The following is a 56849-nucleotide window of genomic DNA, read 5'->3' as shown; positions in this document are numbered from 1 at the left end:
GCGCTGCGCATGATCGGCAGCTACCACCAGTTCGGCGGTTTCGTCAGCGGCGTAGCATCGCTGCCGCGCGTGGTCATCATGACCATGCACGACATCTCGCTGAAGCCGCGCGGCAAGGAAGGCGAGGCGATCACGCCCAACAGCCCGCTCGAGCTGGCCGGCACGGTGAAGACCTACCGCTACCTCGACGAGGAAGAAGTCCAGAAGCAGGAAGAGGCCGCGGCTGCCTCGGACGGCAAGAAGGGAGGGGCCTGAGATGCGCGCAATCCTTAACCGTGAAGGCGCATCGCCTGTGCGCGCCATGACGGCGATCGCGCTGGCGCTCGGTCTGGCCGCGTGCTCGCGCGGCATCACCAGCACGCCGGGCGAGGCGCCCAACCTGGAAAAGTGGATCGCCGAGGTCAAGGCGCGTCCTGCGCCGCCGCTGGATCCGCTGCCGGTAATGCAGCAGTTCGAGACGTTCGAATACAACGCCTACGCGCTGCGTGATCCGTTCAGCACGGCCTTCACCGACGACGGCGGCGGCAACGGTCCGCGTCCGGACGCCGGTCGCCGCAAGCAGACGCTGGAGCAGTTTCCGCTCGACAGCCTCGACATGGTCGGCACGCTGGGCAAGGGGAATGGCGTGATCGCGCTGGTGATGGCACCGGACAAGGTGACCTACCGCGTGACCGCGGGGAATTATCTGGGGCAAAGCGACGGTCGCGTGACCGGCGTGTTCGAAGACCGCATCGAGCTGGTGGAACTGGTACCGGATGGCGCGGGTGGATGGTTGGAGCGTCCGGCCACGGTCGCGTTGGAAGATCAATAAGATTCTGGGGGAATGCACGATGACCGTTTTTGAACCGGGTAGCCTAAGCGCACGCGCTGACCGTCGCCCCCTGCTGCGCAGTGGGTCGATCGGCCTGCTGATCGGCGCCATCGCCGCCGTCAGCGCCGTCCACGCCGCCACGCCCGCACCGGCCGCCGCTCCGGCGGTCGTCGCGCCGCCGGCAAGCCTGGACCCGGCCAAGCAGCTGCCGGGCACCGTCGAGGTGTCCAACATCGACTTCAAGCGCGGCAGTGACGGCTCCGGCCGCCTGGTCGTGAAGTTCAGCGGCGACGGCGCCTCTCCGGACCTGCGCAATCAGGGCCAGAGCGTCGTCGTCAACGTCGGCAACGCCAAGTTGCCCGACTCGCTGCGCAAGCCGCTCAACGTGGTCGACTTTGCCACGCCGGTGCAGCGCATCGACGCGCGCAACTCCGGCGCGGGGACGCAGCTCGTGCTCGACATGAGCGGCAACTTCGAGTCGATGGCGTACCAGACCGGTCGCGAATACATCGTCGAGATCGTGCCGCGCACCGGCGCCGCCAACGGCCGCGCCGTCGGCCAGTCGACCACCGGCAAGACGACCGCCGCCGCAGGCGGCGTGCGCAACTACGCCGGCCGCCCGGTGACGTTCAACTTCCAGGACGTGCCGGTGCGCACCGTCCTGCAGCTGATCGCCGAGGAATCGGGCCTGAACGTGGTCGCCGCCGACACCGTCAGCGGCAACGTCACGCTGCGCCTGACCAATGTGCCGTGGGACCAGGCGCTGGACATCGTCCTGCAGGCCAAGGGCCTGGACAAGCGCCGCAGCGGCAACGTCGTGTGGGTCGCCCCGCAGGCCGAGATTGCCAAGTACGAGCAGGACAAGGAAGACGCGCGCATCGCGCTGGACAACCGCGTCGACCTGTCCACCGAGTACATCCAGATCAACTACCACAACGCCGCGCAGATCTATAAGGCGCTGACCGAGGCCAAGGGCATCGGCGGCAACACCGGCGGCGGCCAGAACAGCGGTTCGAGCAGCACCGACAGCGGCTTCCTCTCGCCGCGTGGTCGCCTGGTCGCCGACGAACGCACCAACACGCTGATGATCAGCGACATCCCGAAGAAGGTCGCGGAGATGAAGCAGCTGATCCACGTGATCGACCGCCCGGTCGACCAGGTGCTGATCGAAGGCCGCGTCGTCATCGCGCAGGACACCTTCGCCCGCGAGCTCGGTGCGCGCTTCGGCATCGCCGGCACGAAGGACGGCAAGTACTTCTTCAACGACACCATCGAGAACAACGACGCCACGCGTGGCTCGCTCGCCGAGGCCAGCCAATCGGGTGACATCCCGACGCTGTTCAAGGGGCCGATGAGCAACCTGGGCGTGCTGAACCCGGCCGGTTCGGTGGCGCTGCAGATCCTCAACGCCGGCTACGCGCTGGACGTCGAGCTGTCGGCGATGCAGGAAGAAGGCCGCGGCGAAGTGATCTCCAACCCGCGCATCGTCACCAGCAACCAGCGCGAGGCTGTGATCCGCCAGGGCCAGGAAGTGGGCTACGTGACGATCTCGCCGTCGCAGGGCAGCACCACGATTCCGATCCCGAACGTGCAGTTCAAGGACGTGCTGCTGGAGCTGAAGGTCACCCCGACCATCACCCACGACGGCCGCGTGTTCCTGAACATGAACGTCAAGAAGGACGAGGTCGAAGGGTTCGTCGACACCTCCATCGGCCAGGTGCCGACCATCGCCAAGCGCGAGGTCAACACCGCCGTGCTGGTCGAGGACGGGCAGACCGTGGTCATCGGCGGCGTGTACGAGTTCCGTGATCGCAGCGACATCTCGAAGGTGCCGTTCCTGGGCGACATCCCCTTCCTGGGCACTTTGTTCAAGAAGAAGGGTCGCAGCAAGGACAAGGCTGAACTGCTGATCATGGTCACCCCGAAGGTGATGAAGGTCGAACAGCGGGGGTGAGGCAGGCCGCTAACGCGGCACTGCCGCGTGGCCTGCCGAACGACCGACCACGGAGGGTCGGGCGGGGCGATCCGAAGCCCGCAACGCTTCGCCATGGATGGCAGCCACGAGGTTGTCGAAGCCGGTGCTAACGCGGCACTGCCGCGTGGCCTGCCGAACGACCGACCACGGAGGGTCGGGCCGGGCGATCCGAAGCCCGCAACGCTTCGCCATGGATGGCAGCCACGAGGTTGTCGAAGCCGGTGCTAACGCGGCACTGCCGCGTGGCCTGCCGAACGACCGACCACGGAGGGTCGGGCCGGGCGATCCGAAGCCCGTAACGCTTCGCCATGGATGGCAGCCACGAGGTTGTCGAAGCCGGTGCCGCGCGGTACCGGCACCGACAACGACACTGGCGCGACCTGCCCCATGACACGGGCGCAAGCAGTACCCCAAGGGCCCCTCCGGGGCCCTTTCGCTTTTCGTGGCTGAATGGACTGCCCGGGCCGTGAACCTCCACCGCCGACTTCGGTCAAACTGGCCCCGATCCCCCACCGAGACCGCCATGGACCGCCGTAGCGACGATCTGCCCCGCCTGCACGACGCCTTCCGCGCCCTGCGCGAGGCGCTATCGGCCGAGATCGTCGGCCAGGCGGCCCTCATCAACCGGTTGCTCATCGCCCTGCTGGCCGACGGCCACCTGCTGGTGGAAGGCGCCCCGGGCCTGGCCAAGACCAGCGCGATCCGCGCCCTGGCCGCGCGCCTGGAGGCCGACTTCGCTCGCGTCCAGTTCACCCCCGACCTGCTGCCCGCCGACCTCACCGGCACCGAAGTGTGGCGCCCGCAGGAAGGCCGCTTCGAGTTTCAGGCCGGCCCGATCTTCCACCCCATCCTCCTGGCCGACGAGATCAACCGCGCGCCCGCCAAGGTCCAGTCCGCGCTGCTGGAAGCGATGGGCGAGCGGCAGGTCACCGTCGGCCGCGCGACCTACGCGCTGCCGCCGCTGTTCCTGGTCATGGCCACGCAGAACCCGATCGAGCAGGAAGGCACGTTCCCGCTGCCGGAGGCGCAGCTCGACCGCTTCCTGATGTACGTGCGCATCGGCTACCCGCAGGCGGCGGCCGAGACCGAAATCCTCCGCCTCGCCCGCGACCGCGCGCGCCAGGCGACGCAGCACGTCGCGCCCGCCATCGAACGCATGTCGATGGAGAACGTATTCGCCGCGCGCAATGCCGTGCTCGACCTGCACCTGGCGCCGGTCGTGGAGCGCTATCTGGTCGAACTCGTCCTGGCCTCGCGCGATGCCGCGCGCTACGACGAAGCGCTGGCACGTCGCATCGCGTGGGGCGCAAGCCCGCGCGGTTCGATCGCGCTGGAGCGTTGCGCGCGTGCGCATGCGTGGCTGGCCGGGCGCGATTTCGTCACGCCGGACGACGTGCGCGCCGTCGCGCCGGACGTGCTGCGCCATCGCATCCTGCCCAGCTACGAAGCCACCGCCGAAGGCTGGGACGGCGAACGCCTGGTGGCCGAGTTGCTGCAGCGCGTGCCGCTGCCGTAAGCGGCGCGACCGGACGGGTCAACAGAACCAGCAGCGGGAACGGCACGCGGATGAACACGAACAGCGCGACGCACTTCGATCGGCGACACACCGCGATGCGTGCATCCGTTCGCATTCCATTTCCGGCCCGCGATACCGCATCCACCTGCACGCTTTCTCTTTCGATCCATGGCTGACGAAACGCATCCTCGCGACGAAGGACCCGGCAACGGCGTCGTGCCGACGCTGCCGGAGCTGGTCGCCTTGCGGCAGGCTGTCGCGGGACGTCGTCCCGCCATGCGCGGCCGCTTCGGCGTCAGCGGGCACGCGCTCTCGCCGCTGCGCGGGCGCGGCATGGAGTACGCCGAATCGCGCGAGTACGTCGCCGGCGACGACGCACGCCACATCGACTGGCGCCTCACTGCACGCACCGGTCGCGCGCACACCAAGCTGTTCCAGGCCGAACGCGAACGCCTGAGCCTGATCGTCGCCGACACCGCGCCGACGCTGTACTTCGGCACTCGCGTGCGCTTCAAGTCGGTGCAGGCGGCGCGCGCGGGCGCGGTGGCCGCGTGGGCGGCGGTGCGCGATGGCGATCGCATCGCCGCATTGCGCGGCAGCCGCCGCGAAGCGCCGATCGCACCGGCCGCCGGACCGCGCGGTGCATTGCGCGTGCTCGATGCGCTGACGCGCTGGTACGCGCATGCGCCGGACGATGATGCCGGGCTCGGCGTCGCGCTCGATCATGCACAGCGCCTGCTGCGACCCGGTTCGCGCCTGGTCGTGCTGGCCGATCCGCAGAGCGTGGCGGCACTGCCCGCACAACGTTGGCCGGCGCTGGCGCATCACCACGAGGTGATCGTGCTGCTGCTCACCGATCCGCTGGAAACCGCACCGCCGAAGGCATCGCTGCCGTTCGAGGACGAATCGCACCGCGTCGACGTCGACTTGTCCGTCGCCGCACAACGCCAAGCCTGGCGCAACGAATTCGTGCGGCCGCTCGACGCCGCGCTCGCGCAACTGCCTGCGCGCGGCGTGCGCGTGCAGGCCTTGTCCACCGAAGCCGAAAGCGGGGCGTGGCTGCCGCTGCTCGGCCGCAACCCGCCGTTGGTGGCGTGATGGCGGCCGGCGGACTCGTGCTGCGCGACATCCATGCCACCGCGACGCCGTCGTGGTGGCCGCCGGCACCGGGGTGGTGGGTGCTGGCGGGCGTGGCGATCGCGGCCATCGTGTTGCTTGCGTGGTGGCGCGCACGCGCTCGCCGACGGCGCGTGGCGATCGTGCGCTTGTTCGACCACCAGGTCGAAGCGGCGCCGACACCGCCGCAGCAGGTCGCGGCCATCTCCGAGCTGCTGCGCCGCGCAGCACGTCGTCGCGACGCAGCGGCGGACACCTTGCAGGGCGAGGCCTGGCTGCTGCATCTGGACGCCGCCACGAAGCGCCCGCGCAAGGCGCCGATGCGCACGGATTTCTCGCAGGGGCCGGGACGGCTGCTGCTCGATGGCGGCTTCCGGCGCGATGTCGACCCTGCCGAGGTCGACGCACTGCGTGCGCTGGCGCGCGAGCGCTTCCTTCAATGGATGGACGCGACCTGATGGACGCGTTCCTGGCTCCGTTCCTCGAGTTGCACGACGCCTTCGCGTGGCCGTGGATGCTGCTGGCGCTGCCGCTGCCGTTGTTCGCGCGCTGGCTGCTGCCTGCGGCGAAGCAGCCGTCATCGGCCGCGCTGCGCGTGCCGTTCGGCGATCGCCTCGATCGCGTCGCGCATGCAGGCGGTCGCACCGCGTTCGGTTCGCGCGCGGGTTGGCTCGTCTGGTTGGGCTGGATACTGCTCTGCATCGCCGCCGCAAGACCGCAGCAACTGGGGGACGCGGTGCAGCCGCCGCAAGTGGGCCGCGACCTGATGCTCGCGCTCGACCTGTCCGGCAGCATGCGCGAACCCGACATGGAACTGGGCGGACGCACCGTCGATCGCCTCACCGCCGCGAAGGCGGTGCTCGCGGATTTCCTCGATCGCCGACGCGGCGATCGCGTCGGATTGATCGTATTCGGGCGCCGCGCGTACGCGCTCACGCCGCTCACGCTCGACCTGGCCTCGGTGCGCCAGCAGCTGGAAGACAGCGTGATCGGCCTGGCCGGGCAGGAGACCGCCATCGGCGACACCATCGCGCTGGCGGTCAAGCGCCTGCGCGGGCAGCCGGCGGAGCAGCGCGTGCTGGTGCTGCTCACCGACGGCGTCAACACCGCGGGCCTGCTCGAACCGAAGAAGGCGGCCGAGATCGCGAAGGCCGAGGGCGTGCGCATCCACACCATCGCCTTCGGCGGCGAAGGCACGATGTCGCTGTTCGGCCTGCCCGTGCCGATGCCGGGCGGCGGCGACGAGATCGACGAAGCCACGCTGCGCGAGATCGCGCGCAGCACCGGCGGCCACTTCTTCCGCGCCCGCGACACCTCGCAACTGGCCGGTATTTACGCGGAAATCGACCGGCTCGAACCGATCGAGCGCCCGGGGCAGGCGGTGCGTCCGCGCATCGAGCGCTATCCGTGGCCGCTCGGCGCCGCATTCGCCTTCGCGTTGCTGGCGTTCGCCTGGCCGTCGCGGAGGAAGGCATGAACGCGCTGGCCGACTTCTCGCTCGCGTCACTGCACCTGCTTCGCCCGCAGTGGCTGTGGGCATTGCTTGCGCTGCCGGTGCTGGTCGGGTTGTGGCGGGTGCGTCGTCGTCGCAGCAGCGTGTGGCGCGAGAACGTCGATGCGCACCTGCTGCCGCACCTGCTGGTCGAGCGCGGCAATGCGCGTGTGCGCTGGGGCGTGTCGATTGCGATGGTTGCGTACGTGCTGGCGGTGCTGGCGCTTGCGGGGCCGAGCTGGCGCCAGACCCCGCAGCCGCTCTGGCAAAGCCGCACGCCGTTGGTGGTCGCGGTCGATCTCTCCAGCGCCGCGCTTGCGGCCGACCTGCCGCCGTCACGCCTCGCGCAGGCGCGCGCCAAGCTCTCCACGCTGCTGCGCGAACGCGAGGGTGGGCAGGTCGCGCTGGTCGCATTCGCCGACGACGCCTTCACCGTCGCGCCTCTCACGGAAGACGCGGCCAACGTCGCCTTGTTCCTCGACGCGCTGTCGCCGGAAGTGATGCCCGTCGACGGCCAGCGCGTGGATCGGGCGATCGCGTGGTCGGCGCAGTTGCTGAAGCAGTCAGGTTTCGATCGCGGCCGCATCCTGGTGATGAGCGACCACGCCGACGATGCCGCAGACAACGCGGCCGCGAGCGCGGCACGACAGGGGTATCGCGTGGACGTGCTCGGTCTTGGCAGCCAGGCGGGTGCGCCGTTCCGTCGCGGCGACGGCACGTTTGCGACGGCGCGCCTCGATGGCGGCTCGCTGCGCGGGCTTGCCTCCGCCGGCGGGGGGCGCTACGCGGACATCGCCGCGGACGATGGCGACCTGCGCGCGCTGGGCGTGCTCGATCCCGGCACCGTCGACGACGCGACCCGCGTTGACGGCGCGCGTGGCAACGCATGGCGGGACGAAGGCTATTGGCTGCTGCCGCCGTTGATGCTGCTGGCGCTGCTCGCATTCCGACGTCGTGCTGCTCTGGCCGTCATCGCGATGTGCGTTTTGTGGACGCCGGCAAAGGCCGCCGACTGGTGGTGGCGTGCCGACCAGGTGGAACACGCACGCGTCGACGAAGGCAATGCCGCCTACCGTCGCGGCGACTTTGCGACGGCGGCACAGGAATACCAGCGCGCCGACAGCGCCGACGCGCACTACAACCGCGGCAACGCGCTGGCGAAGTCGGGCCAGCTTCCGCAGGCGATCGCGGCCTACGATGAAGCGCTCAAGCGCCAGCCGGGCATGCCCGATGCACTCGCCAACAAGCGCGCGGTGCAAGCGGCGATGAAGAAGAAGCCACCGTCCGGCGGCGCGGGCGATAAATCTTCGCAGTCCAAGGACAATCAGCCCAAGTCCGGACAGAGCCCGTCCGACCAGCAACAGCAGCCGCAAGAGCCGCAGCAGAAACAGGCGCAACAGCCCAATCCGCAGAGCGGCCAGCAACCGCCCGAGCCGAATCCCGAAGGCGCGCCGGCCGACGCCGACGCACAACGCCAGGCCGACGCCGCCCAGCGCGAACGCATGCAGCGTGCACTGGAGCAGCAGCGCGGCGCCACCGGCCAACCGCGCGAGCCCGGCGAAGTACGCAACGAGACACCGCAGCAACGCGAGCAGCGCCTGGCGAACGAAGCCTGGCTGCGCCGCGTGCCGGACGACCCGGGCGGCCTGCTGCGCGAGAAGTTCCGCATCGAGCACGAACGTCGCCGTTCCACGGGCGAGGGCAACGAATGAACACCGCGATTCCCGACACCGCGCGCCGCGCCATTGCACGTCTGCTCCCACGCGTCGCACTGCTGATATTGCTGGCGATGATCAGTCTGGACGCCTCCGCGCAGGTGCGCGCGTGGCTGGACCGCGATCGCATCGCGATGGGCGAAACGGTCACGCTCAACATCGAGAGCACCGCGGCGACCACCGCAAGTGAACCCGACTACGCGCCGCTGCTCACCGATTTCTTCGTCAGCGGTCGCACGAGCCGTCGCGAATTCCTGATGAACAACGGCCGCAGCACGATCCGCACGCTGTACGCGGTAGCGCTGCGTCCGCGCCGCGATGGCGTGATCACGATCCCCGCGCTCAACGTCGGCAGCCTGCGCACGCAGCCGATCCCGATCACCGTCGCGCCTGCCGCCGCACCGTCGGCCACGCGCACGGAGGACGTGTTCATCGAAAGCGAAGCGGACGATCCCGATCCCTACGTGCAGCAATCGGTGGGCTGGGTGGTGCGGCTGTATTCGGCGACGCCGCTGATCTCCGGGCAGCTCGATCAGGACGCGCCGGAAGGCGCCTCGCTGCAGCGCGTCGGCGACGATGCGCAGTACCAGCGCGACATCGGCGGGCGCCGTTACCACATCGTCGAACGCCGCTTCCTGCTGGTGCCCGAGCGCAGCGGCGTGCTGACGATTCCGCCCGCGCGTTTCGAAGGACGCGGCGCGGGCGGCTTCTTCGACGATCTGCTCGGCGGCCGTGGCGGCGCACTGGAAGCGCAGGGCACGCCGCGCAAGCTCGACGTGCAAGCGGCGCCGGCCAACGCACCGCAGCCGTGGCTGCCGTTGCAGAACCTCACGCTGCGTTACCAGTCCAATCCGCAGGAACTGCGCGTGGGCAGCGCGGCCACGGTCACCGTCGAAGCGCTCGCCGATGGCGCGATGGCGGCGCAGATGCCCGAACTCCAGCTGCCGCCGATCGACGGCGTGCAGGTGTTCGCCGAGCCCGTGCAGGCCGACGAGCGTTTCGTCGATGGACGTCCGCGCGTGAAGCTCACGCGCCGTTTCTCGCTCGTGCCCGCCCGCGAAGGCAACGTGCAACTGGCCGGCATGCAGATGCGCTGGTGGAACGTGCGCGACGGCAGCGCGCAGACCACGGCGCTGCCGCCGCTGTCATGGACCGTGTTGCCCGGTACGTCGACGGCATCGACGAACGGCACGCCCGCGCCGAACGCCGCACCGTCGTCCGGCGTCGACATCGCCGCTCGCGCGCCGGTGTCGTCGTTCGCGGACCTGGGCGGCGCCAATCGCATCTGGGTGCTCGCCGCACTGCTGTTCGCGGCGTTGTGGCTGTTCACGCTGGTGTGGGGCCTGCATCGCAGCGATGCGGCGAAGGTCGCGGCGGTGCCGCGTGCCGACGAACCTCCGTCGCCGGGCCAGCACATCGACCTCAAGCGCCTGATCGACCGCGGCGACCTGGGCGACGTGGCCGACGCGTTGTGCGCGCTCGCGCGCCCACCGGCGCGCGACCTCGACACCGTGCGCGCACGCCTGGCCGATCCGCGCCAGCGCGAAGCCCTCGATGTCCTGCAGCACGCGCGCTGGGGCGGCGGCAGCGCGGTGACCGCGCGCGAACATCTGCGCCAAGCGTTCGCGCAGGGGCCGAAGTGGCATGCGCAGGCCGCGACCGAGCCCTCCCCGCTGGCGCCGTTGTATCCGCCTGAACGCGGGCGAGGCTGATCCGGCCGTCCACGGCACACGGCCCGGAAAGGGCTTTTTGCTAAGCTCGCCGGGTTTTTCCGCATCACGCCCTGGGGAACCCGCGAATGACCGATACGAAGACCGGCGCCGGCAAGTCCAAGATGCCGCTGCACTGGAAGATGGCGATCGGCTTCGCCACGGGCCTGGTGCTGGGCCTCGTCGCGCATTACACCTCCGGCGCCCACGCCGGCTGGGTGGAGTGGCTCACGACCTACGTCACGCAGCCGGCCGGCACGCTGTTCCTGCGTCTGATCTTCATGCTCGTCATCCCGCTGCTGTTCTCGGCGCTCGTCATGGGCGTGGCGGAGATGGGCGATGTGCGTTCGCTCGGACGCATCGGCTGGCGGACGCTGGCCTATACGATCGTCGTGTCGGGCATCGCGGTCCTGCTCGGGCTGCTGCTGGTGAACTGGCTGCAGCCGGGCGCGGGCATCGACCCGGCGCGCGCGCAGCTGTTGCTCAACGAAGGTGCCGAACGCGCCAGCGCCATCGTCGGCAGTGCCGGCAACCAGCCCAAGGGGCTGGACATGCTGATCTCGATCGTCCCCGACAATGTGGTGAAGGCCGCCGCCGACAACACCATCCTGGCGGTGATGTTCTTCGCGCTGATGCTCGGCATCGGCCTGGTGCTCACGCGCACCAAGGCGACCGAAACCCTGCAGCGCGGCATCGAAGGGCTCTTCCAGGTGTCGATGACGCTGATCGGCCTGGTGATCCGCCTCGCGCCGTATGCGGTGTTCTGCTTCATGTTCAACCTGGCGGCGCTGTTCGGCTGGGAGCTGCTGCGCAGCCTGGGCGCGTACGTCGGCGTGGTCGTGCTGGCGCTGGCGCTGCACCAGTTCGTGGTCTATTCGCTGGTGCTGAAGTTCGCCGGCGGCTACTCGCCCATTGCCTTCTTCAAGGGCATCCAGGAAGCGATGGTGATGGCGTTCTCCACGGCATCGTCGAACGCGACGCTGCCGACGTCGCTGCGCGTGGCCGACGAGAAGCTGCACCTGCCCAACCGCGTCTCGCGCTTCGTGCTGACGGTGGGCGCCACCGCGAACCAGAACGGCACGGCGCTGTTCGAAGGCGTGACGGTGCTGTTCCTGGCGCAGTTCTTCGGCGTGGAACTGACCCTGGCGCAGCAGTTCACGGTGATGTTCGTGTGCATCCTCGGCGGCATCGGCACGGCCGGCGTGCCGGCGGGCTCGCTGCCGGTGGTCGCGCTGATCTGCGGCATGGTGGGCGTTCCGCCGGAGGGCATCGGCCTGATCCTGGGCGTGGACCGCTTCCTCGACATGTGCCGCACCACGCTCAACGTGACCGGCGACCTGATGCTGGCGACCGTCGTGTCGAAGGGCGAAGCCGACGCACCGTCCGAGTTGCCGCCCGCCACCGAGGCCTGATCGCCGCCTCCGGCTTGTCCGGCGCAGCCACGGGGCGACATCCAGGCTGAGGGGTGGGAGAATGGGCGGCCGCCCGGCCCGGCGCATGCCCGGGCCACCGCGCGGCCACCTCCCCGCAGCCGAAGACCGCCCGACGCCCATGACGACGCCCAGCCGCCGCGACCTCGCCAACGCCATCCGATTCCTCGCCATCGACGCGGTGCAGGCCGCCAACTCCGGTCATCCGGGCATGCCGATGGGCATGGCGGACATTGCCGAAGTGCTCTGGAACGACTACCTGCGCCACAACCCGGCCAATCCGGACTGGTTCAATCGCGACCACTTCGTGCTGTCCAACGGCCACGGCTCGATGCTGCAGTACGCGCTGCTGCACCTGTCGGGTTACGACCTGTCGATCGACGAGCTGAAGAACTTCCGCCAGCTGCATTCCAAGACGCCGGGCCATCCGGAAAACTTCATGACGCCCGGCATCGAGACCACCACCGGTCCGCTCGGCCAGGGCTTCGCCAATTCGGTCGGAATGGCGCTGGCGGAGAAGCTGCTCGCGCAGCGCTTCAACCGTGAAGGCTTCCCGGTCGTCGACAGCCGCACGTGGGTGTTCATGGGCGATGGCTGCCTGATGGAAGGCATCTCGCACGAAGCCGCGTCGCTGGCCGGCACCTGGGGCCTGCACAAGCTGGTCGCCTTCTGGGACGACAACCACATCTCCATCGACGGCAACACCGACGGCTGGTTCACCGACGACACGCCCAAGCGTTTCGAAGCCTACGGCTGGAACGTGATCCGCGGCGTCGACGGTCATGACGGCGAGAAGATCAAGGCCGCCATCGAGCAGGCGCTGAAGTCCACCGACAAGCCCACGCTGATCTGCTGCCGCACCACGATCGGTTTCGGTTCGCCGAACAAGGCCGGCAAGGAGTCCTCGCACGGCGCGCCGCTGGGCAAGGACGAAGCGGCCGCCACGCGCGCCGCGCTGGGCTGGAACTACGGCGAGTTCGAGATTCCGCAGGCCATCTACGACGGCTGGCGCAAGCGAGACCACGCCGCGGAAGAAAAGGCCTGGAACCAGTTGTTCGACGCCTACGCCAAGCAGTTCCCGGAACCGGCCGCCGAACTCACGCGCCGTTCGCGCGGCAAGCTGCCGGACGGCTTCATCAAGGCCGCCGACGAGTACATCGCCAAGGTGCAGGCCGATGGCCAGACGATCGCCTCGCGCAAGGCCTCGCAGATGGCCATCGAGACCTTCGCGCCGCTGCTGCCGGAACTGATCGGCGGTTCGGCCGACCTGGCGCATTCCAACCTCACGCTGTGGAAGGCCAGCAAGTCCGTCGCCACCGACGACCCCAACGCCAACTACGTCTATTACGGCGTGCGCGAATTCGCGATGACCGCGATCAGCAACGGCCTGGGCCTGCACGAGTGCTTCATCCCGTTCGATGCGACCTTCCTGGTGTTCAGCGACTACGCGCGCAACGCCGTGCGCATGAGCGCGCTCATGGGCGCGCATGCGATTCACGTCTACACGCACGACTCCATCGGCCTGGGCGAGGACGGCCCGACGCACCAGCCGATCGAGCACCTGGCCTCGCTGCGCTACATCCCGCACAACGACCTGTGGCGTCCGTGCGACGCGGTGGAATCGGCCGCGTGCTGGAAGGCCGCGATCGTGCGCCACGACGGCCCGAGCTGCCTCGTCTTCTCGCGCCAGAACCTGCCGCACCAGACGCGCGACGCGCAGCAGGTCGCCAACATCGAACGCGGCGGTTACGTGCTGAAGGATTCGGTGGGCGCACCGGAAATCATCCTGATCGCGACGGGCTCGGAAGTCGGCCTGGCGATGGACGCGGCCAAGCAGCTCGGCGACAAGGTGCGTGTGGTGTCGATGCCGTCGACCAACGTATTCGACCGCCAGGACGCGGCCTACCGCGAATCCGTGCTGCCCAACGCCTGCCGCAAGCGCGTGGCGATCGAGGCCGGCGTCACCGGTTTCTGGCGCAAGTACGTGGGTCTGGACGGTGCGGTGATCGGCATCGACGAGTTCGGTGCTTCGGCGCCGGCGGAGAAGCTGTTCCCGTACTTCGGCTTCACGGTGGAGAAGGTGGTCGAGGCGGCGAAGGCGCTGTAAACGGCGTTCGTCATCCACGATTGCGAAAGAAGCGGCTTCGGCCGCTTCTTTCGTTTGGGGCCCGGGAGCCGCGGGTCGTCGAAAGAAAGTAACTTCCGGCACGGACACCGTGGCGTGCGGTATCACTAGACTGCCGCCAAACCTCACTCGCAGGGCGCAGACATGGAAAGCCTCGCCATCCCCGTGCTTGGTCTGGCGGTCATCGATTCCATCAACCCGTCCGCGCTCGCGGTGGCGCTGTGGTGGCTGGCGCGACCCGGTGCGACCTCGCGCCTGCTGGCGTACATCGCCGGCATCTTCGTCGCGTACCTGTCGATGGGCATCGCGCTGATGCTCGGCGCGGGCGCGGTGGTGCGCCGGTTCGGCGATGCGCTGGACCATCCGGTGGTGTTGGCGGTGCAACTGGCGATCGGTCTGTCGCTGTTCGCCTACGCCGTGCTTGCGCCCAAGGTCTCGGTCGCCGCGGATACGCAACGCGAACCGCGCGTCGGTGGACTGCTTGGCATGGCGCTGCTGGGTGCGACGGTCACGCTGGTCGAGCTGACGACCGCGCTGCCGTACTTCGCCGCCGTCGCGCTGATGACCGCCGAGGGGATCGCGGCAACACGATGGCTGCCGTTGCTGCTCGTCTACAACCTTATTTTCGTCGCGCCGCCGCTGTTGCTCGTCGGCCTGAACCTGGCGTTCGGACGGCATCTGCAGGGACGCTTCGCGCACTGGCGCGTGCGCCTGCAGGCGGGCGCGCGCGAGGCCGGGCTTTGGGTCATGGCGATGGCGGGCATCGCGCTCAGCGGCGATGCGATCACGCGGTACCTCGGCCAGCGCGACACCACGGCGCCGCGCGCCGAAACGGTCAGCGCGTCGCCGCGAGCGCCAGGCTGACCAGCTTTGCTTCCAGACGCTCGCCGAAACTGTTTGGCGAGTCCAGCTGCATGCGCTGCAGGGCCTCGGAATCCTCGGCGCGTGCCGACAACGCCCGCCATACCGTGCGCAGCTTTGCGCCGCGCGTGGCGGTGTTCGCCTTCAGCCACGCCAGCGCCTTCACCAATCGCTGCTCCACCGGCGTGAAATCGCTGCCGAGCGGGTAGTCGGGCAACGCGCCGTTCTTGCGGAACGGTCGTAGCGCCGCGCCGAGGCGCTCGGGCGTGTTGCGCGTCGCGTTGGCCGGCAGCGTGAAATCCGCGCGCAACTTGCCGTTTTGCTTGGCTGTGTCGAGCAGTGCCGCCTGGAACCGCGAATCGGTGATGGCCGCCATCGCCGTCACGCAGTCCTCGTCGGCGCGACCCCGCACGTCGGCGATGCCGTACTCGCTGATGTACGTGTCGCGAAGGTGGCGCGGGATGGTCGTGTGGCCGTAGTTCCAGACCACGTTCGACGTGACCTCTCCGCCAGCCTCGCGGGTAGCGCGCAGCATCAGCACCGAGCGCGAGTCCGGCAGCGCATGCGACATCGCCACGAAGTTGTATTGCCCGCCGACGCCGGAGACGACGCGGCCGTCTTCCAGTGCATCGGACACCGCCGCGCCGAGTGCGGTGGCCATCATGCAGGTATTGAAGAAGCGCGCGTCGCGGCGTTGCAGGCGTTCCAGGGCGATGTCGCCGATCAGGTCGTTCACTTCGCCCACGCGCTTCATGCCGATGCAGCGGCGCACGTCGGGCGGCAGGTCGCGCAGCCAGCCGTAGAACTCCGGCGAGCCGAGGTAGAACGCGCCGTGCAGGAACTCGCCTTTCTCCTCCAGCAGCGCGAGGTCGTGCGCACTGGGTCCGCCGCGTTCGATGCGCTGCATCGCCGCCAGGTCGTCCACCACGCGGCGCTTGATCACGCCGACTTCCACCAGCTTGCGGAAGCCCTCGTTGATCATCTCGCTGCAGCCGTACAGGCCGCGCTCGAACGGAGCCAGCGCCGCGTCGTCCGCGTTCGGGCAATTCAGGGCGCGCAGCACGCCGCGATAGGCGTCGTTGTCGACGTGGCGCAGCACCAGGGCATGGCACAGCGCATCGGCCAGCGCGCCGATGCCGATCTGCAGCGTCCCGCCATCCAGCACCCGCGTGCTGGCATGGAAGCCGATGGCGTAGTCGGCGTCGTTCACCGGCTGGCGCGGCAGGCCGAACAGCTTCGGATACGGCCCCGGCGGCATCACGATGGCATCGAAGAACTCCGGCGCCACCGTCGCGCTGCCGCCCAGCCAGGGCAGGCGCGGGTCGATCTCGGCGATCAGCACCGGACGCGGCAGGCCGCGTTCGGCGATGGCGTCCAGCGCGTCGAAGGTGAGGTCGGTATTGCACGACAGCGACAGCCGGGCGCCATCGGGCGAACGCGCGACTTTCTGCACGATCGCATTGAGCTTGCGGTCGGCGAGGGCACGCGCGACATGCGTGTAGTTCAGGCTTGCGTAGCGGCGCTGCACCGGCACCGAATTCAGCAGCGCGCCGCCCTGGAGGTAGAACTCCTCGATCTCGATGTGCGCCGGCAGCGCATTGCGCTTGAGCGCCTGCACGTAGGCCAGGCGCGGAAAGTCGGCGCCGAAATGGCGCTCGACGAACGGCTTGAGGAAACGCGCTTCCAGCCGCTTGCCGCCACTCGGCGGATCGAGCGAGAGCGCGGTGTACAGGTGCAGCGGTCGCGAGGCATCCCCTTCGGCGCGCGCGTAAAGCGCATTGAGCAGCCGATGTGGCTTGCCCAGCCCCAGCGGGGCGCCGATATGCAGCGGCCCCTCGATGCGCGTGAACAGAAACTCGACGGCGGCATCGAGCGAATCGAACTGAAGGGGAGCGGGGCGCGGTTCCATGGCGAGAGCTTAGCGAGAGCGATGGCGATCGGTCACGGCGACTTCGCCGCATCGTCGTCGATGCGGATCGCGACGGGCGCGGTGAAGGCCAGCAGAGCCAGCATCACGGAGAAGGAACGCGTCATGGGCGGAGTTCCGGAAGAAGTCGTGCAAGTTGCGAGCCTGCCAGCATCGCGACGACGAACACAATCGCATCGGCGCTGCCGTGCGCCAGGTTGGCCAGCGCAGGCCCCGGGCAGTAGCCCGCCAGTCCCCAGCCGATGCCGAACAGCGCGCTGCCGATCAGCAAACGGCGGTCGATGCGCGCGGCGGGCGGCGCGGGCAGGGAGCCGCCGTCGAGCGCGCATCCGCGCGAGCGCAACCAGGCGAATCCGGGCATCGCCACGGCGAGTGCACCGCCCATCACCAGCGCCAGGGATGGATCCCACTGACCGGCGAGGTCGAGGAAGTTGAGCACCTTGTCCGGGTTGGTCATCTGCGACACGGCGAGCCCGAGGCCGAACACCGCACCGGCCACGAGCGCATGGAGGATGCGCCTCACGGCGATGCTCCCGCGACGTGTCGCACCAGATACACGGTCACGAACGCGCTGCCCATGAACACCGCTACCGCCCACAGCGAACGCTTCGAGAACCGCGCCAGCCCGCAGATGCCGTGGCCGCTGGTGCAGCCGTTGCCCAGCCGCGTACCGAAGCCGACCAGCAGCCCGGCGATCACCAGCCATGCCCACGGGAAGTCCGTGCGCGGCACGGCGCCCGACCATGCGAACCACGCCCCCGCCGCCGCCACCATTCCGACGAGGAAGGCGAGCCGCCAGCCGCGTTCCTCGCGCCGGTCGACCGCCGCGTTGACGATGCCGCTGATGCCCGCGATGCGGCCCAGCGTGGCGAGGAGATACGTGGCAGCCAGTCCGATCAGCGCGCCGCCGATCAGTGCGGAAACCGGAGTGAATGAGGTCGGCATGAGTGAGTCAGAGGCGGTCGATCGGAATCTTGAGGTAGCGCACGCCGTTGGACTCCGGCGAAGGCAACGCGCCGGCGCGGATGTTGGTCTGCACGGCGGGCAGGATCAGCGCCGGCATCGCCAGCGTCGCATCGCGCGCGGTGCGCAGCGCGACGTAGTCGTCCTCGCCGGTGCCGTCGCGCACGTGGATGTTCTCGCGCCGCTGCGCGCCGATGGTCGTTTCGCACGCGACCTCGCGCCCGCCGGGGCCGTAGTCGTGGCAGACGAACACGCGCGTGTCTTCGGGCAGCAGGTCGAACAGCCGCCGGATCGAACGGAACAGTACGCGCGCGTCGCCACCCGGGAAATCGCAGCGCGCAGTGCCGCCGTCGGGCATGAACAACGAGTCGCCGGTGAACAGCGCATCGCCGATCAGGTAAGCGCAGCTGTCGCTGGTGTGGCCGGGCACGGCGATCACGCGCGCTTCGATCGCGCCGATGCGGAAGCTGTCGCCGTCGCGGAACAGGCGATCGAACTGCGAGCCATCCGCGGTGAATCCGTCGTCGAGGTTGAACACCGGCGCGAACGCCTTCTGCACCTCGCGGATGCCTTCGCCGATGGCGACTTTCGCGCCGGGCCACTGCGCCTTGAGCCACTGCGCCGCGCTCAGGTGATCGGCGTGCGCGTGGCTCTCGATGATCCACTGCACGTGCAGGCCGTTCCCGCGGACGACGTCGACCAGTTGCTGCGCCGACTGCGTGGACGTGCGCGCGGCCTTGGCGTCGAAGTCGAGCACCGGATCGATGATCGCGGCGGCGGGGCCCGACGGATCGCGGACGAGGTAGGTCCAGGTGTTGCTGTCGGCGTGGAAGAACGGATGGACGTCGGGGATCATCGAAGGCCTCCGCATCCGGGCCGGAGGGCCCGTCGCGCCAAATCTAGCCGATCGGTGCGGCCGAAGTGATCGCCGCGCGTGAAGGCTCAGCGCGCCAGCGCGGCGTTGAGCGTGACCGCCAGTTGGGTGCCGCCGCGTCGCAGTTGTTCTTCGGCCAGCGGCAGCCAGGTCTGCGCGTAGTCCGGGCCGATCGACGCCTTCGCCGGGTAGAAGCCCGGACGCAGGACGATCCGGCACGAGGCTTCCGCCCACTGCGTCGCCGGCGGCGGCAGCGGCGGGCTCGGCAGTTTCACCGCCAGCGGCAGCGAGCGCAGGCGCTGCAGCCAGGCTGCCTCTTCCAGGCCGGCGTCCTTGAGCATGCCGCTGTCCCACAGCGAATGCAGGTTGGTGCCGCGGCCGTCGAGATTGAGCTGGAAATCGTTGCCGCCCTTGTCGCGCCCGAACCCGGCGTGCAGCGGCTGATGGACGTCGCCGACGAAATGCACCACGAACTTCAGTGCCTGCAGGCGCTCGGCCTTCGGTCGCTTCGTGTCGGCGAGGATCGCCGTCTGCGCGCGGATCGCTTCGACCACGCAGTCGCCGTTCGCGCAGTGCTTCGCTGCGTCGTAGTGGCAGTCGTCCTCGGCGATGTTCACGTAATGCCAGCGGCTGGTCTTCTTGCCCAGTTGCGGGTCGTTGTCGCGCAGTTCGTCGGCCCAACTGGCGATGCCGGGCAGGGTGGGATCGGCTTCGCCCTCGAGCAGCGAGGTGATTTGCGCGCGCGCCTGCGGCGTCAGGTCGTCCCAGGCGAGGGCGGCGACCAGGCGATGGCCGAGGCGACCCCAGGCGAAGGCCTCATGCGGGACGAGGAAGGAGGCGAGGGCAAGGGCGAAAAGAAGTCGGGCCATGCCGGCCACTTTAGCCGACACAGCCCGTTCCCCGGATTGCCGGCCGAGCGCTTTCGCGCGTCGGCCTGCGCTTCGGCGTGGATCAGAACTTCATGACATACGCCGCGCCGTACACGATCGGGTCGATGTTGACCGTGCCGATGCCCGCGCCGTTGAGCTTCACGTCGGTGTCGATGTCGATCCAGCGTGCGTCGACGCGGATCGCGCTGCGCTCGCCGACGGCGAAATCCAGGCCCGCGTGAGCGGCCAGGCCCCACGAGTCGTCCAGCTTGATGCGGGCGCCTTCAAGTGCGCCGCGCGTGTCTTCGCTGAAGAAGGTCGTGTAGTTGATGCCCGCGCCCAGGAACGGCGAGACCTTGCCCTTGCTGTTGAAGTGGTACTGCAGCGACACCGTCGGCGGCAGCTGCTTGGTGCTGCCCACGTTGCCCAGGCCCGCGATCGCGATGTCGTGCTCGAACGGCCATGCGGCGATCACCTCGATGCCCAGGTTGTCGCGCACGAAGTATTCGAAGGTGAGGGTCGGCTTGACGTCGGTGTCGACGTCCACCTTGAGCGCGCCGTCGGCCAGGCGGCCGTTATCGGATTTCGGGTCGACCGCGTGGATGCCGACGCCCAGCGTCCAATCGCCCTGGGACTGGGCGAAGGCGGGCGAAACGGCGGCGCCCAGGACCAGGGCGACGGCGCAGGCGAGGAGGGGCTTTTGCATGGAAGTGCCTCGTATGGGCTCGGTGTGGGAACGCTTACAAGTCTCCGCGCGGCACCAAACGGGCGTTTGATCATGATCAATTCAGCTCTCGGAACGGGTCCCTGCGGCCGGCCCGATGCCTCGCTGCTAGAATGAGCGCTCCCCGCTGTCCCCATTCGGGCTTGTCCCGTCCACCCGCCGCGCCGGGCGCGGCCGCAGGAGCTTGCAACTCATGACCATCAAGGTTGGCATCAATGGCTTCGGCCGCATCGGGCGCAACGTGCTGCGCTCGGCCGTGCAGAACTTCGCTGGCGAGATCGAGATCGTCGCCATCAACGACCTGCTGGAGCCGGATTACCTGGCCTACATGCTCAGCTACGACTCCGTGCACGGCCGCTTCAAGGGCGACGTGAAGGTCGAAGGCAACACGCTCATCGTCAACGGCAAGAAGATCCGCCTCACGCAGGAACGCGATCCGGCGAACCTGAAGTGGGACGAGGTCGGCGCCGATGTCGTCATCGAATCCACCGGCCTGTTCCTCGACAAGACCACCGCGCAGAAGCACCTGGATGCCGGCGCGAAGAAGGTCGTGCTGTCGGCCCCGTCGAAGGACGACACGCCGATGTTCGTCTACGGCGTGAACCACACCAAGTACAACGGCGAGGCGATCATCTCCAACGCTTCGTGCACCACCAATTGCCTCGCGCCGCTGGCCAAGGTGCTCAACGACAAGTGGGGCATCAAGCGTGGCCTGATGACCACCGTGCACGCCGCTACCGCGACGCAGAAGACCGTCGACGGCCCGTCCAACAAGGACTGGCGCGGCGGCCGCGGCATTCTGGAGAACATCATTCCGTCCAGCACGGGCGCGGCGAAGGCCGTGGGCGTGGTGATTCCGGAGCTCAACAAGAAGCTCACCGGCATGGCGTTCCGCGTGCCGACGTCGGACGTGTCGGTGGTCGATCTGACCGTGGAACTCGACAAGTCCGCTACGTACGCCGAGATCTGCGCTGAAATGAAGGCGCAGTCGGAAGGCGCGCTGAAGGGCATCCTGGGCTACACCGAGGACAAGGTCGTCGCCACCGATTTCCGCGGCGACACGCGCACCTCGATCTTCGACGCCGAAGCCGGCATCGCGCTCGACGGCACCTTCGTCAAGCTGGTCAGCTGGTACGACAACGAGTGGGGCTACTCGAACAAGTGCCTGGAAATGGTCAAGGTCGTCGCGAAGTAATCCGCGACGCATGATCAACAACGAGGGCCGGCACATGCCGGCCCTTGTTTTTTCATGCTCCGGCCCCACAACCCAGCCATGAACGACACGCCCGAACCCGACACCGGCGAAGCCGTCGACGGACTCACCCCGCAGCACCTTGCGACGCTGGTCGATCGCTTCTACGAGCAGGTCCGCGCCGATCCCGAACTCGGCCCCGTCTTCAACGCCGCCATCGACGACTGGCCCGAACACAAGCGCATGCTGACGGAGTTCTGGTCGTCGGTCGCGCTGGGCACGCGCAGTTATCGCGGCAATCCGATGGCCGCGCATCGTCCGCATCCCATCCGCCTGGAACACTTCGACCGCTGGCTCTCGCTGTGGCGTTCCACCGCGCGCGAGGTGCTGCCGCCCGAGCAGGTCGAGCGCGTGTGCGCCTTCGCCGAGAAGATCGGCTACAGCCTGCGCTACGGCCTGGGCCTGCTGGAGAAGAAGGGCACCTTGCCCCTCGGTCTGCCGACGGTCTGATCGGTCGGGACGGTCCGCGGGCGGCATCGAGGCGATAGCCGCGCCGTAAGTCCACAGGGCTTTTTCCAGCACCGGGCTGGTTGCAATGCGTGTGGGTTTCGTCGAGGCTGCGATCCGGATGGGGCCGGATCATGAGACCGCCGCCCGGCGGTGACCGGCCAGGGGAAATCGCATGGAAGGACTGTTGGTCCTGTTGGTGCTCGCGGTGCTGGCGCTGCCGGTACTGGTGATCGTGGCGCTGGTGTCGCTGAGTGGACTGAAGGCGCGCGTCGCCGATCTCGAACACCAGCTTGATGCATTGCGTCGCACGAGCACTCCGCCTCGCGCTCCCGTCCACGCTCCTGCGCCCGACTCGCCGCCGCGCGTCGCCGAACCCGTGCGCGCCGCTGCGCCGCCACCGCCGCGACGCGAGGCGCCGCCCATCACGGCCGCGTCGGGGATGGAAACACCTGCGATACCGCAGGTCGAACGCCCGCGCATGCCTCCACGCCCCGCGGCCGCGCCAGCGCGCCCGGATCCCATCACGTTGGGCCTGCGTGCGGTGAAACGCTGGTTCATGACGGGCAATGTGCCCGTCAAGATCGGCATCCTCGTGCTCTTCGCCGGTGTCGCATCGCTGCTGAAGTACGCCAGCGACCAGGGCTGGATGCGCATGCCCATCGAGCTGCGCCTGGCCGGTATCGCGGCCGCCGCGCTCGCCGCGCTCGTGTTCGCATGGCGCAAGCGCGAACACAACCGCAGCTTCGCACTGAGCCTGCAGGGCGGCGCGATCGGCATCCTGCTGTTGACGGTGTTCGCGGCGTTCAAACTCTACGGTTTGCTCGACGTGGGGCCCGCGTTCGCGCTGAGCATGCTGCTGGTGGCCGGCGCCGGAGCGCTCGCCGTGTTGCAGGACGCCAAGGCGCTGGCCGTGTTCGCGCTGCTCGCGGGTTTCCTCGCGCCGATCTGGCTGTCGACGGGCAGCGGCAACCACGTCGCGCTGTTCTCGTACTACGCCGTGCTCAATCTCGCCATCGTCGGCGTCGCCTGGTGGAAATCGTGGCGCGTGCTCAACCTGCTTGGTTTCGTCTTCACTTTCGGCATCGGCGCGATGTGGGGCGTGTTCGACTACCGGCCTGAGAAATTCACGACCACCGAACCCTTCCTGCTGCTGTTCTTCGCGCTGTACCTGGCGATCCCGTTGCTGCACGCACGCCGGCAGCCGGAAAGCCGCCGCGGATTGGTCGAAGGTTGTCTCGTCTTCGGCATGCCGCTGGTGGCGTTCTCGATGCAGGCCGCGTTGTTGGCGGGCGACCGCCTGCCGCTCGCGTTCAACGCGCTGGGGCTGGCGGCGATCTACGCGCTGCTGGCGGCATGGCTGCGGCGGCGTGCGGGCTATGCCGCACTGGTGCCGATGTACGCGCTGCTGGCGGTCGGATTCGCGACGCTGGCGGTGCCACTGGCCTTGTCGGCGCGCGCGACGGCGTCCGTATTCGCGCTCGAAGGTGCCGCGCTGGTGTGGCTCGGCCTGCGCCAGCAGCGCCGCTTCCCGCAGGTCGGCGGTGCTGCGTTGCAGGTGCTGGCGGCGGTGGCGTTCACCCAGGGCGTGTCGCTGGATGTCACGGCCATCGCCAACCCTGCGTTCATGAGCGCGCTGCTCATCGCACTGGCGGGTTTCGCGAGCGCGTGGAGTTATCGCAGGCATTCGAGCGGCTCGCCGATGGCGCTCGCGTTCTACGCGTGGGGCCTGGCCTGGTGGATGGGCAATGCGGTGCACGAGGTTTCGCGTTTCGTGTTGCACGAACACCGCGTCGATGTCGTCTTCGTGGTGATCGCCGCCACCGGCTGGATTGCGGCGGAAGTGCAGCGTCGCCATGCCTGGGCGGCGCTCGCGTTGACGACGCTGGCTGCCATCGCCTGCGCGGTGCCCGTCGCGATCGAACAGACGAATGTCCACGGGCATCCGTTCGCAGGTTACGGCGCGGCCGCCTGGCTCATGTATGCGGTGCTCGGCGTGCGCAGTCTGGTCTGCCTGCGCCATAGCGAACACACGCTGGCCGCATGGGCGCAGTTCGTCTGGTGGCTGGTGTGGCCACTGTCGCTGTCGCTGTTGCTGGAGTGGGTGAGCGAGCGCTTCGGGCTTGCAGGCGGATGGCGTGCGCTGGGGTTGGCATTGCCGTGGTGCGTGCTTGCGGCGCTGAGCCTGTTCCGCTGGTCGTGGCTGTCGGTGCCGCTGGGAGAACGCTTCGACGCGTATCGCCAGGCGCTGCAATCCAGCTACTTCGCCGTGTTGGCCCTGGGCTGGGTGATCGCGCTGTTCATGGCCGACGGCGGTGCGCCGCTGCCGTGGATCCCGCTGCTCAATCCGCTCGAACTGGCGCAACTGGCGGTGCTCGTGCTGCTGGCGCGCTGGTTGTGGTCCGACGAGGCGCCGGATGCACTGCGCAGCCGGCGACCGCTGGGCCTGTCGTTGGCCGGCTTCCTGCTGATCACCCTGAGCGTGCTGCGCACCGTGCACCACTGGGGCGGTGTCGCATGGGACGGCCATCTGTTGTCGACCAGCCTCGCGCAGACCAGCCTGAGCGTGACGTGGAGCGTGCTCGGCGTGATCGGCTGGGTGCTCGGCTCGCGTCGCGGCCAGCGCGGGCTGTGGCTCGCGGGCGCGGTGCTGATGGGCGTGGTGCTGGCCAAGCTGCTGTTGGTGGATCGCAGCAATCTGGGCAACGTGCTGGGCATCGCATCGTTCATCGCATACGGCCTTTTGTGCACCGTGGTCGGCTACATCGCGCCGGTGCCCCCGAGGCATGACGACGACACCGCTTCCGCACAGGGCGAACCCGCATGAAGAAGGCACCTCGCATGAAGGCACTGCTTGCGCTCCTGCTGATGCCGTTGGCGGCGAACGCGGGTGCCCAGTACGCGCGGCAATGGCCGTTGCACCTGGATTCGCCGGATGCAGGCGCCTATCGCGTCGTGCTGGACGAATCGGTGTACCGGCAGTTGCAGTCGCCCATGCTTGCCGACCTTGATGTGCTCGATGCACAAGCCCGGGCCGTGCCCGCGGCGCTGCTCGATCCTTCGTCGCCGGAAACACCGCGTACACGCACCGTCGAGCTTCCCTGGTTCCCGCTGCCCGCGCAGCGTCGTGGCGCACCGGACATCGCCTCGATCAGCGAGATCGCCACCGATGGCAGCCTTCGCCGCGTCGAATGGCGAAGCGGCAACGGCGGCACCGTTGTCGGAAACGGCTTCGTGCTGGACGCCAGCCGCGTGGACGCGCCGATCCAGGCGCTGCGCATCCGCTGGACGGACACACAGACACTGTTCGATCTGTCCGTGCGCGTGGACGCATCGGACGATCTGCGTGAGTGGCGCACGGTCGCCGAGGACGCGCATCTGGTCGAGCTGGCCAACGCCGGACAACGCATCGTGCGCGATCGCATCGAAATCCAGCCGGTGAAAGCGCGCTATCTGCGCGTACTGCCAACCGACAGGGATGCTAAGGCGTTGCAGTTGAGCGGCATCACCGCCGAACTCCAGGCCGTGGCGCCGACGCCGCAATGGCAGTGGCGCGTACTCACCGGACAGCGCGTGGAGGACGCCGACAAGCGCGTGCACTACGAGTTCGCGCTCGACGGACGCTTCCCGGTGGCGCAGGCCGACCTATCGCTGCCCGGCAACAGCACCGGTGCCTGGCGCTTGCAGGCGCGCGACGACGCCACGGCACCGTGGCGCGATGTAGCGCAGCCGTGGACGGCGTTCCGCCTGGGATCGGATGCTTCGCCGCCGCAACCGCTGCACGCCGTGCATCGCGACCGTCTCTGGCGCCTGACGCCGATGAGTGGCGCGAGCCAGGGCGACGCGCCGCGGCTGCGACTGGGATATCGGCCCGAAGCGCTGGTCTTCGTCGCGCAGGGCACGGAACCCTTCGTTCTCGTCGCCGGCAGTGCACGCGCCGCGCGCGCCGATGCGCCGCTTGCCACCACCATCGAGGCCATGCGCGCGCAGCGCGGTGCGCAATGGCAGCCGGCCACGGCGACGCTGGGTGCATCGGCCGCACTCGCAGGTCCGTCCGCGCTCACGCCCGCGCCGGCCCCGCGCGATTGGAAAACGTGGCTGCTGTGGGCGCTGCTGGTGGCGGGCGCGCTGCTGGTCGCCGGCTTCGCGATCAGCCTGTTGCGCGAGAAACCCGCGGCCTGAGGTCGCGGGCGGGAGCGGTTACTTGATCCAGTAGCCGCTCAGTCGCCAGGTGCTGTCTTCGTCGTAGCGGAACGAGAACAGCTCTTCAGCGATCCGGTTGCCCGCGAAGTGCGTTTCGAAGCGTGCGCTCACGTACATGCCGCTTGGTACCGTCTTGTCGCCCTGCACCGCGTTGCGCGTCACCGCGATCCAGTGGCGCGAGGTCGGCGCACCGAGCGGCTTGCGCTGCGCGTTGACCTCGGCGACGAACTTGTCACGCGTGATCGCGCGCTGGCTGACCGGCGAAGAGCCGTCCCACACTTCGGCAATGCGCCCGCCGTCGATCAGTTGCGCCACCTCGGTCGCGGCCTGCACGACATTCGACGGGCCGATGTCGGTCGCCGGTGCGCGGGATGCGGCCGGCGCCGCGCGCTGCGGCGCCGGTTGCGATGCCACCGCGAATGCGATGCCCGCCAGCGCGGTGGCGAAGAGGGCTTGCTTGAGCGGATGCATGGCGGCTACTCCGGCGTGACGGGCGCGCGGAGTATCCACCGCCGGCCGTGAAGCCGGTCGTGACGCGGTCAGAACGCCGCGTCGAACGCCACTTCGCCTTCGACGCCGACCTGGTAGGCCGAGACGCGCCGCTCGAAGAAGTTGGTCACTTCCTGCACATCCTGCAGATCCATGAACGCGAACGGGTTGGTCGCGCCGAAATGCTTGGGCAGGCCCAGTTGCGCCAGGCGTTGGTCGGCGCAGTACTGCAGGTACTGGCGCATGTCCTTGGGCGAGAGCCCGGCGACGCCGCCGGAGAGCACGTCCTGTGCGAACTGCATCTCGCACTCCACGGCTTCTTCCAGCATCCGCACGACCTGCGCCTTCAGCTCGTCGTCGAACAGCTCCGGCTCCTCCGCGCGCGCGGTGTCGATCACTTCGAACGCGAACGCCATGTGGCAGCTCTCGTCGCGAAACACCCAGTTCGTGCCCGACGCGAGCCCATGCATCAGGCCGCGCGAACGCAGGTAATAGACGTAGGCGAAGGCCGCGAAGAAGAACAAGCCCTCGATGCAGCAGGCGAAGCAGATCAGGTTCAGCAGGAACTGGCGGCGCTGCGCGGTCGTCTCGATGCGCTGCAGGTCCTGGATCGAATCGATCCACTTGAAGCAGAACTCCGCCTTGGCGCGGATGGACGGAATGTTCTCCACCGCCGCGAACGCCTTCGCGCGCGCGACCGGATCGGGCAGATACGTGTCGAGCAGGGTGAGATAGAACTGCACGTGCAGCGCTTCCTCGTACAGCTGGCGCGAGAGGTACATGCGCGCTTCGGGCGCGTTGATGTGCTGGTAGAGGTTCAGCACCAGGTTGTTGGCGACGATCGAATCGCCGGTGGCGAAGAACGCGACCAGTCGCTCGATCAGGTGGCGCTCGGCGGGGCCGAGCTTGTGCTTGAGGTCGTTGACGTCCAGCGAGAAATCGACCTCCTCGACCGTCCACGTGTTGCGGATCGCGTCGCGGTACATCTCGTAGAACTGCGGGTAGCGCATCGGCCGCAGGGTGAGGTCGAAGCCCGGGTCGAGCAGGCGGTTGCGTTCGGTCATGGCGCTCTCGGCTTGAACCTTGTCCTCCAGCCGCGGGACGCCACGACCTCCATCAGGGGAGGGAGTGCAGGTCTTTGGCGCCGAGCGGCTGGAGGAACAAGTGAGGAAGAACTTAAGATTGTTCGAATCAGGTTTTGCGGCGGTTGTAAGGCGCCTGATTCGTAGGTTTCAGCGAAACCCCCAAGTCAGCTGCCTTCCCGCGAACGGAGTCTTCCGTTCGACCCAACTTCAGACCCATTACGCGCGTGGGGGTGTTTCCGCCTGCGAGACTCTTCAGTTCCGACTCTTGCTTCGGAGTCCAGGCCTTGCCGTGGTTTTCGGGCTTCTTTGCCATTTCACACTCCTGTTGCTGGGGGACGAATTATTGGCAGGCCTCACAGGCCTCGGGATTCTCGAGCGAACAGGCGACAGCCTCCGTCGGCGTATATGCCGGCGCAGGCGACTGCGCGGCCGCGCCGCTCACCGTCGCCTTGGCGATCTTGGTGGCTGGGCGCGAACGCAGGTAATACGTCGTCTTCAGGCCCTTCTTCCAGGCGTACATGTACATCGACGACAGCTGGCCGATGTTGGGGCTCTCGATGAAGAGGTTGAGCGACTGGCTCTGATCGATGAAGGCGCCGCGATCGGCGGCCATGTCGATCAGCGAACGCATCGGCAGCTCCCACGCGGTGCGGTACACCGCACGCAGCGATTCGGGGATCGCTTCGACGCCCTGGATCGAGCCTTCCGACATCTTGATGCGGTCGCGCAGTTCCGGCGTCCACAGGCCCAGCGTCTTGAGCTCATCGACGAGGTAACGGTTCACGACGAGGAAATCACCCGACAGCGTCTCGCGCTTGAACAGGTTGGACACCTGCGGCTCGATGCACTCGTAGCAGCCGGCGATCGACGCGATCGTTGCCGTCGGCGCGATGGCGACCAACAGCGAGTTGCGTAGGCCGTGCTCGGCGATGCGCGAACGCAGGCCGTCCCAGCGCTCCATGTCCTCCGGCTCCACGCCCCAGGCCTGGAACTGAAGTTCGCCCTGTGCCGCGCGCGTGTCGGCGAAGCTTGGGTGGCGTCCGCGTTCCATCGCCAGTTCGTTGGATGCACACAGCGCGTGGAAATAGATGTTCTCGGCGATCTTCCTCGACAGCGCACGCGCCGGTTCGGAGTCGAACGGCAGTCGCAGCTTGAAGAACACGTCCTGCAGACCCATCACGCCCAGGCCCACCGGGCGCCACTTCAGGTTCGCGCGGCGAGCGGTTTCGATCGGGTAGAAGTTGAGGTCGATGACGCGGTCGAGCTGACGCACCGCCAGTCGCACGGTCTCGGCGAGCTTGTCGAAATCGAAGCGGCCGGATTCGCCGTGAACCGGGCCTTCCTCGAAGAGTTCGACGTGGTGCGAGAGGTTGATCGAGCCCAGGTTGCACACCGCCGTCTCGTCCTGCGAGGTGACCTCCAGGATCTCCGTGCACAGGTTCGACAGGTGCACGACGTTGCCCTCGCGCAGTGTCTGGTTGCACGCGCGGTTGGACTTGTCCTTGAAGTTCATCCAGCCGTTGCCGGTCTGCGCGAGCGTGCGCATCATCCGCGCGTACAGGTCGCGCGCCTTCACCTTCTTCGTCGCCAGGCCCGCCGCTTCGGCGGCGTGGTAGGCGCGCTCGAATGCGTCGCCCCACAGGTCGGTCAACTGCGGCACCTTCGCCGGATCGAACAGCGACCACTCGCCGTCGCTCTCGACGCGGCGCATGAACTCGTCGGGAATCCAGTTCGACAGGTTGAGGTTGTGCGTGCGGCGCGTCTCGTCGCCGGTGTTGTCGCGCAGCTCAAGGAATTCCTCCACGTCCGCGTGCCACGGCTCCAGGTACACGCAGGCCGCGCCCTTGCGCTTGCCGCCCTGGTTCACCGCCGCGACGGACGCGTCCAGCGTCTTCAGCCACGGCACGATGCCGTTGCTCAGGCCGTTGGTGGAACGGATCAGCGAGCCGCGCGAACGGATGCGCGTGTACGACAGGCCGATGCCGCCGCTGAACTTGGAGAGCTTGGCCACGTCCATGTAGCGCTTGTAGATGCCTTCCAGCGAGTCGTCGGGCGAGTCCAGCAGGAAGCAGCTCGACAGCTGCTCATGCGTGGTGCCGGAGTTGAACAGCGTCGGCGAGGACGGGATGTAGTCCAGCTGCGCCATACGCCGATACAGCGACAGCGCCTCGCTCACGTCCTCGCTCAGCGCACAGGCGATGCGCAGGAAGAACTGCTGCGGCGTCTCGATCACCGTGCGCGCGGTCGGGTGGCGCAGCAGGTAGCGGTCGTACAGCGTGCGCAGGCCGAAGTAGTCGAAGCGCGCGTTGAGCGACTGGTCGATCGCGTCGTTGAGCTTGCGCGCGTTGGCCTGCACGAAGGTCAGCAGGCGGTCGTTGATCAGGCCCAGCTCGTGCCCGCGCTGCACCGATTGCGAGAACGCATGGATCTCCAGCCCGGCGACTTCCTTCTCGATCACGCCCGCGAGCAGGCGCGCGGCCAGGCGACCGTATTCGGGCTCTTCGGCGGTGAGCAGGGCGGCGGTGCGGATCGACAGTTCATCCAGCTCGCGCGTGCTGGCGCCGTCGTACAGGCCGGAGATGGTGCGCGTGGCCACGCGCATCGGATCGACGGAGAACAGCCCTTCGCCGTTGCGCGTCACCGCGCGCACGATCTTGTTGAGATCGACCGGCTCTCGGCGGCCGCTCCGCTTGGTCACCGTCATGGTGAGGTTGGCCGCGGGCGGGGTCAGGGCGAAGCCGGCGGGCGCGTGGTCGGCGGGCGCGCGCTGCGGTGCGGCGTCGGTCGGCGAGGCGACGGCGGGCGCTTGCGTGGTGATGGTCATGGCGACTCCAGTGCGTGGGCGCACGTCTGGCCGTCCTTTCCCTCGAAGGACGACGCGGGCGCGGGAGCCTGGATGATGTGGACGGGGTGTCGCGCAGCCCGAGACGGCGGGCGCGATGGCGGCAGAACGCCGTCATCGATGCGACACCGACCGTCTTCCCTCCGAAGACTCCCTGGCCGGCACCGCGCGGTGTGCAACGCGCGGTTGTCGGCAGGTCTTCGGACTCGGGACGCGAGGCGGTATCGCCTCTTCCTACGGAGCCTCTTCCCGGGCGTTCGCCCAGTGGCATGGCTCGTTCGTTTCCCTTACCGCTGCGGGGCAGTGCCGGCCTTGGACGTTCGTCCGCACCGGGCTTCCCTTTTAAGCCGACCGCGAGGTCGGCACCGACGGGCCACAACATAGTGGGGGTTCGGTGATACGTCAACGCTAAATGTTGTGGATAACCGTGGAACATGCGGGCGCGCCGATTTGCCGCGGCGCGTCCACGCGGGGGACAATGCCGCCCCACGCGCGGCGCACCGACGTGCGCCCGTGCGATCGACCACCCTCCCATTTCCCCTCGACGAGAGGGCCCAAAGGCGACCGCCCATGTCCATCCTCCGCATGTCCGACCTCGACCTCCAAGGCAAGCGCGTGCTGATCCGCGAGGATCTCAACGTGCCCATCGACGACGGCCGCATCACGTCCGAACAGCGCATCACCGCCGCGCTGCCGACGATGAAGCTGGCGCTTTCGATGGGCGCCGCGGTGATGGTCACCTCGCACCTGGGCCGCCCGAAGGAGGGCACGTGGACGCAGGAGGACTCGCTGGCGCCGGTGGCGAAGCGGCTTTCGGAGCTGCTCGGCATCGACGTGCCGCTGGTGAAGGACTGGGTCGACGGCGTCGAGGTGAAGCCGGGCCAGCTCGTGCTGCTGGAGAACTGCCGCATGAACGTCGGCGAGGGCAAGGACGACGAAGCGCTGTCGAAGAAGTACGCCGCGCTGTGCGACGTGTACGTCATGGACGCCTTCGGCACCGCGCACCGCGCGCAGGCTTCCACGCACGGCGCCATCAAGTTCGCGAAAGTGGCTGCGGGCGGCCCGCTGCTGATGGCCGAACTCGACGCCCTCGCCAAGGCGCTGGACAACCCGGCGCGTCCGCTGCTGGCCATCGTTGCCGGCTCGAAGGTCTCCACCAAGCTGGAGCTGTTGTCGTCGCTGGTGTCCAAGGTCGATCAGCTGATCGTCGGTGGCGGCATCGCCAACACCTTCATCGCCGCGATGGGTCACAGCGTCGGCAAATCGCTGGTCGAGATGGATCTCATCGATACCGCGAAGAAGATCATGGCCGACGCCAAGGCGCGTGGCGCCGACATTCCCGTGCCCACCGACGTCGTCGTCGCGCCGGCCTTCGCCGCCGATGCGCCGGCCACGGTCAAGGCCGTCGACGCCGTGGGCGCGGACGACATGATCCTCGACATCGGCCCGCAGACCGCCGCGCGTTACGCCGAGCTCATCAAGGCCGCCGGCACGGTCGTGTGGAACGGCCCGGTCGGCGTGTTCGAGTTCGACGCCTTCGGCAAGGGCACGGAAACGCTGGCGCGCGCGATCGCGTCGTCGAAGGCGTTCTCCATCGCCGGCGGCGGCGACACGCTCGCGGCCGTGGACAAGTACGGCATCGAGAACGACGTGTCGTACATCTCCACCGGTGGCGGCGCGTTCCTGGAGTTCCTGGAAGGCAAGGAACTGCCGGCGGTGACGGCGTTGAAGGCGCGCGCGGCGTAACGCCGGAGGCTTGTTCCCTGCACCGTTCGCCCTGAGCGTAGGCGCGCAGCGCCGAAGTCGAAGGGCGAGCGGCCGGGAGCGTCCGACCCGTCCATCCTTCGACTCCGCTTCGCTACGCTCAGGACGAACGGTGTGCCGTGCAGGGGCGAGCGAAATCTGGCGGTACCACACGGCCTGTAAGGACTGAATACGCATGGCAACGCTCTTCTTCGACATGGACGGCACGCTGATCGACTCCGCGATCGGCATCACCCGCTGCGTCGAGCACGCGCTGGTCGCGATGGACCTGCCGGTGCCGCCGCACGAGGAGCTGCGGCGCTGGATCGGCCCCGCGTTGCGCACCAGCTTCGGTCCGTTGTTGAACGACGAGGCGAAGGTCGAGCAAGCCGTGCTGCATTACCGCGACCGCTTCGAAACCCACGGCTGGGCCGAGCACGAGGTCTACGCCGGCATCGGCGAAACCATCGAATCGCTGCACGGCGCCGGCTACACGCTGGCCGTGGTCACCGCCAAGAACGAGCCGCACGCACGCAAGATCGTCGACCACCTGCCGTTCGGGCATCGCTTCGTCGACGTGATCGGCGCCACGCTGGACGGAAGCATCAGCCACAAGGACCAGCTCATCGCCGAGGCCCTGCGCCGCTTCGATCTGCCCGCCGGCGAGTGCTGGATGATCGGCGACCGCCGCATGGACATCGAAGGCGCGCGCCACCACGGCATGCGCAACATCGGCGTGCTATGGGGCTTCGGTGGCGAGACTGAACTGCGCGAGGCCGGTGCGCTTCACCTGGCGTCCACGCCGCACGACCTGCCCGGACTGCTGGCCGCCTGAGCCGGCGGCGGTCTCTCGAGGTTTCGCGCAGCGACACGGTGCGGGACCGCCCCGAGGCGGCCTCGCGGCGCGCGGTGGTCTGCTTTCGGGTGGGGGATATCAGACCACTTTCGCGGATGCGCCGCGGTATGGCGGGCCTGCGGATGGAGTCAAACCGAAAGTACGAAGAGCTGTGTTAGCGTCCAAGGGTTCTCTGGACCTGCATTCGATGACGACCACAAGACGCCGCACCAAGATCCTCGCCACCCTCGGCCCGGCCACTGATCCGCCGGGCGTCCTCGACGCACTGCTCACCGCCGGCGTCGACGTTGTCCGCCTCAATTTCTCCCACGGCGATCCGTCTTCGCAGATCGCCCGCGCCAACGCCGTGCGCGAAGCCGCGCAACGCGTCGGCGTGGAAGTCGGCATCCTCGCCGACCTTCCCGGCCCGAAGATCCGCATCGAGCGCTTCGCCGAAGGCCGCGTGCTGCTCAAGACCGGCGACCGCTTCGACCTGGTCGCCAGCAACGACGCGCCGCTGGGCAACCTGCGCGAGGTCGGCGTGAGCTACCTCGGCCTGCCCAACGACGTTCGCCCCGGCGACGTGCTCCTGCTCGACGACGGCCTGTTGCAACTGCGCGTGGGCGCGGTGGAAGGTGAGCGCATCGTCACCACCGTCCTCAACGACGGCGCGCTGTCGGACCGCAAGGGACTGAACAAGCTCGGCGGCGGTCTGTCGCTGGGCGCGCTGACCGAACGCGACAAGGAACTCATCAAGGTCGCCGCCGAACTGGGCGCGGACTTCATCGCCGTGTCGTTCTGCCGCAATGCCGCCGACATGAACGAAGCGCGCCGCATCGCGCGCGAGAACGGCAGCGATGCCGCGCTCGTCGCCAAGGTCGAACGCGCCGAGGCGATCGAGAACCTGACCGAGATCGTCGATGCCTCCGACGTAGTGATGGTCGCGCGCGGCGACCTGGGCGTGGAGATCGGCGACGCCGAGCTTCCGGGCCTGCAGAAGAAGATCATCCGCGAGGCGCTGGAGCGCAACAAGGTTGTCATCACCGCCACGCAGATGTTGCAGTCGATGGTGGACAGCCCGATCCCGACGCGTGCGGAAGTGCTCGACGTCGCCAACGCCGTCATCGACGGCACCGATGCGGTGATGCTGTCGCAGGAATCCGCCGCCGGTCGCTATCCGGTCAAGGCGGTGGAGGCGATGGCGCGCATCTGCCTGGGCGCCGAACGCCAGTTCAACCACGACACCGATTTCGAAGCCGCACCGCGCAACCTCGAACGCGCCGACCAGGCCATCGCCATGGCGGCGATGTTCCTGTCCGAGCACATCGGCGTGCGCGCGATCATCGCCATGACCGAATCCGGCGGCACGGCGCGCTTCCTGTCGCGCTTCCGTTCGCAGGTGCCGATCTACGCGCTCTCGCGCCACGACGGCGCGCGCCGGCGCATGGGCCTGATGCGCGACGTGGTGGCGCACGACTTCGACAGCCGCGGCCTGAGCTCGCGCGATGCCGCGCGCAAGGCGGTCAAGGAACTGTTCGACCTGAACCTGCTCAGCGTGGGCGAACGCGTGATGTTCACCAGCGGCGACCACATGGAGCAGCTCGGCGCGACCAACACCCTGCGCCTGCTGCAGGTGGGCGAGGGCGGCACGGCCGAGGGGCTGGGCGAGCTCTGACCTGCGCGCCGGGCCCAGGCTCGGCGCTATCTTTTCCTTCGCCTAATTTCCATGAGAATCTTTCGCGCAACGGTTCACGCCGTGAACCAGTTGCGGGGGGGGGCTGTCATGGCAAGCGAGGGGCGGTCGGCGGTTGCACGCTTCAGGATCGTAGTGGTGGTCATGCTGGCGCTGTGGATGGCCGGCTGTACCAGCGTCGGCATGCACACGCGCGAACGCTTTGCCCACGATTACGGACCGCCGATGCAGCTGCGCGTCTGCGTGCTGCATACCGACGACGTGACGCCGCAGCGCATCGACACGCTCATCGCGGCGGTCAACAAGGAGTTCAGGTCCTACGGCATCGATGTCGTCGTCCCGTGGGCGCGCCCGTGGCAACGCGCCGGCTTCACCCATGAGCGTCTGTTCGACGACATCGTGCGCCGCGAAGTGGAAGCGCCCTGCGACCGCCTGGTGGCCTTCGTCGACCGCAATGCCGGCGACGCACTGTGGGGCCTGGTTATGCCGGAGGTGCTCGGCATGGTTGACGACCCGACGCACACGCGCGGCTACGTGGTGGCGACGCGAGTGTCGTTGAACCAGGTCTTCACTTCGCCCGCGAAGGCGACCGTGCACGAGTTCTACCACCTCCTCGGCTGCCCGCACGCGGAGTCGATGGACGCCTGTTACACCCGGATCGTGGCGCTCAAGAACGCGCGGTTGGCCGATGCTGACTTCGTCCCTGGCATCGACGAGGACGGCGCTTTCCTGCGCACGCGCGAGTCGGCCAACCGAGTCATGCGCGAGGTGCTCGCCGGGCCCTGACGGGACGGCATACCGTTCGGCGGCCATGTAACCGCATACACCCCAAGTGGTATTGGATTCGGGGGTGTCTGGTCTGCAAGTGGTTGATTTCTGGTCCTGCGGCCCGTCCAGGAACGGAACGCTGCGGCTATAATGTCGGGCTTCCCACCGCTCCCGCAGGACGACCCATGAGCATCGAACAGCTTGCCGAAACCGCCCAGGCAATGATGGCCCCGGGCAAGGGCATCATCGCCATCGACGAGTCGGGCGCGACCTGCGCCAAGCGTTTCGCCGGCGTCGGCATCGAGAACACCGAAGAGAACCGCCGCCGCTACCGCGAGCTGCTGCTGACCACGCCGAAGCTCAACGAGTACATCTCCGGCGCGATCCTGTTCGACGAGACCATCCGCCAGTCCACCAGCGACGGCGTGCCGTTCGCCAAGTACATGGCCGACAACGGCATGATCCCGGGCATCAAGGTCGACAAGGGCACGCACAACCTCGCCGGTTTCCCGGGCGAAGTGGTGACCGAGGGCCTGGACGGCCTGCGCGCCCGCCTGGAGGAGTACTACAAGCTCGGCGCCCGCTTCGCCAAGTGGCGCGCGGTGATCAACATCGGCGACGACATTCCGTCGGGCACCTGCATCGACGCCAACGCCCACGCGCTGGCCCGCTACGCCGCGCTTTGCCAGGAGCAGGGCCTGGTGCCGATGGTCGAGCCGGAAGTGATCATGGACGGCAGCCACGACCTGGAAACCTGCTTCGAGGTCACCGAAGTCTCGCTGCGTTCGCTGTTCGCTTCGCTGTACGAGCACAACGTGCTGCTGGAAGGCACCATCCTGAAGGCCTCGATGGTCGTGCCGGGCACCACCAGCGGCGAAGACGTGGGCTACGACGAAGTGGCCGCCGCGACGCTGCAGTGCCTGAAGTCGACCGTGCCGGCCACGCTGCCGGGCATCGTGTTCCTCTCGGGCGGCCAGTCGGACGAGGCCGCCACCGCGCACCTCAACGCGATGAACCAGATGGGCCCGAACCCGTGGCCGCTGTCGTTCTCCTACGGCCGCGCCATGCAGGCCGCCGCGCTGAAGCTGTGGTCGCAGGACCTGGTGAACAACTTCGCCCGCGCGCAGCAGACCGTGTACGAGCGCGCCCGCGACAACGGCCTGGCCGCGCTGGGCCAGTGGAAGCAGGCCGCGTAAGCGCAGGCGTCCATTGCTGGTACGAAGAAAGCCGGCCTCGCGCCGGCTTTCTTTTTCAGGGCACGACGGTGAAGTACGCCGCGTTTGGCGTCCCCACCGCACCGGAGGCATCGCCGCCGCGCACGAACACCGCATGGCGGCCGGGCGCCAGGCCGTTCGTGGCGAGCGTGGCGCGCACGGTTTCACGGCTCGCGTCGAAGGCGCCGTCGCCGGCCTGCATTGCGATGCGCACCGCGCCGGCGCTCCACGGTCGCTGGTTCAGATAGGCCGAGGCGGCGGTGACGGTGTGCACCGCTTCCGTGCCGTTGCTCTGCTTGTAGCGGCTGTCGTCGAGAACCGCGGTGACGATGACCGGCTGCCCCGCGCGCACGCTCGCGGGCGACACGCTCACCGAAACCGCATCGGGTCCGCCCGGATACAGGTAGGGCGCGGTGAGGTTGCGTGCGGCATAGCGCAACGCGGCGAGGTTGCGCGGCAGCGTGGTGTTCTGGAAAGTCGTGCAGCTTTCGAAGAAGGCCACGCCCATTTCGATCGTGTAGCTCGGCACGCCGAGCAGGCCGTACATCGTGTCGGTGGTGGTGCCGTCGGCGATGTACAGGCCGACCCACTGCCGTGGCGCGTAGTCGTTGAACCACGCCAGGCGCCGGCCGAGCGTGCGCAGTTCCCGGTAGTTGGCACTGGCCGAGGCCGTGTGCGACCACGGCCACAGCACGAGCTTGGAGTAGCTGTGCAGGTCGATGAAGAGGCCGCGATAGTCGGCCGGCGCGGGCGATGAGGCGGCATCGCCGCGACGATCGGGAAACAGCCCGCCGCGATAGACGCCGCCGGCATCGGGCACGCCCGCGGCGTAGCGCAGCAGGTTCAGCGTTTCCGGCTCGGATGCGCCTTGCGGGCCACGGTAGGTGCCCGCGCAGGGATTGCCACTGGACCCGTCGACCGCACCGTTCCAGCGGAACGGGAAATTGCGGTTGAGGTCGACACCGTAATCGTCCGGCGAGCACGAACCGTTGCGGTCGTTGACGTTCTTGCGCCACGAGGCTCCGGACTGCGCGCGTTCGCGTCCATCCGGATTGGCCTGCAGCACCAGGTGGAAGCGGTAGGTGTCCATCAGCCACGTCGCTTCGGGATCGCGACCGTACTCGTCCACCAGCCATTCGCCGAACCGCGTGAGCAGCTCGGCCGGCGTGTACTCGCGCGCGTGGATCGCGCCGTACACGAGCATGCTGGGCTTGTTGGCGATCTGCGCGTCGGTCGCCGCGTTGCCGAGCACCAGCGCCCGCATGCGATAGCCCGTGTTCGCATCGCGCGCGCGCAGCCAGCTCGGTCCGATGTCGACCACTCGGGCCAGATCGGGCCGCTGCGTGGCCAGGCGGTCCATCGTGGCGTAGGTTTCCTCCACCGTGCGATAGCAGGCGAAACCGGTGATCGCGTCGGCCCCTACGTGCAGGGCAGGCTCCGAAGCGCGCAGCCGCGCGGTGCCGGCCTCGTCGATGCGCACGTCCAGGCCCTCGCGGCGCAAGGCCAGAATCTCTTCGCGGGTCGCTTCCCAGCGTGCGGTGCGGGTGGTTTCGTCCACCAGCACATGCTGGAACCGCCCGGCGATGCGCTGCAGCGCGGCGCGGTCGGCGTAGTGCGCCGAGACGAACAGCGGCGCGTCATCCGGATCGGCCGCGCGCACGTCGGCGCACAGGGCGAGCATCAGGGCGAGGGCGGCGGTACGCATGGATTCCTCCCTGCCGCACTATCGGCCATCGGTGCCCGGCCGCGATGAACACGCCTTCGGCCATGCCGCGTCTGCACATCTTCTATACGCGGCTTGCACGTCCCGTAGATCACGATGCGGCGCGGGGAGTGCAGGGCCGCGTTTGGCCCTTGACCTAGGTCAAGGCGCGTGGCGCGCAGGCCCCGGCAGACTGAGTGTCATGGACGGCGCACGAAGCGGCGTCCATGCACCGGCGATACTCAGGAGCGCGCCATGGACCAGCCAGATGACGCCGTCATCAAGCGACGTGAGCGAACGGCCTTCCTCCTCCTCACGGCGGTGGTGTTCCCGCTGGTGACGATCATCATCGTGGCGGCCTACGGCTTCATCGTGTGGTTCTGGCAGATGTTCGTCTCCGGCCCGCCGACGGGGCACTGACATGGCGGCCCAGCCGAACTCCGCGCGTCGTGCCCTGCTGTTCGGCCGTCGTGCTGCCACGCCACCGTTGCGACCGCCCTGGGCGTTGGACGAAGCGGCCTTCCTCGATGCCTGCACCGCCTGCGGCGCATGCGTGGAACGCTGCCCCGAGCGCGTTCTCGTGCGCGGTGCCGCGGGCTACGCGGTGTTCGATCCGCGCCTGGGCGAGTGCACGTTCTGCGGCGAATGCGAGCGCGCCTGCAAGCCGCGCGCGTTGGCGCGCGACGTTTCGGCCGAACCCTGGCAGCTGCGCGCGCTGGCTGGCGAGGCCTGCCTGCCGCGCCACGGCGTCGTGTGCTCCAGCTGCCGCGATGCCTGCCCGGCGCGCGCGATCGCATTTCCTTTGACCGCACGCGTCCCGCTGCCCACGGTGGACGTCGATCGCTGCAACGGCTGCGGTGCCTGCGTCGGCGTTTGCCCGGTGGGCGCGATGGCGCTTTCCAGGCACGCCACGGAGGCGGCATGAAGCCCGACGAAAACGCAGACGTCCACATCGCCAGCTTCGTCGTCCAGCACCGGGCCGAGGCGATCGACGCGATGGTGGCGCACATCGACGCCACGGCCGATCTCGAACTCGCCCTGCGCGGCGACATCCGCAGCGTCGTGCTGTGCGAGTGCGCCAACCAGTACGCGGTGCTCGATCGCATGGACGCACTGCGCGCGCTGCCCGGCGTGCTCAACGTCGCGCTCGTCTACCACCACGCCGAACCGCGCGAGGCGCTCGACGCGCCCGTGCAGACCGCCCCAGACATCGCCGCACCCGGAGTCGCGCCATGACCACCCGTCGCGAGTTCATCCGCAACACCGCCGTCGCCACTGCCGCCGCCGCTGCCGGCATGCCGCTGCCCGGCGGGACCGCAAACATCGTTACCGAAGGCGACCTCACCACGTTGAAATGGAGCAAGGCGCCGTGCCGTTTCTGCGGCACCGGTTGCGGCGTCAACGTCGCGGTGAAGGAAGGCCGCGTCGTCGCCACGCACGGTGATGTTCACGCCGAGGTGAACCGCGGAATCAACTGCGTCAAGGGCTACTTCCTGTCGAAGATCATGTACGGCAGCGACCGCTTGACCATGCCGCTGCTGCGCAAGAAGAACGGCGTGTACGCCAAGGACGGGGAGTTCACGCAGGTGAGCTGGGACGAGGCCTTCGACGTGATGGCCGCGCAGTTCAAGAAGGTGCTGAAGGAGAAAGGCGCCGACTACATCGGCATGTTCGGTTCGGGCCAGTGGACGATCTTCGAAGGCTACGCGGCCAACAAGCTGATGAAGGCCGGCTTCCGCAGCAACCACATCGATCCCAACGCGCGCCATTGCATGGCCTCGGCGGTGATGGGCTTCATGCGCACCTTCGGCATGGACGAACCGATGGGCTGCTACGACGACATCGAGGCCGCCGACGCGTTCGTGCTGTGGGGCTCGAACATGGCCGAGATGCATCCGATCCTGTGGACGCGCGTCACCGACCGCCGTCTGTCGCATCCGCATGTGAAGGTGGCGGTCCTGTCGACCTTCGAGCACCGCAGCTTCGAACTGGCCGACATCCCGATCGTCTTCAAGCCGCAGACCGACCTGGTCATGCTCAACTACATCGCCAACCACATCATCACCAGCGGCAACGTCAACAAGGATTTCGTCAGCAAGCACACCTCCTTCAAGCGCGGCAACGACGACATCGGTTACGGCCTGCGCCCGGACAATCCACTGGAACTGAAGGCCAAGAACGCCAAGGACGCCAACGGCGGTCAGCCGATCACGTTCGAGGAGTTCGCCGCGTTCGTGCGTCCCTACACGCTGGACAAGGCGGTGGAGATGACCGGCGTGGAGCGCGGCTGGCTGGAGAAGCTGGCGCAGCTGTATGCCGATCCGAAGACGAAGGTGATGTCGTTCTGGACCATGGGCTTCAACCAGCACACGCGCGGTGTGTGGTGCAACAACATGGTCTACAACATCCACCTGTTGACGGGGAAGATCTCCACGCCCGGAAACAGCCCGTTCTCGCTCACCGGACAGCCGTCCGCGTGCGGGACCGCGCGCGAGGTCGGAACCTTCAGCCATCGCCTGCCGGCCGACATGCTCGTGGCCAATCCCGAGCACCGCAAGCACGCCGAGGAAATCTGGAAGATTCCGCACGGCATCATCAATCCCAAGCCGGGTTACCACGCGGTTGAGCAGAACCGCATGCTGCGCGACGGCAAGCTCAACGCCTACTGGGTGCAGGTCAACAACAACATGCAGGCGGCGGCCAACCTCTACGAGGAGACCTGGCCGGGCTATCGCAATCCGGAAAACTTCATCGTCGTGTCCGATGCGTATCCCACGGTCACCGCGCAGGCGGCCGATCTGATCCTGCCGGCGGCAATGTGGGTGGAGAAGGAAGGCGCCTACGGCAACGCCGAACGCCGCACGCAGTTCTGGCACCAGTTGGTGAACGCGCCCGCGCAGGCGCGCTCGGATCTGTGGCAGCTGATGGAATTCTCCAAGCGCTTCACCACCGATGAGTGCTGGCCGGCGGAGATCCTCGCCGCGAATCCGCAGTTCAAGGGCAAGACGCTGTTCGACGTGCTGTTCAAGAACGGCAATGTCGACCGCTTCCCCGTCTCCGACATCGAGCCGGGCTACGCCAACGACGAGTCGCACCACTTCGGCTTCTACGTGCAGAAAGGCCTGTTCGAAGAGTACGCCGTGTTCGGCCGCGGCCACGGCCACGACCTGGCACCGTTCGACGATTACCACCGCGCACACGGACTGCGCTGGCCTGTCGTCAACGGGCGCGAGACGCGCTGGCGCTATCGCGAAGGTGCCGACCCGTACGTGAAGGCCGGCACGGGGTTCCAGTTCTACGGAAACAAGGACGGACGCGCGGTGATCTGGGCGCTGCCGTACGAGCCGGCGGCGGAATCGCCGGACGAAGAGTTCGACCTGTGGCTCGTCACCGGCCGCGTGCTGGAGCATTGGCATTCGGGTTCGATGACCATGCGCGTGCCGGAGCTGTTCCGCAGCTTTCCTACGGCGATGATCTTCATGAACCCCGATGATGCACGCAAGCGTGGTTTCAAGCGCGGCGACGACGTGCGCGTCGTGTCGCGTCGCGGCGAGATGCGCACGCGCGTGGAGACGCGCGGTCGCAACCGCATGCCGCCGGGCGTGGTGTTCGTGCCGTGGTTCGACGCGGGCCAGCTGATCAACAAGGTGACGCTGGACGCGACCGACCCGATCTCCAAGCAGACCGACTACAAGAAGTGCGCGGTCAAGGTGCTGGGCGCATAGGAGCGATGCCATGAGCAACTCATTCACGCGCAACCGACCGCTGTGGATCGCCGGTGGGATCACGGTGGGCTTGATGGTGCTGGTGTTCATCGCCGGCTGGCTGTTCGGCCGTGCCGACGAAAAGAAGCATGAACGCCCGCGCGAGGTGGCCGCCACGCAGCCCGCGCGCGCCGATTCCGCGCTGGGCCGTACCGACCTGCGCCAGCTCGACGGACTGCGTCGCGGCATACCGGTGGACCAGGAAGCCGCACCGCAGCCGCTGTGGCGCGTGCAGAACGCGGATGTCAGGCGCGTGCGCGCCTACCCGATGCAGCCGCCGACGATTCCGCACGCCATCGATGGCTATCAGGTCGACAAGAACTCCAACCGCTGCATGCTCTGCCACGCGCGCGCGAATGCGGAGAAGTTCCAGGCGCCGCCGGTCAGCGTGACGCACTACATGGACCGCGACGACCAGTTCCTCGCGTCGATTTCTCCGCGCCGCTACTTCTGCAACCAGTGCCACGTGGTGCAGACCGATGCACCGTTGCTGGTCGGCAACACGTTCCAGGACATCGACGCGGTGCTGGCGGCCGCCGAGGCGGGCACGTCGACCGCCGAAGCGGCGGAGAGGACGCAGTGATGCGTCGCCTGTGGGAGTGGCTCCAACCGTACTGGCTCACGCTGCGACGGCCCAGCGTGCACTACAGCCTGGGCTTCCTGGTCGCGGCGGGATTCCTGGCGGGCATCTTCTTCTGGGGCGGGTTCAACACCGCGCTGGAGGCGACGAATACGGAGAAGTTCTGCACCAGCTGCCATGAGATGCACGACAACGTGTTCCAGGAGCTGAAGACGACCATCCACTACAGCAATCGCTCCGGCGTGCGCGCGACGTGCCCGGACTGCCACGTCCCGCACCAGTGGACGGACAAGATCGCTCGCAAGATGCAGGCGTCGAAGGAGGTCTGGGGCAAGATCTTCGGCACGGTGAACACGCGTGAGAAGTTCCTCGACCACCGACTGGAACTGGCGATGCACGAATGGTCGCGCCTGAAGGCGAACGATTCGCTGGAGTGCCGCAACTGCCACGACTACGAGTCGATGGACCTCACGCGACAGGGATCGCGCGCGGCGCAGATCCACAAGCGCTGGTTGTTCACGCGCGAGAAGACGTGCATCGATTGCCACAAGGGCGTGGCGCATCAGTTGCCCGACATGGCGGGGGTGCCGCAGGGGTGAGGCGGCGCGCTTGCGAAGCGAAGCTTCGCGCACCGGCTCACGACCGGCCATGGATGATCGGGCAGGGCGATCCGAAGCGGGCGGCGTGACGCCACGGACGGCAGCCATAACCTCATCGAAGTCATCGCCTCGGCGGCACAGCCGCGAAGGCGCGACGCCATGGATTGCAGCGACGACCCCGTCGAAGCCCGTACCTTCGTGACGGGGCGAGCTCGCCGCTTCGCGGCATCGCAACCCCTCCCCAACCCTCCCCTGCAAGCAGGGGAGGGAGGCAAGTTGGGAGGCAAGGTCAAGCCAACGCGCGACGATAAAGATCCGCCATCGCCGCACCGAAGCAGGCGAAGGTCACCCGCCGGTCGCCGACATCCACCCACGCCCGCGCCGCGGCGACGGCGATCGGCACCGCCCGTTCCGGCGGATAGCCGTAGACACCGCAGCTGATCGCCGGAAACGCGATGGACGCGAGGCCATGCTCGTCGGCCAATCGAAATGAAGCCCGGTAGCAGGCCGCAAGCCGCTCCGGTTCGCCCGAATCGCCACCGCGCCATACCGGCCCGACCGTGTGGATCACGAACCGCGCGGGCAACCGATGCCCGCCCGTGATACGCGCCTCGCCGGTCGGACAGCGCACACCGGGTCGCACTTCCGGCAACGCCCGGCATTCGCCGAGCAGCCCGGGCCCGGCCGCGCGATGGATCGCACCGTCCACGCCGCCACCGCCGAGCAAGGTCTCGTTGGCGGCGTTGACGATGGCGTCAACGTCGAGCGTGGTGATGTCGGCCTGGATGACGTCGATGGGCATGGGCGCAGTCGGGGCTCGGGAGGTGTCATTCGCAATGGCCGTCATCCCGGCGAATGACGGGACCCAGGCTGCCACGCGCCCGGCCATGACGAGCAGACGGGCAACGGCTCCGGGTCGCGGAACCCGGAGCACCCTGCGAACCGACCGCTACTTCAACGACGCCAGCCACTCGTCGTCGGAGCCCTCGTTGACGCCCTCGAAGAGGAACGTCGACAGATAACGCTCGCCGGTGTCGGGCAGCATCGCCAGGATCACCGCGCCTTCGTCCGCATTACGCGCCACTTCCAGCGCCGCGGCGGCCGTGGCGCCGGCCGAAATGCCGACGAAGATGCCTTCCTCCACGGCGAGGCGACGCGCGGTGTCGCGCGCGGTGACGTCGTCGATCGGCAGGATCGCGTCGGCGACATCGCGATTGAGCACCTCCGGCACGAAGTCCGGCGTCCAGCCCTGGATCTTGTGCGGCTGCCATTCCTTGCCGGCCAGCAGCGATGCGCCCGCCGGTTCGCAGGTGGTCACGCGCACTTCGGGCCTGGCGACGCGCAGCACTTCGCCCACACCGGTCAGCGTGCCGCCCGTGCCCCAGCCGGTGACGAAATGATCGAGCCGGCGACCGGCGAAATCGCGCAGGATTTCCGCCGCCGTGGTCTGCCGGTGATAGGCGGGATTGGCCGGGTTGGTGAACTGCCGCGCGAGGAACCAACCGTGCTTGTCGGCCAGTTCCTGCGCACGCCGCACCATGCCGCTGCCGCGTTCGGCGGCGGGGGTGAGGATCAGCTTGGCGCCGTAGGCGCGCATCAGCTTGCGGCGCTCCATCGAGAACGAATCGCTCATCACCGCGACGAACTTGTAGCCGCGCGCCGCGCAGACCATCGCCAGCGCGACGCCGGTATTGCCCGAGGTGGCTTCGATCACCGTATCGCCCGGCTTGAGCTGGCCGCGCGCTTCGGCGTCCAGAATGATCGCCAGCGCAAGGCGGTCCTTGACCGAGCCACCGGGATTGAAGGCTTCGACCTTGACGTAAAGCGTCACGTTCGACGGTGCGAGGCGGTGCAGTCGGACCACCGGGGTGCGGCCGATGGTGTCGAGGATGCTGTCATGGATCATGGGACGACTCCTGGGCGCTGAAGGGCGTGGGCGGGGAAGTCGGGCGGCGGCAGGGCCCTCAGGGCCGGGTCGCGGCGCAGGTCGCGGGCATGCACGAGACCGTCACCGGAGAGTGCCACAGTCGGGCTTCAAATCCAGTTCGGACGGCACCCGCGGGGCGAACCGGCCATCCGGGACGGTATTCACCTTCTGACCCCTGGCCCCGCTGTGCGTAATGTGTTGTCAACCAATGGGCCACGCAGGCGTTGATACTCGACCGCTAGAATCCACCGGTTTAGGCAAACGCCGTCCCACTGTAGAGAGCCGCATGCGACCTGGTTTCAGATTCTGCTCCCGCGCCATTCGCGCCAGTATCGTGCTGATGCTCGCCGGTGCGGTCACCGCCTGCGGCAGCAACGGAGCCGAGGCGCGCAGGGACGGCGGCGATCGCCCGATCCCGGTGACGACGCAGCAGGTCCGCATGCAGCCCTTCAGCGACACGGTGCTGGCGCTGGGCAACGTGAAAGCGCGCGAATCCATCACCGTCACCGCCAAGGTCAGCGAGACGGTGGAGAAGGTGCATTTCGAAAGCGGCGACGTGGTGGCCGCGGGCGCGCCGCTGGTCACGCTCACCGGTCGCCAGCAGCAGGCTGCGTTCGAGCAGGCGCAAGCCACCGCGAACGAAGCCGACAAGCTCTACCAGCGCCAGACCGAACTGGCCGGCCAGCAGCTCATCGCGCGCTCGCAGCTCGATACCCAGCGCGCCATCCGCGACGCCGCCCGCGCACGCATGGCGCAGATGCGCGCCGACATCGGCGACCGCGTGATCCGCGCGCCGTTCGGCGGCGTGCTCGGCATCCGCCAGGTCAGCCCGGGCGCGCTGGTCACGCCGGGCACGGCCATCGCCACGCTCGACGACACGGCCCGCGTCTACGTCGACTTCCCGGTGCCGGAGGCCCTGCTCGCCGTGCTCGCCGTCGGCCAGAAGGTCAGCGGCACCAGCGCGGCCTATCCGGGCCGGGCGTTCGAAGGCCAGGTCAGCACGATCGATGCCCGCATCGACGAGTCCACCCGCTCGGTGGTGGTGCGCGGCGACTTCGCCAATCCCGACCGCGCGCTGCGCCCGGGCATGCTGGTGCAGATCACGCTCTCGCGCCCGGAACGCCAGGCGCTGCTGGTGCCGGAAATCTCCATCGTGCAGGTCGGCAGCGATTCGTTCGTCTACCGCGTCAAGCCCGATTCGTCGGTCGAACGCGTGGACGTGAAGGTCGGCAGCCGCCGCGAGGGGCTGGCCGAAGTCACCCAGGGACTCAATGTCGGCGACCGCATCGTGGTCGACGGCACGGGCAAGCTGCGCGCGGGCGCACGCATCGTCGACGCCAAGGGCGACCAGCCGCCGGCAGGCGAGGTCGGCTCGGCGAAGGCCGGCTGACGCCGGAGGTCATGCCATGAACCTGTCCGATCTCTCGATCCGCCGTCCCGTGTTCGCCACGGTGATGAGCCTGCTCATCATCGTGCTGGGCGTGATGGCCTTCTCGCGCCTGACCCTGCGCGAACTGCCCGCGATCGACCCGCCCATCGTCTCGGTGGACGTGAACTACCCCGGCGCCTCGGCGGCGGTGGTGGAAACGCGCATCACCCAGATCCTGGAAGACGCGCTGGCCGGCATCGAGGGCATCGAGACGATCGAATCGCGCAGCGTCAACGGCCGCGCGTCGATCAGCATCGAGTTCACGCTCTCGCGCGAGATCGAGGCTGCCGCCAACGACGTGCGCGACGCGGTCAGCCGCGTCACCAACCGCCTGCCGGAAGAGGCCGATCCGCCGCAGGTCGAAAAGGTCGAGGCCGACGCCGATCCGATCCTGTGGCTCAACATGAGCTCCACGCGCATGGACACGCTGCAGCTGTCCGACTACGCGGAGCGCTACGTGGTCGACCGCCTGTCGTCCGTGGACGGCGTGGCGCAGGTGCGCATCGGCGGCCAGCAGCGCTATGCGATGCGCATCTGGCTGGACCGCGACGCGTTGGCTGCGCGCGGCATCACCGTCAACGACGTGGAAAGCGCACTGGAAGCGGAGAACGTCGAACTTCCCGCCGGCCGCATCGAATCCAATGCGCGCGATTTCACCCTGCGCGTGGCGCGCAGCTACCAGAAGCCGGAAGACTTCGCGCAGATCCCGCTGGGCAAGGGCACCGACGGTTACATCGTGCGGCTGGGCGATGTGTCGCGCATCGAACTGGCCTCCGCCGAGCGCCGCGCGTACTACCGCAGCAACGGCGAGCCCAACGTCGGACTGGGCATCGTCAAGACCTCCACGGCGAACTCGCTCGACGTCGCGCGCGCGGCCCGCGCCGCGGCCGAGCAGATCCAGAAGACGCTGCCCGAAGGCACCAAGATCTTCGTCGCCTTCGACACCACGGTGTTCATCGAATCGGCCGTGGAGCGCGTGTACCACACGCTGGTCGAAGCGATCGTGCTGGTGCTGCTCGTGATCTGGCTGTTCCTGGGCAGCTTCCGCGCCGCGATCATTCCGGCGGTGACAGTGCCGGTGTGTTTGATCGCAGCGTTCATTCCGCTGTACCTGTTCGGTTTCTCGATCAACCTGCTCACGCTGCTGGCGCTGGTGTTGTGCATCGGCCTGGTGGTGGACGATGCGATCGTCGTGCTGGAGAACATCCAGCGCCGTGTTGACCTGGGCGAACCGCGCCTGGTCGCGGCCAAGCGCGGCACGCAGCAGGTGGCGTTCGCGGTGATCGCCACCACGGCGGTCCTGGTGGCGGTGTTCCTGCCGGTGGGCTTCATGCAGGGCAACACCGGGCGCCTGTTCCGCGAGTTGTCGGTGGCACTGGCCGGCGCGGTCGCGATTTCCGCCTTCGTCGCGCTGACGCTGACGCCGATGATGTCCTCCAAGCTGGTGCGTCCGCACAGCCAGGAGAAGTCGAACTTCGTCAACCGCTGGGTCAACGCGCGGCTGGCCGGCATCGGCAAGCGCTATGGCAGCCTGCTGTCGCGCACGACCAATCGCACGCCGTTGCAGTTGCTCCTGATCGTCGGCGGCGTGATGGTCGGCACGATCATCGTCAGCGCGCTGCTGCTCAAGCTGGTGCCGTCGGAACTCGCGCCGGCCGAAGACCGCGGTTCGTTCCAGATCACCATCCAGGGCCCTGAAGGCGCCGGCTTCGACTACACCGTCGGCCAGGTGCAGCAGGTCGAAAAGATCGTCGCCGCGCACACCGGCAAGGGCCAGGTGATCCAGCGCTACAACCCGCGCGTGCCGGGCGGTTTCGGCGCCAGCGAGGAAATGCACACCGGCCGCATCGCGGTATTCCTGCAGGACTGGAAGGACCGCGACGTCGCCACCGCGCAGGTCGCCGATTCGCTGCGCGGCGAACTGGGCAAGCTGCCCGGCGTGCGCGCGATGCCGCAGGTCTCCGGCGGCCTGGTGCGCACGCGCGGCCAGCCGATCAACATCGTGCTGGGCGGGCCGGAGTACGCGGAACTCGCGCAGTGGCGCGACAAGCTGATCGCGAAGATGGAATCCAACCCGGGCTTCTTCTCGGTCGATTCGGACTACAAGGAAACGCGCCCGCAGATGCGCGTGGAGATCGACCGCCAGCGCGCCGCCGACCTGGGCGTGCCGGTGACCGACATCGGCCACGCGCTGGAAACCATGATGGGCAGCCGCCGCGTCACCACCTTCGTGCAGAACGGCGAGGAGTACGACGTGATCGTGCAGTCCGACCGCGAACTGCGCGCCTCGCCGGCGGACCTCGCCGCGATCCAGGTGCGTGCGCGCGACGGTGCGCTGATTCCGCTGTCGAACCTGGTGACGCTGCGCGAGCTGGCCGAGCCGGGCAGCCTCAACCGCTTCAACCGCCTGCGTGCGATCACCATCAGCGCCGGTCTCACGCCGGGCTATCCGCTGGGCGAGGCGATCAAGTGGCTGGAGGACAGCGTCCGCACCGAGCTGCCCGAACACGCGCAGATCGACTGGAAGGGCGAATCGCGCGAGTACATCCAGGCCGGCGGCGCGGTGCTGCTGACCTTCACCCTGGCGTTGCTCGTCGTGTACCTCGTGCTCGCCGCGCAGTTCGAGAGCTTCATCCATCCGTTCGTGATCATGCTGACGGTGCCGCTGGGCGTGCTCGGCGCGCTCATTGGCCTGGCGGTCACCGGCGGAACGCTCAATCTGTTCAGTCAGATCGGCATCGTGATGCTGGTGGGCCTGGCGGCGAAGAACGGCATCCTGATCGTGGAATTCGCCAATCAGTTGCGCGATGAAGGACGCAGCATCCGCGAGGCGATCGTCGAAGCCTCGACGGTGCGCCTGCGCCCGATCCTGATGACCTCCATCGCGACGGTGGTCGGCGCGATTCCGCTGGTGCTGGCCGGCGGTCCGGGCTCGGCCAGCCGCGCGACGATCGGCATCGTGGTGATCTTCGGCGTGTCGTTCTCCACGCTGCTGTCGCTGTTCGTGGTGCCGGCGTTCTACGTGCTGCTGGCCCGCTACACGCGTTCGCCCGAGGCGGTGGCGCAGGAGCTGGAGAAGCTGGAAGCGAGCACGCCGTCGGTGGGTGGGCACGCGTAAAGGGCCTGGAGCGCCGGCTGCAAGGATTGGAAGAGGCCGGCGCGTTTCACCGTTCGTCCTGAGCGTAGCGGCGTAGCCGCGAAGTCGAAGGGCGGGCGGGCCGGATGCGTCCCCACCCGTCCATCCTTCGACTCCGGCGCTTCGCGCCTACGCTCAGGACGAACGGTGGGCCGTGGGCGCCACGTATTGGCGAATGCCACCCTGAACACCCCATTTCGGTTTCCCGCGCCCCGCCCGGTTACCCTGTGCGCATGCCCCCCGCCCTGCCGCGCTTCCACGCCGAATCCCTGCGCCTGTCCGGCGACGGCTTCGTCCTGCGCGCGTGGCACCGGGATGACCTGGACGCCCTGCTGCGCCACGCCGACGACGCACGCGTCGTGCGCGGACTCAGCAGCCGTTTCCCGCACCCGTACACGCGCCAGGACGGCGAGCGTTTCCTCGCCGGCGACGTGGTCGACCTGAGCGATCCCGTCTTCGCCATCGAAGTCGATGGCGAAGCTTGCGGCGGCATCGGTGCGCGTCCCGGCGATGCCGAGCGCGGTCATGCGGCGGAGCTGGGTTACTGGCTCGGCCACGCGCGCTGGGGCAGGGGGTTGATGACGCGCGTCGTCGCGCTGTACGTGCCGTGGCTGATGCGGACGCTGTCGCTGTACCGCGTGCAGGCGACGGTGCTGCCGTCCAACGAAGCATCCGCCCGCGTGCTGCTGAAGAACGGCTTCGCCGAAGAAGGCCTGGCCCGCTGCGCCCTGTTGAAGAACGGCGAACCGCACGACATGCGCGTGTTCGCGAAAGTACGAAGGAGTCTGTCCGATGCGCCATGATCCGCCCAACCGTCCGCCGCGCGGCCCGCGCACACCGGGCGACGCACCGTGGGGGCGTGCGAACGTGCGCAGCCGCGACGAACGCTTCGCCGATCGCACCGCGCAGACGCAGCACGAGCGAGGCGCCGCCACGCACCGCGCCGCGCACGCCAAATCCCACGTCGAACACCACGACCACGATCACGGCGATGAGCACGCCGCGCATCCCGGGCGCGAACGTCGCACCGCCGAGCTTCGTCTCTACGGATTGAACGCCATCCACGCGGTGTTCTCGCGCCGCCCGCAGGCAATCCGCAAGCTGTACCTGGCCGAAGCGCGCATTCCCGCGTTGCAGCCGCTGCTGAAATGGTGCGTCGCCAACCGCGTGGGTTATCGCGTGGTGGACGAACTGGACCTGCACAAGCTGGCCGCCAGCAGCCACCACGAAGGCGTCGTCGCCGACGTGCTGCGCGAAGAACCCCTGTCGTTGTCGACCTGGCTGCGCGATCTGCCGGCCGGTCCGCAGTGCGCGATCTGGCTGGACGGCGTCGGCAATCCGCACAACTTCGGCGCGATCCTGCGCTCGGCCGCGCACTTCGGCGTGTCGGCGATCCTGCTGCCGAAGCATTCGAACCTGTCGCTCTCCGGCGCCGCCGCGCGCGTGGCCGAGGGCGGCGCCGAAGCGGTCCCGCTGGTGCGCCTGGGCCGCGAGGACAACGCCATCGCCCAGCTGCGCAGTGCCGGCTTCACGCTGGCCGCGACGGTGGTGAAGGGCGGCAACGACGTGTTCGCCGCACCGTTGCAGGCGCGCACGGTGTACGTGCTCGGCGCGGAAGGCGAGGGCATGGACCGCGAACTCGCGGCGGCGTGCGACCTGCGCCTGTCGATTCCCGGCACGGGGCTGGTGGAAAGCCTCAACGTGGCGGCGGCGGCGGCGGTGTTGCTGGCGGCGTGGAAAGCGAAAGCGCCGAATCGCCAGTAACGGCGAGATTGCGTTGATCGACGTCATCCCCGCGAAGGCGGGGATCCAACGTTGCATGCATCACGTTCGACGGATGGCGTGATGCGCCTGGCAGATGGATTCCCGCTTTCGCGGGAATGACGGCCTATTGCTGCATGGCGCACGGCGCTGCGTGGCTACACGGGGCCCGAGCGCTACCCGGCTACCCGCATCGGCAACGTCGCCCGAATGCACGTCCCCGCACCCGGCACCGTTTCGATATCGAACGTGCCGCCCAGGTGTGTCGCCCGTTCGCGCATGGCGATCAGGCCGAGCCCGTGCACGCTGTCCGGATCGAAGCCGCGGCCGTCGTCGATGATCGACAGCAGGATCTCCTCGCCGCGCGGCGCCAGGATCACCGTCACCTGGCTCGCACCGGAATGACGCAGCACGTTCGTCAGCGCTTCCTGCGCGATGCGGAAGCAGGCCAGTTCGACGGCGGGATCGGGGCGTTCGGGCAGCGGCGTGAGGTCCAGTTCCAGCATCGGCGAACCGCTGCGGAACAGCCGCTCGCACTGCCAGCGCAGCGCGGCCACCAGACCCAGTGCGTCCAGCTGCGGTGGGCGCAGCAGGATGGAGATGTCGCGCAGCTTGGCGATGGTCGAATCGGCGATGACGACGATTTCCTCGACGATCTCGCGACGGCCCGCCTCGTCCTCGCCCTCGATCGAGGTCGCCGACATCTTCATCGCCGAGATCGCCTGGCCGATGTCGTCGTGCAGCTCGCGCGAGAGCGTGCGGCGCTCCTTTTCCTGTACGTCGATCAGGCGCCCGGTCAGGGCATGCAGCTCCTGTTGCTGGCGATGCAGATGCGTGGCGAGCTCCTCTTCGCGCGCATCCGAACAGGTACGCCGCAGCATCAGGAACAGCAGCACGGCGACCAGCGGCAACGACAGGGCATTGGCGATCCAGTGCGCGGCGTCACCGAACCAGCGACGCAACTCCACGGCCAGCGCAGGGGCCACCAGCGCCATCCACGCCACCGCCAGCGCAGCCATCGCCACGCAGAGCAGGAAGCCGCCGCGCCCACGCAAACGGGCGCGCAAGCCTGCGCGCCCGTTGGGCGGATCCTGCGCGAGGGGGCCGTCGGGCCCCGCCGGAGGCGATGGAGGGATCGCGTTCATCCCGTCATGCAGTGGTTCAGAAGAGTTCGACGCTACCAGCATCCATGGACTGCTGCATCACCGCCTTGTGGGGCGGGCGCTCCCACTCGGTGCGCATCTGGGCGATGCGCTGGCCCAGCTGACCCAGGGCCTGGCGCACTTCGGCATCGGCGCGGTCGGCGCGATGCAGGAGCTGGTGCAGGGCGGTGGCCTCGCGGTTGATCGCGCTCAGGCGATCCAGGTGCGTGGTGGCCGCGCCCAGGGCCTGCGTGGCGATGTCTTCGAACTGCAGCGAACGCACGGCCTCGGCGACGGAGCCGTCGATCGAGCGGCCGCAGTCGGCGATCTCGCGCATGCCGTTGCCCAGGCCGCGGTTGATGCCGTCCACGCGTTCCAGCATCGCGGCGGCTTCGGCGCGGGCGCCGCGCGAGCGGTCCATGTCGCGCGAGGCCATCGTGCTGACGGTGTCGCGGACGCGGGCGATGGAATCCTTGGAGCTGTGAGCGAGCTTGCGGATCTGTTCGTTGAACGCGGTGGAGCGCTCGGACAGGTTGCGCACTTCGTCGGCGACGACCGCGAAGCCGCGACCCGCCTCGCCGGCGCGCGCCGCTTCGATGGCCGCGTTGAGCGCGAGCAGGTTGGTCTGGTCGGCGATCGACTTCACGTCCTCCAGCAGCGCGAAGATGCCGTCCAGGTGCTCGGCCATCGCGTCGATGTGGGTGACGGTGGTGGTGCTCTGGCCGCTCACGGCTTCCAGCGCTTCCACCAGTTGCTCCATCTGCTGGCTGGCCTGCAGGGCGAAGCGCGAAACGTCCACGCCGCCGTGCTCGCCGTCGGTGCGGTCGATGATGCGCGAGACCACTTCGCCCTGTTCGCGCGACTTGCGGTTGACCGCTTCGAAGCTCATGCCCAGCTTGGCGACCGATTCGCGGATCAGCGTGCGCGTGCGGTCGATCTCGCCGCGCGAGCCCTGCACTTCGGAATTCACGAAGTTGCGCAGGTCGTCGAGCAGGCGCGTCTGTTCGCGCAGCATCGCCGTGTCGTTGTGGCTGGGCCGCTGCATGGTCCAGGCGAAGCCCAGCCACGCCAGCGTCATGGCGACCAGCGCGCCCCACTGCACGCCGGGCGGCCATTCCAGCGCTTGCGCGGCGATCAGCAGGGAAGTGAGCACCAGCGGTGCTGCAAGGCGAATCAGTACACGGGAATCCATCTTCGATCTCACCGAATGGGGCAAGTTAGATAACGGCTGTGGCGGCTGGTGCTTTAGTAGGGAAACGCCTTACCTTGCGGCGCGACGATGGTGTGACGCAGTGCGTGTTTCTGGCTTGCGGTGAAGGCATCCCACGATTTGCCGGAACCCCGGATTCCGTTCGTCCTGAGCGTAGCGGCGTAGCCGCGAAGTCGAAGGATGAGCGGACCTGTGCAGGGGGCGCTTAGGCTTCGTTGCATTGGCCCATTCATCCTTCGACTTCGGCGCGTCGCGCCTGCGCACAGGACGAACGGGGGTGAAGGTCCGGGTTCCGCCGCTCAATCGTGCGCCGTCCCCGCCAACAACCGCTCCGCCACGCGCGACAGCGGCACCGTCTCCTCCGCCGCGCCCAGCGCAACCGCCGCGCCGGGCATGCCCCAGACCACGCTGGTCGCCTCGTCCTGCGCCAGCGTCGCCGCACCGGCCTTGCGCAGCGCAAGCAGGCCGCGCGCGCCGTCATCGCCCATGCCCGTGAGCAGCGCCGCGCTGGCATTGCTGCCGACGTGCTCGGCCACCGATTCGAACAACGCATCCACGCTGGGACGGTGGCGACGCACCGGATCGTCGTCGCCGAGCCGGCAATGCCAGCGCGCACCGCTGCGGTAGACACGCAGGTGGCGTCCACCCGGCGCGACATAAGCGTGGCCCGGCAGCAGTTCCTGGTCGCGCTCCACGTGCACCACCGTCATGCGACTGTGCCGATCCAGGCGGTCGGCGAAGGGCGCGCTGAATGCGCCCGGGATGTGCTGCGCGATCACCGTCGCCGGTGCGTCGGCCGGCATCTGCGCCATCACTTCGCGGATGGCCTCGGTGCCGCCGGTGGACGCGCCGATGGCGATCAACCGATGCGTGGTCCGATAGGCCACGGCCGGCGTTGCGGGGTCGTTGGCCGCGCGCGGCAAGGGCGCGATCACGCGCGCCTTCGCGGCCTGCTTGACCTTATCGATCAGCAGGCCGGCGTACTCGGTCAGGCCGCGCGCGATGTCGAGCTTGGGCTTGGCGATGAAATCCACCGCGCCCAGCGACAGTGCATCCAGCGTCACCTGCGCGCCGCGCTCGGTCAGCGTGGAGACCATCACCACCGGCATCGGCCGCAGGCGCATGAGGTTGCGCAGGAACGTGAGCCCGTCCATGCGCGGCATCTCGACATCGAGCGTGAGCACGTCCGGGTTGAGCTGCTTGATCTTGTCGCGCGCGATGTACGGATCGGCCGCGGCGCCGACGACCTGGATGGCGGGGTCTTCCTCCAGCAGTTGGGTCATCAGCTGGCGCACCAGCGCCGAGTCGTCGACGACGAGCACCTTGATGGGCGCCTTGCCCGGGTTGCGGCGCGCATCCATCAGAACAGCTCCACGCTGCCGCTGGCGACCGGCTCGCGGGCGAGGCGGCCGTAGTACGCGCGCTCGGCATCGACGATGACGTCGTTGCGCGCCGACGGCAGTCGCTTGACCAGCGTGCGCCCGGTCTGCGCGAAGAAGCAGACCTTGCGCGGGTGGATGTCGCCCAGGTCCTGCGCGATGACGGGGATGTGCTCGGCCGCAAGGTATTCCAGCACGAAGCAGGCGTTGCGCGTGCCGATGGGATCGCTGTAGAAGCCGCTGAGCACGTTGCCGCCGCCGAACACCTTGGCCTGCAATCGCGAGCGCCGCGCGCCGCGCTTGAGCAGGTCGTTGATGAGCAGTTCCATTGCGTGCGCGCCGTAGCGCGAGGACACGGACTCGGCTTCGCCGCCGGGCAGCATGAAGTGGTTCATGCCGCCGACCTGCAGCATCGGGTCGTACAGACACGCGGCCACGCACGATCCCAGCAGCGTGACCAGCGCGATCGGCCGGTCGGTGACGCGGTAGTCGGACGGCAGCAGCTTGATCGCTTCGGTCTGCAGCACCGGGTCGAAGTAGCTGCCCGGTTCGATCGCGGCGCGGGTGGTCAAGGCGGCGCTCATCATTTGAGTCCTGCGACGGGTCGGTAGGTCGTGCGGCCGCAGGAGGTGATCAGGTCGTGGGCATGGCCGAAGCTTTCCGAATGCCCGGCGAACAGCAGGCCGCCCGGCGCGATCAGCGGTGCCATGCGTTGCAGCACCTGGTACTGCGTGGCCTTGTCGAAATAGATCATGACGTTGCGGCAGAACACGGCGTCGAAGCCGCCCTTCAGGCCGTAGTCGTCGTCGAGCAGGTTGAGCGGGCGGAACTCGATCAGCGCCTGCAGTTCGGGCTTCACGCGGCACATGCCGGCGTTGGCGCCGTTGCCGCGCTGGAAGAACTGGCGCCGGCGCTGCAGCGACAGGGCGTTGATGCGTTCCACCGGGTACACGCCGCGCGCCGCGGTCTGCAGCACGTGGGTGTCGATGTCGGTGGCCAGGATGCGCACCGGCGGCGTCATCGTGCCGAAGGCTTCGCAGGCGGTGATCGCCAGCGTGTACGGCTCCTCGCCGGTGGAGGCGGCATTGCACCAGATCCGCTGGCCGCCGGTGCCGCGCGAGCGCAGCAGGTCGGCGAGCATGTCGAAGTGGTGCGCCTCGCGGAAAAACGAGGTGAGGTTGGTGGTGAGGGCGTTGATGAAGCCCTGCAGTTCCGCGTCCGGGTCGGCTTCGACGAAATCGAGGTAGTCGCCGAAGCGGTCCATGTCCAGCGCCCGCACGCGACGCGCCAGTCGGCTGTAGACCATGTCGCGCTTGTGCGGATGCAGGTGGATGCCGGCGTACTCGCGGATCATCCGGCAGACGCGGCGGAAGTCGCGGTCGTCGAAGGTGAATTCGCGGTCGTCGGAGGTGCGCGGCGAAGGACGCATGGGGGGCTCGGGGGTTGCTGCATTCGTAGCCCGGGTAAGCGAAGCGCACCCGGGGCTCTTTGCCTGGATCGATGCACCGGGCGGTGAGGCACCCCGGGTGCGGCCTTCGGCCT

Annotated in this window: 48 protein-coding genes and 1 riboswitch (1 of these 49 running past the window's edge); of the genes, 31 read left to right on the top strand and 17 right to left on the bottom strand. The window is 68.3% G+C overall.

Going from position 1 to position 56849, the window contains the following annotated elements; all coding sequences use genetic code 11:
• The 12 genes from pilO to AAFF32_RS19305 form a co-directional block, all read left to right on the top strand.
• A protein-coding gene (gene pilO, locus AAFF32_RS19360) for a type 4a pilus biogenesis protein PilO (protein WP_342316058.1) crosses the window boundary here: on the top strand, positions 1-255 show its 3' end. It extends 420 nt beyond the left edge of the window; the window shows 255 of its 675 coding nt (coding positions 421-675); its start codon lies beyond the left edge, outside the window; the stop codon is at positions 253-255.
• A 1-nt stretch (position 256) separates the two neighbouring features.
• Positions 257-811 (top strand): pilus assembly protein PilP, encoded by a 555-nt coding sequence (locus AAFF32_RS19355; RefSeq protein WP_216964066.1) that lies wholly within the window; start codon positions 257-259, stop codon positions 809-811.
• A 19-nt stretch (positions 812-830) separates the two neighbouring features.
• Positions 831-2765 (top strand): type IV pilus secretin PilQ family protein, encoded by a 1935-nt coding sequence (locus AAFF32_RS19350; protein WP_216964064.1) that lies wholly within the window; start codon positions 831-833, stop codon positions 2763-2765.
• A gap of 544 nt (positions 2766-3309) precedes the next feature.
• A complete protein-coding gene (locus AAFF32_RS19345; protein WP_216964062.1) occupies positions 3310-4302 on the top strand; it encodes a MoxR family ATPase in 993 nt (330 codons plus the stop codon).
• Positions 4303-4470: 168 nt separating this feature from the next.
• Entirely contained in the window at positions 4471-5400 is a 930-nt protein-coding gene (locus AAFF32_RS19340; RefSeq protein ID WP_342316057.1) for a DUF58 domain-containing protein, read from the top strand.
• Positions 5400-5876: a DUF4381 domain-containing protein gene (locus AAFF32_RS19335; RefSeq protein ID WP_342317316.1), complete on the top strand. Its 477-nt coding sequence runs from the start codon at positions 5400-5402 to the stop codon at positions 5874-5876. Before AAFF32_RS19340 ends, AAFF32_RS19335 begins: the two co-directional genes overlap by 1 nt.
• Positions 5876-6895: a VWA domain-containing protein gene (locus tag AAFF32_RS19330; RefSeq protein WP_342316056.1), complete on the top strand. Its 1020-nt coding sequence runs from the start codon at positions 5876-5878 to the stop codon at positions 6893-6895. Before AAFF32_RS19335 ends, AAFF32_RS19330 begins: the two co-directional genes overlap by 1 nt.
• Positions 6892-8622, top strand: a complete 1731-nt coding sequence (locus AAFF32_RS19325; protein ID WP_342316055.1) for a VWA domain-containing protein — start codon at positions 6892-6894, stop codon at positions 8620-8622. The genes AAFF32_RS19330 and AAFF32_RS19325 overlap by 4 nt, the downstream gene beginning before the upstream one ends.
• Positions 8619-10337 carry a BatD family protein gene (locus AAFF32_RS19320; RefSeq protein WP_216964054.1) on the top strand — a complete coding sequence of 573 codons (1719 nt, stop codon included), beginning with the start codon at positions 8619-8621 and terminating at the stop codon, positions 10335-10337. The genes AAFF32_RS19325 and AAFF32_RS19320 overlap by 4 nt, the downstream gene beginning before the upstream one ends.
• An 86-nt stretch (positions 10338-10423) precedes the next feature.
• Positions 10424-11746 (top strand): dicarboxylate/amino acid:cation symporter, encoded by a 1323-nt coding sequence (locus AAFF32_RS19315; protein ID WP_216964052.1) that lies wholly within the window; start codon positions 10424-10426, stop codon positions 11744-11746.
• Positions 11747-11885: 139 nt separating this feature from the next.
• Complete coding sequence (gene tkt, locus AAFF32_RS19310; protein WP_342316054.1) at positions 11886-13871, top strand: transketolase; 1986 nt, start codon at positions 11886-11888, stop codon at positions 13869-13871.
• A 162-nt stretch (positions 13872-14033) separates the two neighbouring features.
• A complete protein-coding gene (locus AAFF32_RS19305; protein ID WP_342316053.1) occupies positions 14034-14753 on the top strand; it encodes a GAP family protein in 720 nt (239 codons plus the stop codon).
• Here the strand turns inward: AAFF32_RS19305 and AAFF32_RS19300 are convergent.
• From AAFF32_RS19300 to AAFF32_RS19275, 6 genes are all read right to left on the bottom strand, one after another.
• Positions 14725-16659, bottom strand: coding sequence for an acetyl-CoA hydrolase/transferase C-terminal domain-containing protein (locus AAFF32_RS19300; protein ID WP_342316052.1), 1935 nt, complete (start codon positions 16657-16659; stop codon positions 14725-14727). The genes AAFF32_RS19305 and AAFF32_RS19300 overlap by 29 nt on opposite strands.
• A gap of 121 nt (positions 16660-16780) precedes the next feature.
• Positions 16781-17200: a YeeE/YedE family protein gene (locus AAFF32_RS19295; RefSeq protein WP_342316051.1), complete on the bottom strand. Its 420-nt coding sequence runs from the start codon at positions 17198-17200 to the stop codon at positions 16781-16783.
• Positions 17197-17622: a YeeE/YedE family protein gene (locus AAFF32_RS19290; protein WP_216964044.1), complete on the bottom strand. Its 426-nt coding sequence runs from the start codon at positions 17620-17622 to the stop codon at positions 17197-17199. The genes AAFF32_RS19295 and AAFF32_RS19290 overlap by 4 nt, the downstream gene beginning before the upstream one ends.
• Before the next feature lie 7 nt (positions 17623-17629).
• Entirely contained in the window at positions 17630-18496 is an 867-nt protein-coding gene (locus tag AAFF32_RS19285; protein WP_342316050.1) for an MBL fold metallo-hydrolase, read from the bottom strand.
• An 86-nt stretch (positions 18497-18582) separates the two neighbouring features.
• Positions 18583-19383, bottom strand: a complete 801-nt coding sequence (locus AAFF32_RS19280) for a S1/P1 nuclease (protein WP_342316049.1) — start codon at positions 19381-19383, stop codon at positions 18583-18585.
• A gap of 82 nt (positions 19384-19465) precedes the next feature.
• Positions 19466-20089, bottom strand: coding sequence for an OmpW family outer membrane protein (locus tag AAFF32_RS19275; protein WP_216964038.1), 624 nt, complete (start codon positions 20087-20089; stop codon positions 19466-19468).
• Positions 20090-20300: 211 nt separating this feature from the next.
• Here AAFF32_RS19275 and gap point away from each other — a divergent pair, with 211 nt between their 5' ends.
• The 4 genes from gap (at position 20301) to AAFF32_RS19255 (ending at position 25988) form a co-directional block, all read left to right on the top strand.
• A complete protein-coding gene (gap, locus tag AAFF32_RS19270; protein ID WP_216964036.1) occupies positions 20301-21302 on the top strand; it encodes a type I glyceraldehyde-3-phosphate dehydrogenase in 1002 nt (333 codons plus the stop codon).
• Positions 21303-21380: 78 nt separating this feature from the next.
• On the top strand, positions 21381-21809 hold the full coding sequence (locus tag AAFF32_RS19265) for a group III truncated hemoglobin (RefSeq protein WP_342316048.1): 429 nt from the start codon (positions 21381-21383) through the stop codon (positions 21807-21809).
• A gap of 172 nt (positions 21810-21981) precedes the next feature.
• Positions 21982-24633, top strand: a complete 2652-nt coding sequence (locus AAFF32_RS19260; RefSeq protein ID WP_342316047.1) for a DUF2339 domain-containing protein — start codon at positions 21982-21984, stop codon at positions 24631-24633.
• Positions 24630-25988, top strand: coding sequence for a DUF3999 domain-containing protein (locus tag AAFF32_RS19255; RefSeq protein ID WP_342316046.1), 1359 nt, complete (start codon positions 24630-24632; stop codon positions 25986-25988). Before AAFF32_RS19260 ends, AAFF32_RS19255 begins: the two co-directional genes overlap by 4 nt.
• Positions 25989-26006: 18 nt before the next feature.
• Here AAFF32_RS19255 and AAFF32_RS19250 read toward each other — a convergent pair whose 3' ends face one another.
• The 3 genes from AAFF32_RS19250 to AAFF32_RS19240 form a co-directional block, all read right to left on the bottom strand.
• Complete coding sequence (locus AAFF32_RS19250) at positions 26007-26480, bottom strand: DUF4019 domain-containing protein (RefSeq protein WP_216964031.1); 474 nt, start codon at positions 26478-26480, stop codon at positions 26007-26009.
• 68 nt (positions 26481-26548) lie between these two features.
• A complete protein-coding gene (locus AAFF32_RS19245; RefSeq protein WP_216964030.1) occupies positions 26549-27562 on the bottom strand; it encodes a ribonucleotide-diphosphate reductase subunit beta in 1014 nt (337 codons plus the stop codon).
• Positions 27563-27923: 361 nt separating this feature from the next.
• Positions 27924-30287: a ribonucleoside-diphosphate reductase subunit alpha gene (locus AAFF32_RS19240; RefSeq protein WP_342317315.1), complete on the bottom strand. Its 2364-nt coding sequence runs from the start codon at positions 30285-30287 to the stop codon at positions 27924-27926.
• Between the two features lie 311 nt (positions 30288-30598).
• Positions 30599-30810, bottom strand: a riboswitch (cobalamin riboswitch).
• Between the two features lie 185 nt (positions 30811-30995).
• Here AAFF32_RS19240 and AAFF32_RS19235 point away from each other — a divergent pair.
• The 5 genes from AAFF32_RS19235 (at position 30996) to AAFF32_RS19215 (ending at position 36660) form a co-directional block, all read left to right on the top strand.
• Entirely contained in the window at positions 30996-32171 is a 1176-nt protein-coding gene (locus tag AAFF32_RS19235; protein WP_216964026.1) for a phosphoglycerate kinase, read from the top strand.
• 193 nt (positions 32172-32364) lie between these two features.
• Complete coding sequence (locus tag AAFF32_RS19230; protein WP_342316045.1) at positions 32365-33003, top strand: HAD hydrolase-like protein; 639 nt, start codon at positions 32365-32367, stop codon at positions 33001-33003.
• 208 nt (positions 33004-33211) lie between these two features.
• Positions 33212-34678 carry a pyruvate kinase gene (gene pyk / locus AAFF32_RS19225; protein WP_216964022.1) on the top strand — a complete coding sequence of 489 codons (1467 nt, stop codon included), beginning with the start codon at positions 33212-33214 and terminating at the stop codon, positions 34676-34678.
• Positions 34679-34840: 162 nt separating this feature from the next.
• Positions 34841-35482 carry a hypothetical protein gene (locus tag AAFF32_RS19220; RefSeq protein WP_342316044.1) on the top strand — a complete coding sequence of 214 codons (642 nt, stop codon included), beginning with the start codon at positions 34841-34843 and terminating at the stop codon, positions 35480-35482.
• A gap of 167 nt (positions 35483-35649) precedes the next feature.
• Positions 35650-36660 (top strand): class I fructose-bisphosphate aldolase, encoded by a 1011-nt coding sequence (locus AAFF32_RS19215; RefSeq protein WP_216964019.1) that lies wholly within the window; start codon positions 35650-35652, stop codon positions 36658-36660.
• Between the two features lie 55 nt (positions 36661-36715).
• On the opposite strand, the gene AAFF32_RS19210 is transcribed toward AAFF32_RS19215, so the two are convergent.
• Positions 36716-38383, bottom strand: coding sequence for a M14 family zinc carboxypeptidase (locus AAFF32_RS19210; protein ID WP_342316043.1), 1668 nt, complete (start codon positions 38381-38383; stop codon positions 36716-36718).
• 252 nt (positions 38384-38635) lie between these two features.
• Here AAFF32_RS19210 and AAFF32_RS19205 point away from each other — a divergent pair, with 252 nt between their 5' ends.
• Genes AAFF32_RS19205 through AAFF32_RS19180 form a run of 6 tightly spaced genes read left to right on the top strand, consistent with a single transcriptional unit; the run spans position 38636 to position 43323 of the window.
• Positions 38636-38800 (top strand): periplasmic nitrate reductase, NapE protein, encoded by a 165-nt coding sequence (locus AAFF32_RS19205; RefSeq protein ID WP_216964017.1) that lies wholly within the window; start codon positions 38636-38638, stop codon positions 38798-38800.
• Between the two features lies 1 nt (position 38801).
• Positions 38802-39305 carry a ferredoxin-type protein NapF gene (napF, locus tag AAFF32_RS19200; RefSeq protein ID WP_342316042.1) on the top strand — a complete coding sequence of 168 codons (504 nt, stop codon included), beginning with the start codon at positions 38802-38804 and terminating at the stop codon, positions 39303-39305.
• Positions 39302-39616 (top strand): chaperone NapD, encoded by a 315-nt coding sequence (locus AAFF32_RS19195; protein WP_342316041.1) that lies wholly within the window; start codon positions 39302-39304, stop codon positions 39614-39616. Before napF ends, AAFF32_RS19195 begins: the two co-directional genes overlap by 4 nt.
• Positions 39613-42105 carry a periplasmic nitrate reductase subunit alpha gene (gene napA / locus AAFF32_RS19190; protein WP_216964011.1) on the top strand — a complete coding sequence of 831 codons (2493 nt, stop codon included), beginning with the start codon at positions 39613-39615 and terminating at the stop codon, positions 42103-42105. Before AAFF32_RS19195 ends, napA begins: the two co-directional genes overlap by 4 nt.
• A gap of 10 nt (positions 42106-42115) precedes the next feature.
• The gene (locus tag AAFF32_RS19185; protein ID WP_342316039.1) at positions 42116-42727 is read left to right on the top strand and encodes a nitrate reductase cytochrome c-type subunit; all 612 of its coding nucleotides are present in this window, start codon (positions 42116-42118) and stop codon (positions 42725-42727) included.
• Entirely contained in the window at positions 42727-43323 is a 597-nt protein-coding gene (locus AAFF32_RS19180; protein WP_342316038.1) for a NapC/NirT family cytochrome c, read from the top strand. Before AAFF32_RS19185 ends, AAFF32_RS19180 begins: the two co-directional genes overlap by 1 nt.
• 289 nt (positions 43324-43612) lie before the next feature.
• On the opposite strand, the gene AAFF32_RS19175 is transcribed toward AAFF32_RS19180, so the two are convergent.
• Together AAFF32_RS19175 and cysK are read right to left on the bottom strand one after the other, a co-directional pair.
• Positions 43613-44125 (bottom strand): O-acetyl-ADP-ribose deacetylase, encoded by a 513-nt coding sequence (locus tag AAFF32_RS19175; RefSeq protein WP_216964008.1) that lies wholly within the window; start codon positions 44123-44125, stop codon positions 43613-43615.
• A gap of 147 nt (positions 44126-44272) precedes the next feature.
• Positions 44273-45229: a cysteine synthase A gene (gene cysK, locus AAFF32_RS19170; protein ID WP_216964006.1), complete on the bottom strand. Its 957-nt coding sequence runs from the start codon at positions 45227-45229 to the stop codon at positions 44273-44275.
• A gap of 361 nt (positions 45230-45590) precedes the next feature.
• On the opposite strand from cysK, the gene AAFF32_RS19165 reads away from it, so the two are divergent.
• From AAFF32_RS19165 to AAFF32_RS19150, 4 genes are all read left to right on the top strand, one after another.
• The gene (locus AAFF32_RS19165) at positions 45591-46640 is read left to right on the top strand and encodes an efflux RND transporter periplasmic adaptor subunit (protein WP_254200707.1); all 1050 of its coding nucleotides are present in this window, start codon (positions 45591-45593) and stop codon (positions 46638-46640) included.
• A gap of 16 nt (positions 46641-46656) precedes the next feature.
• Positions 46657-49797: an efflux RND transporter permease subunit gene (locus AAFF32_RS19160; RefSeq protein ID WP_216964002.1), complete on the top strand. Its 3141-nt coding sequence runs from the start codon at positions 46657-46659 to the stop codon at positions 49795-49797.
• 251 nt (positions 49798-50048) lie between these two features.
• Positions 50049-50618 carry a GNAT family protein gene (locus AAFF32_RS19155; protein ID WP_216964000.1) on the top strand — a complete coding sequence of 190 codons (570 nt, stop codon included), beginning with the start codon at positions 50049-50051 and terminating at the stop codon, positions 50616-50618.
• Complete coding sequence (locus tag AAFF32_RS19150) at positions 50608-51579, top strand: TrmH family RNA methyltransferase (RefSeq protein WP_216963998.1); 972 nt, start codon at positions 50608-50610, stop codon at positions 51577-51579. The genes AAFF32_RS19155 and AAFF32_RS19150 overlap by 11 nt, the downstream gene beginning before the upstream one ends.
• Before the next feature lie 173 nt (positions 51580-51752).
• Here AAFF32_RS19150 and AAFF32_RS19145 read toward each other — a convergent pair whose 3' ends face one another.
• The 5 genes from AAFF32_RS19145 to AAFF32_RS19125 form a co-directional block, all read right to left on the bottom strand.
• A complete protein-coding gene (locus AAFF32_RS19145) occupies positions 51753-52643 on the bottom strand; it encodes a sensor histidine kinase (RefSeq protein WP_254200561.1) in 891 nt (296 codons plus the stop codon).
• A gap of 94 nt (positions 52644-52737) precedes the next feature.
• Positions 52738-53910, bottom strand: a complete 1173-nt coding sequence (locus AAFF32_RS19140; protein ID WP_216963994.1) for a methyl-accepting chemotaxis protein — start codon at positions 53908-53910, stop codon at positions 52738-52740.
• A 317-nt stretch (positions 53911-54227) separates the two neighbouring features.
• Complete coding sequence (locus tag AAFF32_RS19135; protein ID WP_216963992.1) at positions 54228-55289, bottom strand: chemotaxis response regulator protein-glutamate methylesterase; 1062 nt, start codon at positions 55287-55289, stop codon at positions 54228-54230.
• Complete coding sequence (cheD, locus tag AAFF32_RS19130; protein WP_216963990.1) at positions 55289-55891, bottom strand: chemoreceptor glutamine deamidase CheD; 603 nt, start codon at positions 55889-55891, stop codon at positions 55289-55291. Before cheD ends, AAFF32_RS19135 begins: the two co-directional genes overlap by 1 nt.
• The gene (locus tag AAFF32_RS19125; RefSeq protein WP_216963989.1) at positions 55891-56736 is read right to left on the bottom strand and encodes a CheR family methyltransferase; all 846 of its coding nucleotides are present in this window, start codon (positions 56734-56736) and stop codon (positions 55891-55893) included. Before AAFF32_RS19125 ends, cheD begins: the two co-directional genes overlap by 1 nt.
• Between the last annotated feature and the right edge of the window lie 113 nt (positions 56737-56849).

Source organism: Lysobacter sp. FW306-1B-D06B (assembly GCF_038446665.1).
Taxonomy (GTDB): domain Bacteria; phylum Pseudomonadota; class Gammaproteobacteria; order Xanthomonadales; family Xanthomonadaceae; genus Lysobacter_J.
The sequence above is the reverse complement of the archived record's forward strand: the minus strand, read 5'-3'. Positions and strand labels throughout refer to the sequence as shown.

What these genes read in the sequence shown, in the direction of transcription:
- AAFF32_RS19195 (WP_342316041.1), top strand. Translation starts at nt 39,302, where the DNA reads ATGAAGCCCGACGAAAACGCAGACGTCCACATCGCCAGCTTCGTCGTC.
- AAFF32_RS19350 (WP_216964064.1), top strand. Translation starts at nt 831, where the DNA reads ATGACCGTTTTTGAACCGGGTAGCCTAAGCGCACGCGCTGACCGTCGC.
- AAFF32_RS19300 (WP_342316052.1), bottom strand. Translation starts at nt 16,659, where the DNA reads ATGGAACCGCGCCCCGCTCCCCTTCAGTTCGATTCGCTCGATGCCGCC.
- AAFF32_RS19290 (WP_216964044.1), bottom strand. Translation starts at nt 17,622, where the DNA reads ATGCCGACCTCATTCACTCCGGTTTCCGCACTGATCGGCGGCGCGCTG.
- AAFF32_RS19175 (WP_216964008.1), bottom strand. Translation starts at nt 44,125, where the DNA reads ATGCCCATCGACGTCATCCAGGCCGACATCACCACGCTCGACGTTGAC.
- AAFF32_RS19355 (WP_216964066.1), top strand. Translation starts at nt 257, where the DNA reads ATGCGCGCAATCCTTAACCGTGAAGGCGCATCGCCTGTGCGCGCCATG.
- AAFF32_RS19330 (WP_342316056.1), top strand. Translation starts at nt 5,876, where the DNA reads ATGGACGCGTTCCTGGCTCCGTTCCTCGAGTTGCACGACGCCTTCGCG.
- AAFF32_RS19135 (WP_216963992.1), bottom strand. Translation starts at nt 55,289, where the DNA reads ATGGATGCGCGCCGCAACCCGGGCAAGGCGCCCATCAAGGTGCTCGTC.
- AAFF32_RS19150 (WP_216963998.1), top strand. Translation starts at nt 50,608, where the DNA reads ATGCGCCATGATCCGCCCAACCGTCCGCCGCGCGGCCCGCGCACACCG.
- AAFF32_RS19210 (WP_342316043.1), bottom strand. Translation starts at nt 38,383, where the DNA reads ATGCGTACCGCCGCCCTCGCCCTGATGCTCGCCCTGTGCGCCGACGTG.
- AAFF32_RS19155 (WP_216964000.1), top strand. Translation starts at nt 50,049, where the DNA reads ATGCCCCCCGCCCTGCCGCGCTTCCACGCCGAATCCCTGCGCCTGTCC.
- AAFF32_RS19205 (WP_216964017.1), top strand. Translation starts at nt 38,636, where the DNA reads ATGGACCAGCCAGATGACGCCGTCATCAAGCGACGTGAGCGAACGGCC.
- AAFF32_RS19255 (WP_342316046.1), top strand. Translation starts at nt 24,630, where the DNA reads ATGAAGAAGGCACCTCGCATGAAGGCACTGCTTGCGCTCCTGCTGATG.
- AAFF32_RS19280 (WP_342316049.1), bottom strand. Translation starts at nt 19,383, where the DNA reads ATGGCCCGACTTCTTTTCGCCCTTGCCCTCGCCTCCTTCCTCGTCCCG.
- AAFF32_RS19140 (WP_216963994.1), bottom strand. Translation starts at nt 53,910, where the DNA reads ATGGATTCCCGTGTACTGATTCGCCTTGCAGCACCGCTGGTGCTCACT.
- AAFF32_RS19245 (WP_216964030.1), bottom strand. Translation starts at nt 27,562, where the DNA reads ATGACCGAACGCAACCGCCTGCTCGACCCGGGCTTCGACCTCACCCTG.
- napA (WP_216964011.1), top strand. Translation starts at nt 39,613, where the DNA reads ATGACCACCCGTCGCGAGTTCATCCGCAACACCGCCGTCGCCACTGCC.
- cysK (WP_216964006.1), bottom strand. Translation starts at nt 45,229, where the DNA reads ATGATCCATGACAGCATCCTCGACACCATCGGCCGCACCCCGGTGGTC.
- AAFF32_RS19275 (WP_216964038.1), bottom strand. Translation starts at nt 20,089, where the DNA reads ATGCAAAAGCCCCTCCTCGCCTGCGCCGTCGCCCTGGTCCTGGGCGCC.
- AAFF32_RS19265 (WP_342316048.1), top strand. Translation starts at nt 21,381, where the DNA reads ATGAACGACACGCCCGAACCCGACACCGGCGAAGCCGTCGACGGACTC.
- AAFF32_RS19215 (WP_216964019.1), top strand. Translation starts at nt 35,650, where the DNA reads ATGAGCATCGAACAGCTTGCCGAAACCGCCCAGGCAATGATGGCCCCG.
- cheD (WP_216963990.1), bottom strand. Translation starts at nt 55,891, where the DNA reads ATGAGCGCCGCCTTGACCACCCGCGCCGCGATCGAACCGGGCAGCTAC.
- AAFF32_RS19180 (WP_342316038.1), top strand. Translation starts at nt 42,727, where the DNA reads ATGCGTCGCCTGTGGGAGTGGCTCCAACCGTACTGGCTCACGCTGCGA.
- AAFF32_RS19125 (WP_216963989.1), bottom strand. Translation starts at nt 56,736, where the DNA reads ATGCGTCCTTCGCCGCGCACCTCCGACGACCGCGAATTCACCTTCGAC.
- gap (WP_216964036.1), top strand. Translation starts at nt 20,301, where the DNA reads ATGACCATCAAGGTTGGCATCAATGGCTTCGGCCGCATCGGGCGCAAC.
- AAFF32_RS19340 (WP_342316057.1), top strand. Translation starts at nt 4,471, where the DNA reads ATGGCTGACGAAACGCATCCTCGCGACGAAGGACCCGGCAACGGCGTC.
- AAFF32_RS19160 (WP_216964002.1), top strand. Translation starts at nt 46,657, where the DNA reads ATGAACCTGTCCGATCTCTCGATCCGCCGTCCCGTGTTCGCCACGGTG.
- AAFF32_RS19250 (WP_216964031.1), bottom strand. Translation starts at nt 26,480, where the DNA reads ATGCATCCGCTCAAGCAAGCCCTCTTCGCCACCGCGCTGGCGGGCATC.
- AAFF32_RS19335 (WP_342317316.1), top strand. Translation starts at nt 5,400, where the DNA reads ATGGCGGCCGGCGGACTCGTGCTGCGCGACATCCATGCCACCGCGACG.
- tkt (WP_342316054.1), top strand. Translation starts at nt 11,886, where the DNA reads ATGACGACGCCCAGCCGCCGCGACCTCGCCAACGCCATCCGATTCCTC.
- AAFF32_RS19285 (WP_342316050.1), bottom strand. Translation starts at nt 18,496, where the DNA reads ATGATCCCCGACGTCCATCCGTTCTTCCACGCCGACAGCAACACCTGG.
- AAFF32_RS19230 (WP_342316045.1), top strand. Translation starts at nt 32,365, where the DNA reads ATGGCAACGCTCTTCTTCGACATGGACGGCACGCTGATCGACTCCGCG.
- AAFF32_RS19305 (WP_342316053.1), top strand. Translation starts at nt 14,034, where the DNA reads ATGGAAAGCCTCGCCATCCCCGTGCTTGGTCTGGCGGTCATCGATTCC.
- pyk (WP_216964022.1), top strand. Translation starts at nt 33,212, where the DNA reads ATGACGACCACAAGACGCCGCACCAAGATCCTCGCCACCCTCGGCCCG.
- AAFF32_RS19260 (WP_342316047.1), top strand. Translation starts at nt 21,982, where the DNA reads ATGGAAGGACTGTTGGTCCTGTTGGTGCTCGCGGTGCTGGCGCTGCCG.
- AAFF32_RS19315 (WP_216964052.1), top strand. Translation starts at nt 10,424, where the DNA reads ATGACCGATACGAAGACCGGCGCCGGCAAGTCCAAGATGCCGCTGCAC.
- AAFF32_RS19165 (WP_254200707.1), top strand. Translation starts at nt 45,591, where the DNA reads ATGCTCGCCGGTGCGGTCACCGCCTGCGGCAGCAACGGAGCCGAGGCG.
- AAFF32_RS19220 (WP_342316044.1), top strand. Translation starts at nt 34,841, where the DNA reads ATGCTGGCGCTGTGGATGGCCGGCTGTACCAGCGTCGGCATGCACACG.
- napF (WP_342316042.1), top strand. Translation starts at nt 38,802, where the DNA reads ATGGCGGCCCAGCCGAACTCCGCGCGTCGTGCCCTGCTGTTCGGCCGT.
- AAFF32_RS19235 (WP_216964026.1), top strand. Translation starts at nt 30,996, where the DNA reads ATGTCCATCCTCCGCATGTCCGACCTCGACCTCCAAGGCAAGCGCGTG.
- AAFF32_RS19185 (WP_342316039.1), top strand. Translation starts at nt 42,116, where the DNA reads ATGAGCAACTCATTCACGCGCAACCGACCGCTGTGGATCGCCGGTGGG.
- AAFF32_RS19320 (WP_216964054.1), top strand. Translation starts at nt 8,619, where the DNA reads ATGAACACCGCGATTCCCGACACCGCGCGCCGCGCCATTGCACGTCTG.
- AAFF32_RS19240 (WP_342317315.1), bottom strand. Translation starts at nt 30,287, where the DNA reads ATGACGGTGACCAAGCGGAGCGGCCGCCGAGAGCCGGTCGATCTCAAC.
- AAFF32_RS19345 (WP_216964062.1), top strand. Translation starts at nt 3,310, where the DNA reads ATGGACCGCCGTAGCGACGATCTGCCCCGCCTGCACGACGCCTTCCGC.
- AAFF32_RS19325 (WP_342316055.1), top strand. Translation starts at nt 6,892, where the DNA reads ATGAACGCGCTGGCCGACTTCTCGCTCGCGTCACTGCACCTGCTTCGC.